Annotated in this window: 32 protein-coding genes and 1 tRNA gene (2 of these 33 cut by a window edge); 12 read left to right on the top strand and 21 right to left on the bottom strand. The window is 43.8% G+C overall.

The genetic code is table 11. The features are described from left to right. The 7 genes from L1D23_RS02000 to L1D23_RS01970 form a co-directional block, all read right to left on the bottom strand. Positions 1-635, bottom strand: the beginning of a protein-coding gene (locus L1D23_RS02000; protein ID WP_239863950.1) for a protein kinase. Its footprint begins 1,360 nt before the window's first position; 635 of the gene's 1,995 nt are visible here — the first part of the coding sequence; it begins with the start codon at positions 633-635; its stop codon lies off the left edge, out of view. Positions 636-847: 212 nt separating this feature from the next. Next, positions 848-1,801, bottom strand: coding sequence for a hypothetical protein (locus L1D23_RS01995; RefSeq protein ID WP_239863948.1), 954 nt, complete (start codon positions 1,799-1,801; stop codon positions 848-850). Further along, positions 1,798-2,781: a DUF2169 domain-containing protein gene (locus L1D23_RS01990; protein ID WP_239863945.1), complete on the bottom strand. Its 984-nt coding sequence runs from the start codon at positions 2,779-2,781 to the stop codon at positions 1,798-1,800. The genes L1D23_RS01995 and L1D23_RS01990 overlap by 4 nt, the downstream gene beginning before the upstream one ends. After that, the gene (locus tag L1D23_RS01985; RefSeq protein ID WP_239863944.1) at positions 2,762-4,081 is read right to left on the bottom strand and encodes a hypothetical protein; all 1,320 of its coding nucleotides are present in this window, start codon (positions 4,079-4,081) and stop codon (positions 2,762-2,764) included. The genes L1D23_RS01990 and L1D23_RS01985 overlap by 20 nt, the downstream gene beginning before the upstream one ends. 20 nt (positions 4,082-4,101) lie before the next feature. Next, complete coding sequence (locus L1D23_RS01980; protein ID WP_239835244.1) at positions 4,102-4,587, bottom strand: hypothetical protein; 486 nt, start codon at positions 4,585-4,587, stop codon at positions 4,102-4,104. Then, entirely contained in the window at positions 4,587-6,680 is a 2,094-nt protein-coding gene (gene tssI / locus L1D23_RS01975) for a type VI secretion system tip protein VgrG (protein ID WP_239863943.1), read from the bottom strand. The genes L1D23_RS01980 and tssI overlap by 1 nt, the downstream gene beginning before the upstream one ends. Positions 6,681-6,751: 71 nt before the next feature. Next, positions 6,752-7,270, bottom strand: a complete 519-nt coding sequence (locus L1D23_RS01970; RefSeq protein WP_239863942.1) for an Hcp family type VI secretion system effector — start codon at positions 7,268-7,270, stop codon at positions 6,752-6,754. A gap of 461 nt (positions 7,271-7,731) precedes the next feature. On the opposite strand from L1D23_RS01970, the gene tssH reads away from it, so the two are divergent. After that, entirely contained in the window at positions 7,732-10,404 is a 2,673-nt protein-coding gene (gene tssH, locus L1D23_RS01965) for a type VI secretion system ATPase TssH (RefSeq protein ID WP_239863941.1), read from the top strand. Continuing rightward, on the top strand, positions 10,391-12,034 hold the full coding sequence (locus L1D23_RS01960) for a sigma-54-dependent Fis family transcriptional regulator (protein WP_239863940.1): 1,644 nt from the start codon (positions 10,391-10,393) through the stop codon (positions 12,032-12,034). Before tssH ends, L1D23_RS01960 begins: the two co-directional genes overlap by 14 nt. A 114-nt stretch (positions 12,035-12,148) precedes the next feature. Here the strand turns inward: L1D23_RS01960 and L1D23_RS01955 are convergent, their stop codons facing one another. The 4 genes from L1D23_RS01955 to L1D23_RS01940 all read right to left on the bottom strand — a co-directional run bounded on the left by L1D23_RS01955 (position 12,149) and on the right by L1D23_RS01940 (position 20,793). Continuing rightward, positions 12,149-16,762, bottom strand: a complete 4,614-nt coding sequence (locus L1D23_RS01955; RefSeq protein ID WP_239863939.1) for an OmpA family protein — start codon at positions 16,760-16,762, stop codon at positions 12,149-12,151. Beyond that, positions 16,755-18,179, bottom strand: a complete 1,425-nt coding sequence (locus tag L1D23_RS01950) for a hypothetical protein (RefSeq protein ID WP_239863937.1) — start codon at positions 18,177-18,179, stop codon at positions 16,755-16,757. Before L1D23_RS01950 ends, L1D23_RS01955 begins: the two co-directional genes overlap by 8 nt. After that, positions 18,176-19,849 (bottom strand): hypothetical protein, encoded by a 1,674-nt coding sequence (locus L1D23_RS01945; protein ID WP_239863935.1) that lies wholly within the window; start codon positions 19,847-19,849, stop codon positions 18,176-18,178. The genes L1D23_RS01950 and L1D23_RS01945 overlap by 4 nt, the downstream gene beginning before the upstream one ends. 743 nt (positions 19,850-20,592) lie before the next feature. Beyond that, the gene (locus L1D23_RS01940; RefSeq protein WP_239863934.1) at positions 20,593-20,793 is read right to left on the bottom strand and encodes a hypothetical protein; all 201 of its coding nucleotides are present in this window, start codon (positions 20,791-20,793) and stop codon (positions 20,593-20,595) included. A 9,727-nt stretch (positions 20,794-30,520) separates the two neighbouring features. Between L1D23_RS01940 and L1D23_RS01935 the strand changes: the two genes are divergently transcribed. Next, a complete protein-coding gene (locus L1D23_RS01935) occupies positions 30,521-31,483 on the top strand; it encodes a peptidoglycan DD-metalloendopeptidase family protein (protein ID WP_239863932.1) in 963 nt (320 codons plus the stop codon). A 121-nt stretch (positions 31,484-31,604) separates the two neighbouring features. Here L1D23_RS01935 and L1D23_RS01930 read toward each other — a convergent pair. Next, a tRNA-Gly gene (locus L1D23_RS01930) sits at positions 31,605-31,679 on the bottom strand. 153 nt (positions 31,680-31,832) lie between these two features. Next, positions 31,833-33,833, bottom strand: coding sequence for a methyl-accepting chemotaxis protein (locus tag L1D23_RS01925; RefSeq protein WP_239863930.1), 2,001 nt, complete (start codon positions 33,831-33,833; stop codon positions 31,833-31,835). 471 nt (positions 33,834-34,304) lie between these two features. Here L1D23_RS01925 and L1D23_RS01920 point away from each other — a divergent pair, with 471 nt between their 5' ends. The 5 genes from L1D23_RS01920 to L1D23_RS01900 all read left to right on the top strand — a co-directional run bounded on the left by L1D23_RS01920 (position 34,305) and on the right by L1D23_RS01900 (position 41,815). After that, a complete protein-coding gene (locus L1D23_RS01920) occupies positions 34,305-35,537 on the top strand; it encodes an OFA family MFS transporter (RefSeq protein WP_239863928.1) in 1,233 nt (410 codons plus the stop codon). Positions 35,538-35,600: 63 nt separating this feature from the next. Further along, positions 35,601-37,220 (top strand): VRR-NUC domain-containing protein, encoded by a 1,620-nt coding sequence (locus tag L1D23_RS01915; protein WP_239865351.1) that lies wholly within the window; start codon positions 35,601-35,603, stop codon positions 37,218-37,220. 101 nt (positions 37,221-37,321) lie between these two features. After that, complete coding sequence (locus L1D23_RS01910) at positions 37,322-39,679, top strand: fatty acid cis/trans isomerase (RefSeq protein WP_239863927.1); 2,358 nt, start codon at positions 37,322-37,324, stop codon at positions 39,677-39,679. 39 nt (positions 39,680-39,718) lie between these two features. Continuing rightward, entirely contained in the window at positions 39,719-39,907 is a 189-nt protein-coding gene (locus tag L1D23_RS01905; protein ID WP_239835256.1) for a hypothetical protein, read from the top strand. Positions 39,908-40,066: 159 nt separating this feature from the next. Continuing rightward, positions 40,067-41,815, top strand: coding sequence for a formate--tetrahydrofolate ligase (locus tag L1D23_RS01900; RefSeq protein ID WP_239863926.1), 1,749 nt, complete (start codon positions 40,067-40,069; stop codon positions 41,813-41,815). Between the two features lie 129 nt (positions 41,816-41,944). Here L1D23_RS01900 and L1D23_RS01895 read toward each other — a convergent pair whose 3' ends face one another. After that, entirely contained in the window at positions 41,945-42,361 is a 417-nt protein-coding gene (locus L1D23_RS01895) for an RNA-binding S4 domain-containing protein (RefSeq protein WP_239863925.1), read from the bottom strand. Between the two features lie 102 nt (positions 42,362-42,463). Between L1D23_RS01895 and L1D23_RS01890 the strand changes: the two genes are divergently transcribed. Then, complete coding sequence (locus tag L1D23_RS01890) at positions 42,464-43,261, top strand: ABC transporter substrate-binding protein (protein ID WP_239863924.1); 798 nt, start codon at positions 42,464-42,466, stop codon at positions 43,259-43,261. A gap of 81 nt (positions 43,262-43,342) precedes the next feature. On the opposite strand, the gene L1D23_RS01885 is transcribed toward L1D23_RS01890, so the two are convergent. Beyond that, a complete protein-coding gene (locus tag L1D23_RS01885; protein ID WP_239863923.1) occupies positions 43,343-44,992 on the bottom strand; it encodes a response regulator in 1,650 nt (549 codons plus the stop codon). A 478-nt stretch (positions 44,993-45,470) separates the two neighbouring features. On the opposite strand from L1D23_RS01885, the gene L1D23_RS01880 reads away from it, so the two are divergent. Together L1D23_RS01880 and L1D23_RS01875 are read left to right on the top strand one after the other, a co-directional pair. Beyond that, on the top strand, positions 45,471-47,246 hold the full coding sequence (locus L1D23_RS01880) for an EAL domain-containing protein (protein WP_239863922.1): 1,776 nt from the start codon (positions 45,471-45,473) through the stop codon (positions 47,244-47,246). Positions 47,247-47,364: 118 nt separating this feature from the next. Next, a complete protein-coding gene (locus L1D23_RS01875) occupies positions 47,365-48,684 on the top strand; it encodes a diguanylate cyclase (RefSeq protein WP_239863920.1) in 1,320 nt (439 codons plus the stop codon). 95 nt (positions 48,685-48,779) lie between these two features. Here L1D23_RS01875 and L1D23_RS01870 read toward each other — a convergent pair whose 3' ends face one another. The 6 genes from L1D23_RS01870 to L1D23_RS01845 all read right to left on the bottom strand — a co-directional run bounded on the left by L1D23_RS01870 (position 48,780) and on the right by L1D23_RS01845 (position 56,749). Further along, a complete protein-coding gene (locus L1D23_RS01870; RefSeq protein WP_239863919.1) occupies positions 48,780-50,372 on the bottom strand; it encodes an ABC transporter ATP-binding protein in 1,593 nt (530 codons plus the stop codon). A gap of 2 nt (positions 50,373-50,374) precedes the next feature. After that, positions 50,375-51,412 (bottom strand): ABC transporter permease, encoded by a 1,038-nt coding sequence (locus L1D23_RS01865; protein WP_239863917.1) that lies wholly within the window; start codon positions 51,410-51,412, stop codon positions 50,375-50,377. Beyond that, positions 51,412-52,500, bottom strand: coding sequence for a microcin C ABC transporter permease YejB (locus L1D23_RS01860; RefSeq protein WP_239863915.1), 1,089 nt, complete (start codon positions 52,498-52,500; stop codon positions 51,412-51,414). Before L1D23_RS01860 ends, L1D23_RS01865 begins: the two co-directional genes overlap by 1 nt. 10 nt (positions 52,501-52,510) lie before the next feature. After that, entirely contained in the window at positions 52,511-54,328 is a 1,818-nt protein-coding gene (locus L1D23_RS01855) for an extracellular solute-binding protein (protein WP_239863914.1), read from the bottom strand. Positions 54,329-54,534: 206 nt separating this feature from the next. Further along, positions 54,535-55,053 carry an NUDIX hydrolase gene (locus tag L1D23_RS01850; RefSeq protein ID WP_239863913.1) on the bottom strand — a complete coding sequence of 173 codons (519 nt, stop codon included), beginning with the start codon at positions 55,051-55,053 and terminating at the stop codon, positions 54,535-54,537. A gap of 58 nt (positions 55,054-55,111) precedes the next feature. Then, a complete protein-coding gene (locus L1D23_RS01845) occupies positions 55,112-56,749 on the bottom strand; it encodes a methyl-accepting chemotaxis protein (protein ID WP_239863912.1) in 1,638 nt (545 codons plus the stop codon). A 309-nt stretch (positions 56,750-57,058) separates the two neighbouring features. Here L1D23_RS01845 and L1D23_RS01840 point away from each other — a divergent pair, with 309 nt between their 5' ends. Further along, a protein-coding gene (locus L1D23_RS01840) for a 2-hydroxyacid dehydrogenase (RefSeq protein WP_239863911.1) crosses the window boundary here: on the top strand, positions 57,059-57,671 show its 5' portion. 386 nt of this gene lie beyond the right edge of the window; the window shows 613 of its 999 coding nt (coding positions 1-613); its start codon is at positions 57,059-57,061; its stop codon lies off the right edge, out of view.

The raw sequence follows: 57,671 nt of genomic DNA, 5'->3' as shown, positions 1-57,671 counted from the left end.
GGTGAAGCATAATTCATGCTTACTTCTGCTGGCCCTTGCGATTCATCTGTATAACGAGCCGCGCCAAAATCGATTAGCTTAACGCTATCATCTTCGCCAACAAGTACATTCGCAGGTTTAATATCTAAATGGCAGACACCTCGGGTATGCATATACTCTAGCGCACCAGCGAGCTGATAAACGAGCCAAGCAATATGATCGTGTCTAAAGCCTTTCTTTGAGTGTCTTTCTATTTTCTCAGCAAGAGACTCACCATGTATCCATTCATACATGATGTAAGGGCGATCAAACTCATTGCCGATCTTAATAAAGTCAGCAACGCTAGGGTGTTGAGAGATTTCAAGCTTGCTTGCTTCACCAACCAGTAGCGAGTGTTCGTGACTAGATGTCCCTTCATTGGCAACTTTACAACAGACCTGCTTATCAGGCTCACCTTGCTTCGCGAGGTGGTACAATGTCGTATTACCATTTTTTGAAGGAAAAGACTCCAGTACATCGAATTGAGAGAATAAAACATATTCCAACTTAGGCTTATTTCTTTGTGCTTCCTGCTGCTCTAACTGTTTTTTTCTCTCAATCGCTTTATGAACTAATTGATTGATATAGCTGTCACTTGATCCATTTTGATCAGACACGTTTTACTCTTTAGCCAACTAATAATAATAACTAGGGGGGCATATTAATTATTTTGAATATTGTTTTTCAACTGTGTAAAAATAAAAAGCCCACTATATCTATCAATTTAGTCAGAATGACGGTAGAACCGATAAAACATGTTTCTCTTTGACAGCTTAAATATAAATCTATTATTAGCTGGGAGCCATATCATGGCACAGCTTAGCATCGGTTACTTATAGCCACACAAAGACATTCTTAATAAGCCACGATCGCCATTTAGCCCATACATGAACAAAGATGCAGAGTCAGATGATTTGTGCACTTGAGTGAAACTACCAAGCAAAGCCATCGCTGATGATTGACCTAGCGTCCCCCATAAATCATTGATAAGAAAAGGCTGTTGCGGGTTAGTGAATTTCTCTGCTCGTGCTCCTAAAGCGAAACCATAATCTTCCGTATTATTCCTAGAGTTATTCATATCTGAATAAACACGGCCTAAATGTTCAAACGCTTCACCAGCCTTGCGAACTAAACGCATCATGCCTCTGCGATCTGACGTGTTCCACTCAGCAATAAAGTATTCTAATGAAGCAATAGGTTTCAATTTGAGGGTCTCAATAATGTTTTTTTTAGTGAAAATGACACCAGCTCCCCCTTCACTAGGAATTACCCCCCAAGGATTTTGACTTCCCATGACTTTGGACTCTGCAATGAGCGAATCCAAATCACAAAATAGAGAATCAACAGCAATACAAATTACCGCATCTTGTTGGTTGAGCACGCTTAATGAGTCATGAATAAATCGGGGACCACCTACATGGGAGATATCGATCTTTGATAGCCACTTAGCATGCTCACTTTCTTCTATCCAACTAAGTAAACGGTTATTTTCTATCGACTCTGGGACAGAAATTATGACAGGAACAGGTTTAAGAGTTTTCGGTAACTTACTTAACATAGAAGAAAGCAGTGTATCGATCATATCGACAGCCCTGTCTTGCTTCTCCTCTCCTTTAATAAAGTCAGCTTTGGCGTAAGTATACTTATCGATTCCGTTTTCATCAGCTTGCTGATTAAAGCGAGCTAAATCCGCTTTAGCTACTGCCAATGAAATATCTAAATTCATCCCCATTGGGGTCAATACATCAACATCCAAAACATATCGACCATAAACATTACTCATACTTTCTCTCCTACTTTGAGTACCTTGGAGGAAACGAGCAAATGCTCTTTAGCCTGACATGGGAAAGACGCGCTGTAACTGATCGTCAGGCGTTTTGCTTCTGTATCGATAAATACGGTATACATCGCCATTGGGAGCCTAAATTTTTCTTCACCAAAATCAGCCACTGCAACATACTTTTCTGATGGGATACGGAAAGAAAAAACGTCATCATGAGAAAACCCACTCATCATCAGACGCTCTCCTCCTTCTAAAAAACCATTACATTGCTGATCTGCGGGCGCTGACTGATAGAACCTGCGATTAAAATCTTCCGGTAACAGAGGGCGTCGAGACTCTTGCCACTTATCATCAAAAGTACCTGCGTATTGCATTCTCTCGGAAAAAAAAGGCGGAACAGGCCCAAGACCAGCAACACGTAAGTTTTTCGTATTTGGCCCCCAATCCTCATTAGGAAAAAACACCGATGGAACCCCTCTTTCCAACAGCTCCGAGCTACTTTTAGCCACGCCTGAACCAAGACGATTTCGCTCATCACCACCCAAAGCTCTTGAATAGTCAATTTCCGCCTCGACATAAGCTTTAGGGAGAGAAACCGTCACACTACCACCATGCTCAACCCACTGTCTCTCACCGTGTACTGCAATCGTTTTGTCGATATGACTATCAATGAGTATTCGACACTCATGATAGGTCACTGGGCGTTTTGCATAGGCTCTGGCTTTTCCGTAAACCAGCACATCCGTATTCTGCTTTGAGACTGGAAACTCATGATCAATTTTCATGGCCGATAAACCCGGTTCACCTAAATACACAGGATCATCATGAATCTCTTCGGCAAGGACTTCTTGCCAAACTTTTTCGTTTAAATTCCATTGACGTTTCGCCGTCAGCACCCAGACTTCATGCCCATTTTCGTCACGCTGAAAACGACCTTTTGTTTGCAAATCTGTCGTTTGCTCAATATCCCAAAGTTGCATTCTGGTTCCTTAGGTTAAATCGTTCAATCGCTGCTGGTTGATTGGAAATCTTACTGAAAAGCCAGTTTTGCTGTGCTACTGGCATTGTCCAACTCCACGGTATATAGATGCGCCCATGGATACAGAGATGTCGCCATATCCAATCTCGGTATTTCGCTGGTATTTTGATATTCTTCATCGCAAGAACAGTCGATTCATAAGTCAAGGTTTCGCCTAGGCGCATCGGCTTATTAACACGATGACCATCAAGCTTGCACCAATCCTCCAGTCGAACCACCGCTTCTCCCCATTCGTATTCAACGCCTAAATCATGAGGGTTTAGCGGAAAGCGATCGCCATACACAATATAAAGCGCAAATAGCCATTCCTCACCCTGTTCTTCATCAAGCGCCATCACATGCTCTACTGCTGAAGAAATCCATTCTGGGCGGCCGGTCAATACCATCTGAACTGGAGCCATGTCGGTTGTTGGATCAAACTGGTTAAACTCCACTAGTTCAAGGAGTTTCGCGTAGGTTGCAACATTTTCACTGGGTACCCCCTGCTCTTGAACACCAAAACGCTTTCTAAACCATGTGCCTCGGTCATGTTTACACAGCAATAATTCAAATAAGTATTTTTCATCATTTTGGATTTCATTGATCCATTCAATACTGTCTTCGACGTCAAACTTAGCAAGCACTGGATGTACCTCTTGCTCTTTAAGCGACTCATGCTTAATCCAATGTTTTGCAAGACTAATACTTAATGTCTGACGTAGCCTCATCAGCTCAAAACATAGCTGCCTCACCGAGACCTTACCTTCAACAAGCTGAGCTAAAGTGATATCCAAATAGGCGTTTTTTGAGTGCAACATGAGTAATGTTGCGTCATGAGCATCAAGGGATTCAGCAATCTTAAAGGCTGCGAGCAAGTGGTTACGATCCGCTTCAAACTCTGGCTCAAGCATCAACCACACAAAAAGTTCTGGGGAAGTCTCTTTTAACTCATAAACCAACCCAGGGTGCAATTTATAGAATGCCAAGTAGACTTGCTTCACTTCATGCATTTGGCGCTCTACCAAACGTAAATAATCCTGACTGTTTGATGGGTAACCTTTACGGTGCAACCTTACCCACTGCTTGAAAAGGAAAAAGAGTGACTCTATGGCTAGACCCGATTTCTCATGACAAAACTCAAGCCATGCTGGCTTCAAAGCACTTAACTGAGCAATTTGAGAGTCTAGCTTCTCCATTGCTTTGGCAAGATCTTGATCATTTAACGCTGAGTTAAGCTGCTCTTTGGTAATTCTCTGTCTCATACTCTATCTGCGTAAATTGCTTAGTTGATAGCAACCGTTCCGCCCTGAATTTTCTGGGCTTTTTCAGCCTGTGAGGTTACATATTTAGCTTGAGTCGTAATTCGATCGTCTCTACCACTGTAACGAGTTTGAGTATCACCGCTCTTCACAATGAGCTCTTGTGACGTTTCTATCGTCATCTTCTCTGCTCGAATTATCACTTCATCGCCATCATTCAGCATGGAGAAGAAAATATCCGTCACCACAGGCAGGCTAACATCCTGATTAATAAACTCAATACGACAATTTAGCTTATTATCCATGGCTAGTTTAAGCTCTGACTTTCTAAAGCCACGACCCAACCTAGCAGAAAGGGGTTGACCGAATGGATTACCTTCGAAGTCGACTCTCACACTGTCCTGAGTTTCGTTAAAGTCGACTATGGTGCCAAAACGGGAAAAGCAAGCCGATTGCTCGGCTTGCTGTGTTTCTAACTCTAATTGTTCTAGGTGCTTTTGCTGTTTCATTAGTTAATCGCTACGTTGCCACCCTTAATCACCACTTTGTCGCTTCCTTCAACCGTAATGGATGAACCGGAAAGCTTAATGCTGCCGTCGCTGTTCATCACCAAAGACGACCCACCAGTTTTCAAAACAATTTTGTCACCGCTGATCACCTGTGTCGCGGCATCGGCTTTGTATGACGTATTACCTTTCACCGAAACCGTCAGGTTTCCGCCTATAGTCAGGTTATCATCAGCACCTATGTCCGCTGAGCGAGAAGCACCGACCGCCAAGTTGCTGTTTTCCCCCACGTCTAAGTCATCATTTTTGCCAATCTTAGTCGAGCGGTTATCACCAATATCCAGTGTGGCGTTATTTTTAACCGTTTGAGTTTCGTTGGCGTTATATGTCACCGTAACGTCCTGCTCAACGGTTTCAGTAAATGTACTGTTTACTTGAGTCGTTTTGTGTCCGTCGATGGTTTCTTGGTGGTCACCGAAGACTTCATTAGTTTGATGACGGCCTACTTTAAGGAACTCGTCCTGACCAATCTCACGGTAACGGTTGTTCAACACCTTAGTCGACATGTCTTTTTGAGCATGGAAGTAAATTTCTTCCTGATTCGCTTCATCCTCAAAGCTCATCTCATTGTAGCCAGTGCCCTTGTGCGTTTGAGTACGGAAAGTTGTACGCGTTTTGTTCTCAGGCAATGAGTACGGAGGATAATGCAAACCATTGTATACCGCACCAGTTACTAGCGGACGGTCAGGATCGCCTTCAAGGAAAGTAACGACCACCTCGTGCCCAATACGCGGTAGATACACCGCTCCCCACGTTGGCGCAGCCATAGACTGACTGACACGAATCCAACAACTCGCATGCTCATCATTGTTACCGTATCGATCCCAGTGGAACTGTACTTTAATTCGACCCAATTTATCTGTGTAGATTTCTTCGCCCGCCGGACCGACCACAACCGCTGTCTGTGGACCATCCACCATAGGTGCAGGCAATTTCGGCGCTTTGAATATTACGTCTCGAGGAATACAAATAAATTGATTCTGATAAGTCGTAGGAGCACCGCTGTTTTCATCTTCATGCACTTGCGGATCATGACCACTATGGATGACAGACAGCATAGTATAATCGCGGTTGATCGCACTACGTGGGTGCTCGCTAATGTTAAAGCTGTAGCCAGGCACGACCCTCATGATATTCGACTCGGCTTCGATCTGCTGATTTTCTACCTGATGATCAGCAATCCATTCTGAAGCGCGGACTTGCCCCATCGCTGGGTCAACATAACGGCCAGGATAGTCAAACTGCTTAAGATCCTGATCTAAAGGACCGTCACTGGACATTTCCTGAGGGATCTTAGGCTGCTCATAATTATAGTCCGTGTAAGTTGTACTTCCCGTCCTTACACGATTTATCGCTGCTAGCTCAAAAATATGTTCACGATCTGCTACACCACCTGCGTCTGAATGATAGACCAGTGGCCCGACATAAGAAGCATTGATCGGCGTATTGAGCAATTCCGGAATAGCATCATTACTGTCGACGATAACCATGGTGTGATTACTTTCGGCGTGCTCGAAGTAGTACCACATACCATGTTCAGCAAGCATACGCTGAACAAAGTTGCTGTCACTTTCACGATACTGCAGTACATATTCTTTTGGCGGATAAACACCTGATAACTCAAGGCGGTAATCAGTGACTGAAGCGTCATCAAGCACTTGAGAAATGATATCTGGAGCAGCTAAGTTCTGGAAAATTCGACAGTCTTGACGCTGCGTCATGAACCACATTTGTGGAACAAGAATAATTTGATAGCGAGAGAATCGACGCCCTGAACCAAGGAATCGTACTTCATTTACGACACCGTGGAACAAACGAGCAGAACCCACACCCTGACCAAATAATGTCAAAAGCGCAGGTTTACGGATAAGTTCATCAAAAGTAATATCAGCATCAAGTGAAAGTAATGAGAGGCTGACTTGAAATGGTTTCGACAGTTCTTCAGTTACTTGAAAACTTTCAACACGAAATTCATGACCACTACCCTGAACTTCAAATTTAAATTCTACGTCACTCGTACCTTCGTTATTTGGCATACCTTTCACCTGATACAAATAATAATATCAGGGCCAACCTAAGTTGGCCCTTAGCGTTCTGTAAGACGATCTTACGCTTCGCGTGGAGCACGCCAGTCGTCGTTACCGCCTTTACCCATAACTTCGTGAGTTACTTCGATAGCACGGTAAGTGAAGCTCAATACTTCTTCAGTTACACGGTCAGAAGTAGCAGCATCTTGACAGTGAGCCATACGAGTTTGCATATCTACTAGAAGAGCATCGATTAGTTTGATTGTGTAGTAATGCTCTTGCTTACCTTGTACTGAAGTACGGTAGAACTTGATGTTACACTCAGGCAGTTTTTCACCAGAAACTAGTGCGTTGAATAGAAGTGGTGAACAGCAGTCTTGTGCTTTAGTAACGACTACAGGCTTGTGAACACGTTGACCTGTTGGCTGACCACTTTGTGGATCACGTGGAATAGTTAGTACGTGATCAAGTTCTTGAACTAGGAACTCATCAACGTGAGCTTCTTGCCATGAGTTACCAACTGAGTCAGCTGAGTAAGCGTCTTTTGTGATATCGCCTTGAGTTTCGCCTGTGATAGACATATATGCAGGAGTTGGCATCTTGTATTCCTTCTAAAAAATTCTATTTATTTAAATTCACCAAATCGCTTATTACCGCGACCCGAATAGCCTAATACAAACTCCGTGCCAACTTTGCAAACCATAAAAATCAACAACTTATGAAGTTAATGTTATTATTAGCGTGATCTATCAATTCAATAAATTGTAAAATTTAACAACTTCTTGTGATTTAAAAACAATTTATTGTTGCTCAGATAACTTGGTAAAACAACGGCTGGCAATAGAGTAAAAAAAGCGTTATTAACGGCCATTTAAGACAGAATAACTAAAATAACAATCATTGTGACGGCCGCATGTAAAAAATAGGGTTTTAAACTATTCAATATCGCTTAACAAACAACCATGAAACACCTGTTAAAATAGCGGAGAAAAAAAAATGACTTTTATTATTTAGTACAATTCGAGCCAACTTTAAACAAACCATAAGCTCGATAAAGACAATGATAAATATTAATCTATCTTCATTAATTCAACGTCTGCACCCTATCGCAAAAGTCGCGCTAGAAGACGCCGCAGCTTTAGCTGTATCGGAAAAGGCCAACGAAGTACAAATTGAGCACTTCCTGCTAAGTTTGCTTGAAAGACCGAATAGTGATTTCGATGTTCTGCTTGCACACTTCGACTGTTCGGAAAACATTTTACGTCAATCGATTCGCTCTACTTTAGATACAAGCCCAACAGGTAACGGCGGAAAACCTGTCTTTTCGGCTTTATTGATCGAATGGTTACAAGAAAGCTGGCTAGTTTCTTCATTAGACCTATCTCAAACGCAGATCCGTTCTGGTGCATTACTACTTACCTTAGTCAGTAACCCTCTACGTTACGGACAGCATGGATATTCTGCTCTTCTTGAAACAGTAAACCCAGACAGCCTAAAGCGTAACTTTGGCGAGCTGACCAGCCAGTCCCTTGAGGCTCAGGTTGCAACATCTGAGAACACTCAAGCTCGTGAGGAAGGTTCGGCACTGAGCAAGTTTACAACCGACTTTACTGGGAAAGCGCGTAAAGGCGAGATAGACCCTGTTTTCTGCCGCGATCAAGAAATTCGCCAAATTGTCGATATTCTTGCTCGTCGTCGTAAAAATAACCCAATCGCTGTGGGTGAACCAGGTGTCGGTAAAACGGCAGTGGTTGAAGGGCTAGCACTGAAAATTGTTCAAGGCGAAGTGCCTGATAACCTGAAAGGTGTTGAGCTTTATGGCTTAGATATGGGTCTACTTCAGGCTGGTGCAAGCGTCAAAGGTGAATTTGAGAAGCGCCTAAATGCCGTTTTAGATGAAGTGAAAAATTCACCAACACCAATCATCTTATTTATTGATGAAGCACATACGCTTGTCGGTGGTGGTAACCAAGCCGGCGGTAGTGATGCTGCAAACCTGCTGAAGCCAGCGCTTGCCCGTGGTGAAGTAAAAACAATCGCAGCGACAACTTGGTCTGAGTATAAGAAATACTTCGAGAAAGACCCAGCGCTTGCTCGACGTTTCCAACTGGTTAAACTCGATGAGCCATCACCTGAGCAAGCGGCTCTGATTATCCGTGGTCTGCGCCCTGCTTACGAGAAGTCTCACAACGTTTACGTTCGTGATGATGCCATTACAGCCGCAGCTGCGCTTTCTGCTCGTTACATTTCAGGTCGCCAACTGCCAGACAAAGCCATTGACGTTCTGGATACTGCTTGTGCACGCGTCAACATCAGCTTAAATGCCGTCCCTGCTTCTGTCGAAACTTTGCAGCAAGAGCTTGCCGCTCAAACTCGCGAACTTGAGGCTCTTGAGCGTGACCAACTTCAGCAAACTGGCGACAAACACAGCCTAGCTTCTATTCCAGATCTAAAAACCAAGATGGAAGAAACCCAAGCTGAACTTGAAATCCAAGAAGCTCAATGGAAAAACGAGAAAGAGCAAATTGAAGAAATGATCGCTTTGCGAACTCGTCTTCATGAGCTTGTATCTGGCGAAGAAATTGAAGTTGCTGATGCTGAAGAAGAAGGCGAAGAAACGCAAACCTCTCCTTATGCAGAAATGGATGAAGAAGCGGTGCGTATTGCTATTGCAGCTTGCCAAGAGCAACTGGATGCCATTCGTGGCGGTAACCCACTGGTGCACTTTGAAGTTGGCCCAGATGAAGTCAGCCACGTGATCTCTGACTGGACTGGCATCCCTATGGGTAAAATGCTTCAAGATGAAGCAGAAACAACTCTGAAACTGAAAGATAGCCTCACTAGCAATATCAAAGGCCAAGAATACGCTATCGATGCTTTGGCTGAAGGAATCCAAACGGCAAAAGCCGGCTTAGGTAATCCAGATGCACCAACAGGCGTGTTCTTACTTGTCGGCCCAAGTGGTGTAGGTAAAACAGAAACTGCACGTGCTATCGCGGATCAGCTATTTGGTGGTGAGCGCTTTATGACCACCATCAACATGTCAGAGTTCCAAGAGAAACACACTGTTTCACGCCTGATTGGTTCACCACCAGGTTATGTTGGCTATGGTGAAGGCGGAATGCTTACAGAAGCGGTACGTCAACGTCCATACTCTGTTGTTCTATTGGACGAAGTAGAGAAAGCGGACCCAGAGGTACTTAACCTGTTCTATCAAGTCTTTGATAAAGGCACACTCAACGATGGTGAAGGCCGCTCAATCGACTTTAAGAACACCTTAATCATCATGACAAGTAACCTAGCAACTCATGAAATTGAGTCACTGGTACAGCAGTCTAAAGATATTGATGCTGGTGTAATTGCAGAAGCCATTCGCCCAACCCTAAACCAACACTTCAAGCCAGCTCTACTTGCTCGCATGTCAGTATTACCGTTTGTTCCTCTATCAGACGAAGCAATGACAGATATCATCCACCATAAGTTGGGTAAAGTGTCAGAGCGTCTGCAGAATCATCACAAGCTGTCATTGAACTATGACGATACCCTAGTCGAATTCGTACTCGGTAACTGTCGCTTAGCGGAAACGGGCGCACGTAATATTGATGCGGTAATTAATCGCCAATTACTACCTCAACTGTCGACCCAACTACTAGTGCACGACAAGGACGAGTCGCATAGTCAGATCACTGTCTCTGTCGATGAGCAAGGAACGCTATCTTATGCGTTCAGCTAATCAGAACGATCTGAGTAATGCACTGTTAGCGATCAGCCAGTCTCTGGCTGATCGTACCCAGCTTGCACAAACTTTGGATGCGGTGCTCACAGCAGCGCGTCAGATGACGTTTTCCAAACACGGCATCATCTACGTTCTTGATCAGACGGGTCAGGCTCTGATCCCAAGTATTGTTCATCACAACGAACAAGCGCTCACTTCACACCCTTGGCAAGCTCTCTCGTTCGATCAAACTAGCCAAACCGATCCGTTTAACTACGCGATACAGAATGGCGAAGTCGTTCTGATTAACGAGCTTTACCAGTACAATGGTTATGATTGTGAAGCCATCTATGAGACAGAGCTTACGCTTGGCATCAAAAGTGCCAACCTACTTGCATGGCCACTCGTTGATGACAGCGGTAAAACCATTGGTTTATTAGCTCTATTCGACTTGAGCGTAATAGATAATGAATCGGCTCTAACGGCATTTTGCAATATGGCAGCAAACAGTATTCGACAAGCCGTTTGGCTTGAAGAATACGGCTATATGATCAAAAGCCTAAGTGCCGATAATGCCGCTTTAGTCCGTGAGAACCAACACCTCAAAAAGCGCAAACAAAGCCACTACACTGGGCCGATTGCAGAAAGCGAGCAAATGCTGGAAGTTCTTCGTCGTTTAGAGAAAGTACTGACGCTTCCAGTCGATGTTTTACTTAGAGGTGAAACAGGAGCAGGTAAAGAGGTTATCGCGAAATACATCCACGAGAACTCCAACCGTGCCGATCAACCCCTTATTGTGCAAAACTGTGCGGCGATTCCTGAGCAATTGCTTGAGTCTGAACTTTTTGGTCACAAAAAAGGTTCATTTACCGGTGCAGATAAAGACAAGGTCGGCTTGTTTGAAGCTGCTCATGGCGGAACTCTTTTCCTTGATGAAATTGGTGATATGCCATTATTGCTTCAAGCTAAGCTATTGCGTGTTTTGCAGGAACGCAAAGTACGTCCTGTTGGGGCCAGCCAAGAAGTCGAGGTGGATGTTCGTGTTGTCGCGGCTACGCATTGTCATTTGATGGATAAAATCAAAAATGGCGAGTTCCGTGCCGACTTGTTCTATCGCCTCAATGTCTTCCCTATCACCCTTCCTCCTTTGAGAGAGCGTGAAGCCGATATTTTGCCGCTAGCCGAACATTTCGTAAAGCAGAGCGCTTCTAACTTAGGCCTTGCTCAAGCGCCTGGGTTTAGCGCTAAGGTGCAAAAGCAGCTTCAGGAATACTCATACCCCGGAAACGTTCGCGAACTTAAAAACATCGTTGAGCGTGCATTGCTCCTGTCGGATTTTGAAACGATCAGTCAGATAGAGCTAGGTGAAGCTGAGGCCTTAGTGGATGAGCCTCAAATAGCAGAGCCCATTGAGGTAGAGATCGAGCCACCGCTTATCGTTGAAGATGAACCCGAAGAGGAATCTACAGAAGTTATTGATTACTCGAAAGGTCTTAAGGAAGCGGTAGGCGAATACGAGAAGAACGTCATTCTCGACTGCCTGAATGCCTCTAACTGGCAAATCAAACGTGTGGCGGAGCAGCTATCACTGCCTGTCAGCACATTGAGCCACAAAATGAAGAAGTACGATATTTCCACAACGAGCTAAATTGTGCAGGTGTTGATGTCTAGTCCCTATGTTAAACACATTTCAGGGCAGAACATGGAAAGCAAAAAGCCATTTCATTACTGAAATGGCTTTTTTTAGGTCTATTTATTGTTCTTAATTACTTTCAATCCATTGGTTAATCAGTTCAAGTTGCTCGTCTGAAAGCTTTTCAGAGTCTTCGTCTTTCGCCTCTAACCAGCGAATGGCGGGCAAAATATCTGAGTATCTTTGCTCATAGGTCTGCGCAATAGTTCGCTTAGTATAGTAATTATCTTTTTCCTCAACCTGGATAATTTCCTTAGCACCACGGAGAACGTCATCACTACATGTGTACCATGTTTCGGGGATATCGTTTCGATCAAATGAATGAAGATTGACCTTAAGTTTATCAGACTCAGCGTTTAACCCTGAGCCCATCGGGCCAATAAGCTCAAGTTTAAGTTCTAGGTAAGTAAACAAGTTATCGGATAGCGTCTCTACCCGTTTGAACGGCTTCAGACCATGAACTTTCGTTCCCAACGCATTCACATACTCTGGCTTGAGAACTTGAGCATAAATATCCGTCTCTTTACCAAACCCATAGCTGGTTATCACATGTTTTCTTAACTGATCAGGCTGCATGTCCGAATAGTATCGACATAGAGATTTAAGATGACTAGAAAGCTTAGGTTCTGACGACTTCCCACCGTCTTGCAAGGTAAAGGCTTCAAATGTCCACTTATCATCCTTCTCTACAATGGTTCCAATTCGATACAACTCGGTTTTACCCAAAGAAAAACGTTCCCCACCTGACACTCCCGGTATAAAATCAACATTGTTTGCCATATCGACTTCTCGTAACTTAGCATCGACGCCAACCACTTTACCCGGCGCAAAACCAGCATTAGTAAATAATTTGTCATCACAGTGGCGCGTTTTTACTACAGCGAGACAATTGACATATTTACCCCAATCAAAGCCTTCGACATCATCTTTATAATAATGCTTATAATCAGAATGCTTACCAAAGAGACCTCTTTGTAGCATGTGAAGCTCAACAACAGGCTCATCAAACACTTTCGGGAACTGTGCCATACCTGAGTCTGGTTTTGGAGCAAATAAAAAGCTCTCTGACACTAATAAATGATCCGCATGCTTGGGATCTTTACTATCACCAAATTGATACAGCCTTGAAGGACTCATAGTTAAATTAAATATTGACGTATCCCACGGCCCCCAGTTGTCATAGCTTATTGACTTGAATGAGTCTTTTACACCTTTTATTCCAGCAAAATATTCGTAGCTCAGAGACAATTCACCAGAACGAATTTCTCTACCTTCATCTTTAAACAGCGCTTTTAAATAAAACGCGTCAAAAGAATCATTTACTAACCATGGTCGCGTACCTTTGATCTTATTGGCGCCAAACACATAAGACGGCTCGATAATCGCTCCCCAAATTTCTTTACCTGAGCCTTGAGTGACTATGCTCCGCTCACTTGATGTTAACTTCATTTTCTTAAGCAGAGGGGTGATTTCACGCAAATATTCAGAGCTCTTACTAACGATTTTAGAACCTTCGATAACTTTATCCGTCAACTCGGAGTGATTTAGCCAACTCCATTTTGTTTGTGTTTCAATACCAACACGGTGCAAAAGCTGTCGTTTTTCTTCAGGTACTGCTTGAATGGCCTTGTTATCTAGCACCACAATGATTCTCACTTCATCCAGCGGAGATAAAGAATCATACTGCTGCAAATGCTCATGCAAAGATAACCATTCTTGGCGCGCACCTTCGCGCAATGTTTTCACCGAAATCGACTGTTTGGCACCTTGGTACAAAGCCTCAAGCTCATTAGTATCAAATGGCACCCTAAACATATCGATCAGTGCTTTGATGCTTGATGACGCGCGGTAATGAATTGGACAATATTGCATAAAAGGTTTGGGAGCATCATCTTGCTCATTAGATAGCCAATCATCCACGCTGTCATAGACAATACTCGCCCCAAGTTGGGCATAAGCTGAATAAGTACTGGCTTTGAGTAGTGATAGCTCTGCTTCAGCATAATCTGAGTCCATATAGTATTCATCTAAATGAACCATACCAAAACCATTTTCATCTAGCTGCCATTGGTCATTTAATAAAAATTGTTGGATATAACCATCAATATGTTGTTGTTCAACGCTAACCTCATCGCCACTCATTTGTTGGTAATTACGCTCCAGTAATAAACGACTTAAGCCATTCAACGCATGTGCCCGTTTATAATAACTCGCCTTCATCTGTTCACTTAAGCTTTGTGAACCAAAAGAAAGCAGTTGTTCTTGAGAGACGAAGTTTTGATATTGGATTTGCTCAAGATTATTACGCAATTTCAGGGTGTCAGCATTCTCCGTACACAAATCATACAGATTCGAAATCAGCGATGAACCTTCTTTGGTTACCGTATATAGGAAGTTGGCAGCCGCTCCCCAAGGCGTAATGGAAGCGACATCAAGAGCAGTATCGAGCGCCAGCTCAATGGCGTCCAGCGTCGCTTTATCGAGTTTGAGTTCCTCAGCAATCGCCATTTGGCGCGCTTTTTCAACCACAGTAATCGCGCTGCGAGATAAGGGATAATCCAATATGGCTTCAAAGTGAAGGATCATGTCAACACGGCGATTGCGCCGTCTTTCCTGCTCGGAATCATTAGCAGCCAGTGGAGCTTGCTCTCCGTAGCCAATACTCTTAATGCAGTTTTTCCATACCGCTTGGTTGCGTGCAATACCCTCAAGAATGCATTCTCGTACAAAATCAGCCCTGCGCTGTGACAAATCTTGGTTATAGTCAACTGAGCCTCTTGAGCAAGTATGACCCTTAATGGTAATAGGAATAGGCTGATCTAACTGAGACAGAATCTCACCCAATTTGACCAACTTTTCTCGTGCTTGTGTGCTGGCGAATTCACTACGATCAAAAGCAAAGGTGGTGCTTCTTAGTTCAAATAGATGTTGCCCTTGCTTAACTTGCGTATCGACGGTCACTTCATCACTATCACCCAGTGTCGGTAATGTTTGTTTAAGCTGTTCAAGCGCTTTCTTTTCTACTTCAGACAGCGCTTTTTTCTCCTTAAAATCCGCCAGTGCTTTCTGACCAGGCTGCTGCACGGTGGCCAAATACTCAACCACCACAGTATCGAGCTTCTTACTCGCTTTCGCATCCTTTTTATATGCTTCAACCAGGCTGCCACCTTTCATCACGGCATCTGCAATTGAAAATCCCTTGCCAACGTTTTCTAACACCTGCATATTCTGCATCAGTGCTCGCCATTGGGGCGGGACTTCAACAAGGTTAATTTTATCTTTTAAGCCATCGAATAAAATATTGCCTTTATCACCAAAAAGTTTAATCAGATCAATCGCTTTTTGGCCAAAGGCGGCATTATCTATTTCATAAGCTTTGCTCATGATGGCTAATGAGGCGGCCGTGGCCCCAGCGATATTTTTTAGCTCACTGTCTGCACTCGTGCCCATTGAAGCCGCCGCTATCTTAGCCACCGTTTGCCAGCTTAGCTTGTGCTGCATTGCCTGCGCCGCGCTTTCGATATAGGCTTTGTTCATTTGCACGCTATGCCATAACTGAGCAGCGATAGGTTTACTTTGTTCACTGGCGAGTGTTTCAGGTAAATCTGTCGGGCTTTGTTTAAGCTTTGCAAGTAAATCAGGGTATAGGTGAGGCGCTTGATTAAACAGCGCTTCTTCAACCGAGACAGGATCGCCATTCACTAAGGCGCTACGCCCAAGCGGAGTTTGGATTGGTAAATGCAATACGCGCTCACAAAAGCTGTATTGCTGAGCCTTTCTTTGTTGCCATTGCCTTCTAGCTGTATCGTCTTCTAATGTCGATAAATCAATATCAAAGCGGCAATATTGGCTGGCCTCTTTTAAGGCAAATACCGAATCCGACATCACCCAAAAAGTAGCACTGTAAGTCGGCTTCATCTGGCCATCTAAATCTTGAAAAGAAATCTTTTCAACTTTGGAAGCAGCAGTCAGGTTTGTTTTGCTTTCACTGCCATTAATTCGCAAATGTTCCGGAAAGTTCGATAAGGTAACTATTGCGCCTTCAAATTGCGCACTGGAAAACTGCACCACAATAGTAAATTGCTGCGGCAACACCAGAGCCCGTACTGAGCTTAAGTGTTTTTGTGTTAATGATCGTTCAACTTCACCAATCGCTTTGGCGTAGTTGGAGTCGCCGACCTGATCGCTGGGTATAATTTGATCAGTTTGGATATTTTCAATTTTAAGCATAGAAAAATAGTTTTTTTTGGGCGACTGATTAGCACTGGATATCAGCTCGTTATATAAATTTGCCAGCCATTTTCCATCTTTGCCTTGCTTGCTAAGTAAATGCACCGGCGCTAAATAAGGCGGGAAAAATAACAGTCTAGGGTTGCCTGCTTCAAAATTGGTGGCCAATGCAGGGTTACCTTGCAATGGTAAGTTTTGACTGAGTTGGCCTGATTCAGGGCTGGTAAAGGCGGTGATTTTGCCCAGCGCATCACTAAATAACAGCGATGCTTTAGCTGGGGTTTGGGTTTGTTTTCCCTCACCGTCATAGCTTATTGTCACTGCGGTATTGTCATCAGCGCGAGCAAAACAGATATTTGGCAGAGGGAAGTAGCGACAATAAGGATCACGCGTTTCTCCTTGCGCAAGCTGACCAAATAGATAGATGCCAGAGATGGATTTAGAATTAGCCACGATCATCCTCCTTTGTTGACTTACAATCTACCGCAATAAAATGACTGCCTACCCTTTCTATCTGGCATAAGCTTCTACAGCCATAAAAGTCCATATCTGTCCATTCTCCTTCATACCGAGTTGGCCAAAACTGCTCGCACTTGTCTAATTGCTCTTGGTAATGAAGGTCAAACGCAGTTTGATATTGGCTATAGGTAGGTAAAGCAGGCAAGTCTTGCACAAGGTCATATTGATTAAAGCCTTGGCTTAAAGCAGGCGGAACATAGAAGGAAAAGCCGATCATTTTATCGCGCGAGTTAGCCAACTGATAGAAGTAACGCAGTGAATCTATCGGCGAAATTTCGTCTGATTCTCGCACGCGGGTAAACCTAGGGGTAAGCGCTTCTTTACCACTAAAGTTTCCAAGTTGAAGCGGATAGCGAGTACCATCTGCCATTAAAGCCGATTGGCTAAAATCATTGGCATTGTAGGCTCGATAACCTTTTGAAGTATTACAGCTAAATGCGCCGCCATCTTCACGCCAATAGATATAATCTTCACGAATACACTCTTGCGGATAAAATTCCGCCTGTTGGTAATTTTGCCAATCACCCACTTGATAACTTAAATAGCGCGACGTCGCCGCCCGATTAAGATAACCCATATTGTAGCGAGTTTTGACTTTAACCAGTAGCTGAGCACCATTATTTATTAGCCGTACTCGCTTTATTTGGTCAATGCCATGTTCATTACCATCTAGCCAAACCTCATTCACCTCAGAAGTATCAGGGTATGGCAAAGCCAAGGGTAATAGGCTCATTTTCATCGCCTTAGTGTCAAGCTGATATGCTTTACCAAGTGTAGAAACATAGGCTTTGCTGCTATCGGGTAACCAACCACCGAAGTTACAGTCGCCGCCAAAGCGCTCAATTTGGCGGGTTTTTAAGTCCGCCAGAACGCAACCTTTTTGCTGGGCAAACAGGCCTGTATTAAAAAATACATAACGACCATTGGGTGAGCGCTGTACGCGTAGGTTTTTTGTCCAGCTAACCAGTCCTTTGACTTCGCCAGCGGTCAATAAGGTTTGTAAGTTGGTACCATCTAGGTTCATGGTATATAAACCAGCTTGTTTTTGGTTTTCCTCGACATAAATTTGCGTCATTATCTGCGGCTTATCACCTGGCTTGTCCCACTGTGCCAGCGGCGCGGTTCGCGGGTCAGCGACCGTCAAATGCCAACTCGCCGCTGCGGATGATTCACCAGCGATGGAGTCAATATAAGAAGTCACTCTTTTTAGCGCTGTATCGTATCTTGCTTGCTCGGCCTTAGCTTTGGCCCTAGCGTCTAACCATTGAGTCATTTGTGGGCTAAATACCGCGCCTGCACTAAGCCCCAATATCACCATGGCCGAGACGCCAAATATAATTTTTTTGTTCATTTTGATAGTCCTAATTCTTCTCGCCATAGCGACATATAGTCATTGAGGTTATCCATAGCGGATTTTTCTTGTTCATTGGCCTCAGGAAGCGGCTCAAGCTCTGGCGCAGGATTTGCTGATTCAGACCAAGCCAATACTTGCTGGAATGTTAAGTCACGAAATACCACTTCAGAATGGTGGATGTGCCCTGGCGAGGAGATTTGCAGGGTGAACTTACCCTTAGGTGGGAAGCCGCCCAATATCGCCGTCGCAAAATGCGGATTGTCTTCGCTGTATTCTAATGGTTCACTCAGTACCCAGTCACTCTCACTGTCAGACAACACGGCATAGTGGGTAATGGCGGTGTCAAAATCCATTAACCCGGTCTCAACGGAAAGTTTAAAACCACTATTCTTACCATCAACATAGGCAATCACAGTATTACTCTGATCGTAACTACGAACCAAGACCTGCTGGTCACTCAGCCATGGCATATCGTCTTCAGTAATGTTATGAACTTTCGCGCTCGCTACGTCCGAGGTAAATTCCTGTGTAGAGAATGCTTGTTCAGAACTGTAATTGCTGAGTTCATCGAGTGGCGTGCTCGATTTCTCTAGCAATGCAGCATCAGATTCTAATGACTCTATCTGATTGAATCGCTTTTGTTTTGGAGAAAATATGACTTTAAGTCCATTTTCTCCCTCTTGCACCTCGCCAAGGACTTTGTAAGGAACCCAAAACTGAGATATTGCAAATCCTTCCGCTTCACGTTGAATAGCTTTAGGTTGCTCTTTCGTTTGTTCTTCTTGATAGAGGCTGCGGTAATACTCGACGTCTACATCCTGATAGTAGCCCTTGTCTGTAATCGCCATTTCACGCCACAGCTTACCCTTCCAGAATACGTAAAGATAACCCCCACGTAACTCTGAAGCCTTACCTTTACTTTTACTACCATCTAGATACGCTAGCGGTCGAACGGGCACTAACACATTATCCCATTCATCCATCTCGTCGCTGGCGTCCACTGGCTCAACATTCTCTGCCAGTAATAACTTGAGTGGGGTGGCAGAGCCGCTAATAGGGATGGCTAAATAAAGATTCCTTGGTTCTGCTTCGAGGCCCTTAAAAACGGCAACACTGCGGTGGCTTTTGCTAGAGTCTTTGCGAGGTTTAGCAATCTTTTCTTTCTGATTGTCCGTTGCGGATAAAATCAGGTAAGCGGCATTACTAGGCCACTGCCCCGCAAACTCAATCACGATTTTTTTATCCGGAGACGGTTCAACAGGCGTATAGCTAAGGTTGCGCGCCAAAGGTACATCGTCTGTGACAGCCTTGTAGTTCGCTTTGATGATCTTTTTAGGTTGTTCAGCGGCAAATTGATCAACTCGCATTTTCAGCGCTGGATACGCTTCAAGCTGAGCATCAGAGAGAGGAGTTCGCCGAGCAAAGGAGGACAAAGCCACCCACTCTGCACGTACAAGACGCTGTTTAATAGAAGATAATAGGCTGTGGGTATCTTTTTTAGCCGACTGAGGGAGAGTATCAGACAAAGGCTTAGGGAGCTGTCTGAGCATATCCTGAAGATTGCGCGTACGCGAAAGCTGCCCGATGCATTCATCTGGCGACAGTATGTAGTCTAACACGTCCCTAGAAACTGAGTTTCCTGGAACAAATTTGCAAATTAATTGCATTTTAGTTCTCCACAACCATTAATGTCTTTTGATTGCGGTAACAAGTAGACCCTAAAAGAGGTCTCTGTAACGATTTGGTGGCCTTCATGGTAATAAGTTACTTATTACATTTCAACAAGCTAAATACAATAAGTAAAATAAACCAGTAAAATAGGCACAATAACTCAAAATAACACCACTTTAACTAATCATTACGTCATTAGTGCACATAAAGGTATGTCTCATTTATGCCAACCAAAATTCATAAAATGACGCCCATTCCATACTGAACAGTTTGTGATTAAATGTTAGTAATTATTACTATAATCAGCTGTCGTTTCTAATATTGATGACTAAGATGCATTGTATCTACATCTATGAATTTATTAATATACGCTGAGTGAATAAGAAATAAAAAAAAAGACGTGATTGAATATCACGTCAATGTACCAATATATTGTAGATACTAAACAGATAGTATTCACCACCTGTGCAGGATAGCACCCTAAGGCGCAGCGCCACTATACAAGGTCTGAGGCACAATGCAACGTGGCGAAATTCATGAAATTAATTACACTTCGACAGCCATTATCGAGCGTAAGATAGTCAATTAATCGAGTGAATGTACAATCAGACTATTTCAATATTCATTTCGTTTATCATCAGATATTTTAAATAAAAAAAACGCCAATAAAAATTGGCGTTTTGGTTCAAAAATTAAAGCACCGTCTATATATACGACCTATTTATAGACAATACGAGTTTTAATTTAACGTAAAAGTATCGCTCCCTTCACCTGAAGCATTCTGACTGTTGGTTACCACTGCGGTGACATCGACTGAACCACTGGCTAAGCCCGATAGCTCATCAAACGTTACCGTTTGTTCAAAAGCGCCATCCGAAAAGTTTCCGTTTTTATCTAGAGTCACTGTGTTTTGACTCTCATCTTCAAACGTTAGCTTCAACGTCGCGGAGTTGCTTGAATGYGTGGCGTTGCCTTTCACCATCACCGCNCTCGTCTTGGTATCCTTTAATAGTCAGTGGCAAGGATTCCAACGTGTTCTCGACACTGCTAATGTCAGCCGTTCCGATCCAAACGTCCTTCGCTTTGCYGTCACCTTCCCAGCTAATGGTCTCATCGCCCAGTTGGCTGCCTGAAGGTTGCGTCACCGCCTCATCAAAAGTCACGGTCACTTTCACCTTGCTTGGCTCCAGTCGCTCAAAGCTCACTGGGTTGGCTGATTTCAACGTCGGTGCTTGCTTGTCTAAGGTAAAGGAGGTTGTCCCTTCACCTGAAGCATTCTGACTGTTGGTTACCACTGCGGTGACMTCRACTRAACCACTGGCTAAGCCCGATAGATCATCAAACGTTACCGTTTGTTCAAAAGCGCCATCCGAAAAGTTTCCGTTTTTATCTAGAGTCACTGTGTTTTGACTCTCATCTTCAAACGTTAGCTTCAACGTCGCGGAGTTGCTTGAATGCGTGGCGTTGCCTTTCACCGTCACCGCNTCATCAAACGTTACCGTTTGTTCAAAAGCGCCATCCGAAAAGTTTCCGTTTTTATCTAGAGTCACTGTGTTTTGACTCTCATCTTCAAACGTTAGCTTCAACGTCGCGGAGTTGCTTGAATGCGTGGCGTTGCCTTTCACCGTCACCGCTCCTGCGTTGACCGTTACCTCGCTTATGGTCACTACTGGCTGCAACGCAAACTGGTGGTCCGTGTTCTCCGCACCTRGGTTGCCTGACTCGTCTTGGTATCCTTTAATAGTCAGTGGCAAGGATTCCAACGTGTTCTCGACACTGCTAATGTCAGCCGTTCCGATCCAAACGTCCTTCGCTTTGCCGTCACCTTCCCAGCTAATGGTCTCATCGCCCAGTTGGCTGCCTGAAGGTTNCTCGTCTTGGTATCCTTTAATAGTCAGTGGCAAGGATTCCAACGTGTTCTCGACACTGCTAATGTCAGCCGTTCCGATCCAAACGTCCTTCGCTTTGCCGTCACCTTCCCAGCTAATGGTCTCATCGCCCAGTTGGCTGCCTGAAGGTTTCGTCACCGCCTCATCAAAAGTCACGGTCACTTTCACATTGTCGGTGCCCACGACGGCTGAACCCGGATCAAAGCTCACTGGGTTGGTTGATGCCAACGTCGGTGCTTGCTTGTCTAAGGTAAAGGAGGTTGTCCCTTCACCTGAAGCATTCTGACTGTTGGTTACCACTGCGGTGACATCGACTGAACCACTGGCTAAGCTCGATAGCTCATCAAACGTCACCGTTTGTTCAAAAGCGCCATCCGACAAGTTTCCGTTTTTATCTAGACTCACTGTGTTTTTACTCTCATCTTCAAACGTTAGCTTCAACGTCGCGGATGTCCCTGTTCTTGTGGTAGTTCCTTTTACCGTTACTTTGCGCGCACTCACTACAAGCTCAGTGATTGTCACCTTAGGTTTCAGTAACAACTTTTTATCTTGATAGGCTACGCCCTCATTCGTGTATGTATCACTAAAACCAGCAATCACTATTGGCATTTCAAGATCTGTGTCATTGGCACTTGGAACCTTGACCTTACCTGTCCAACGGTCACTTTCACCGCTAGCAGCATCCCAATTGATTTTGGTTGTGCTGGTATTGAGATACGACTCCGAAGGCTCTGAGACCGGCTGTGAAAATTCCACTGTCACATTGATGGTATCCCCTGTATCTGCATATTCAGGATTGAGCGATAGTGATTTTACTGTTGGCAGTACACCTTTAACCTCTAGATTAAACGTATCCCCTTTACCCTTGATTCCCTTCTCACTTTGATAGGCATCGTCTTCTAGGGTAAAGGTGATGGTTTTATCTTCTCCTTGAGGCGCTTTGTAGTTAGCGATCCAAATAATATTGTCTGTTGTAGATAATCCACTCAGAGTGCCCACATCACCACTTCCACCCGCTTGGGTGAGTTTTATATCGCTCAGCGTAAAGTCTTGGACCTTTTCAGAAAACTCGATTTTCAGCTGAGTCTGTTTATCACCTCCAATCGGACCTTGCGGTGTGGCTGATATTGCTTTTACCTCTGGGGTCGTAGCGGCGACTACCGTGGTCTCGATTTCTTGCGATGAATTGACCTTTCCGGCAAGATCACGCGCGTTAATCGAAACCCGATAAACACCCGCTGGGACGGAGAAACTGAAGACGTACGGCTTACTATCGTCCGTCGGTTCTTCTACAGATTTAGGCAGTATTTTGTTGCCACCTGCTTTCAACGCAAGCTCTGCATTCACCTCTTTCAAGTTCGTATCCAAGACGTTTGCAGTCACCTCGACTAAGTATTCGCCATTATCATCTGGTGCGAAGGTTGTTTGCTCGGCTTTTAGGTTACTCACGCTCGGGTCTTGGGTATCAACGACAGACTTTATGCCTTCAACGCCATATTCATTACCCGCGTAAGTGAACGTTTCAAGCGTGCGACCAATCGAGTCCGTTACTGCCACTTTCAACATGTACTGGCCTTGATCCGTGTCTTTGAAGCTAAATGTACTGGTCGCAGACGTGTCGCCAAACAACGCCGACTGTTCGATTGATTCTCCAGGTGAAACAGGCATAAGAGTGATACGGTAACTTTCTGCAGTAATACTACTCGTAGCATTCGCTGTTAGTGTCATTTCTTGACTGGTACGGCCAAGTACAAGCCATCCCCCTTCTATACGCGCATTATCCGCCAGAGATAACACTACAGTAGGTAGCGCTATATTGACCTCCTTATTGTACACAGTTGTAGTACGGCCCACTTTGTCTTCAGCGGTGAAGGTTACGGTCAACTTGTTCTTGTTGGCCAGTTCCGATGCCTTGACCTCAAAGTAGGTAGACTCATTATTGAGCCCTTCATCTCTGGTGAAAGTCTGGCCTAGCTCTTTCACTGTGTAAGTGACTCGAGCTAACCCGCTTCCGCTGTCGGTAATGGGGAAAGTGAACCTGACTTTGTCACCCTCTTTTTCCACTACCACATTAGTGTCACCAACCTCAGGGGCTTTTTTGTCAACGATAAACGTTACCTTATTAAGCTTCGTATCAACAGTGCTTTTGCGGTTAAACACATCCATCGCTCTCGCTGTAACCTCCAAGGATTGAACGTCAGTGTCAGGCACGTTAGCGTTAAACTCCGCACATAGGTATTCGTCATTCTCTCCACACTTTGTTACTGCCTCAAAGTTATCCTTATGATTGGTATTGGCAGTAGAATAAGTGGTGTCACCTACCTTGACAGTTAACACTTCCAGCTTCGAGCCATTAGGTAACAGCGTTTTAAGGTTGATGCTTATCAGGTCCTTAACGACGGTGTTTTGAACAAGGGGGGTCTCAATATCGTCTGTACTGGTGATTGCAATTGTCGGTTTGCCTTCCGGAAGCTTTAATGAAAGCTGAGAAAAATCGGCCGTATTACCTGCATTATCACTTAAGTTCTTAACGTTAAAGATATGCTCCGTGTTACGTGGATCGATGAAAGTTGTGTAATTCTCAATATAGCGACATGTCACACCATCAGAATTGCGTACACACTCTTTAGGCTTTATTGGATCAATATTGTTGATTCTAACAAGCTGTGGTCTAAAGTCTTGCGGATCTGTATTAATATTGACCCTTGATTGGTTGTCAGTAAATCCGAGCTGGATGCTTAATTGCTTGTCTTTATTTGCAGATGGACTCGCTGGAATAACGTTTTCACCCTTTAATAAGTAGTCTTTTTGCACAGACGTTGGTGGGTTGACATCCATTTGATTGAACGTAAACCTTTGCACGTTCGGAGTTCCATTTTTGCCTTTGGTTTTAACAATTAATACCACAGGTGAGTCTTGAAAGTTCTGGTTAGACTTCACCGTACAACTTGGGGTTTTCCCAAGCTCACCTTCCAGTAGCCCAGAGGTCGCTCCCAAATTATCTGTTGGTGCTTGGTCCAACGTATAGTTTTCACGAACCCAACATTGGAGCTCATTTGGTGTGACTGCGCTTGTTACCTCAAAATCCACCTTTAGCTCGCCATTGGCTATAAAGTTTTGGAAATCTTCCGGCGATTTAACCTTAAGCCTTACCCCTTGCCTTTGAACACTTAACGTCTCTGTTATTTCTAGAGGGTTTCGCTGTGCGTTATCCCCTCCATCTAAGTATTTGGCGTTATTATATGCGTAAATAGATACAGTGTAGATACCGTCTTTAGCCAGCGCGCTTTTTTGAATAACAGATTCCCATTGATCCTCACCTTTGTAAGTAAAGCTGAGCGTAGTTCCGGCCTCTTCACCAGTCGTAGTTCCGGCTTCTTCACTCTTAAAGTGGTAAGAGCCGGTTATCTCATCTATGCCGCTAATATCTGAAATCTTCAGAAGGAGTTTGATACCGTCAGACTTAGTAATAGTATTGCCAACGCCAATGGATTCATTATTGGTTACGTACACAACATCAGTTATTTCTCCTTCTGGTGCTTTCTGTTTGATATGCAGTTTAAATGGCACCGTGGAAACATTGCCGCGGATATCTTGCGCCTTCAGTTTTACGGTAATAGCATCTTCACCCGTTGTATCGAGATTTGACGGTAGTGGGATCTTATATTGGCCACTAGATTTATCTAGGTTTGGCTTGGTTCCTTCTCCATTTGGCGCAACATCGCCCTTGAATATCCAATACTCAAACTTGTTCTTATCTACACCATTTGAGTTTATCGAGCCGTTGTCGTCATAGTCTTCCGCAATGATCGTGAGCTCATAACCGGGCACATAAAAATCATTCTCTTCATGCCCATTCAATTTTAGTGATGGGCCTTGCGTATCAATGATCACATTAGACACATTGGAACTTGATACAAATCCATGAATGTCGGTCGCTTTAACAAAAAGCTTAGCGCGGTTACTGTCGTCTGTAACAATCTTGTTCTCGTCATTGCTTTCCGGGTATGTGCCCTCAAAGCTAGAGCTCCACTCGCTTGCTGTCCAATCTTTTAAGAAGGTTTCACCGGAGTCTGTTTTCTGATAAAGCGAGATTTTCTCTACGCCGGAGTCATCTGTGACGCTATTAAATTTCGCCGAGAACTTAGCTCCCAATACACCTGTCTTTTGTGAGACATAGTCGACTAACCATGGGTCTTGGAAGTTGATAACGGGCCCTTTTTTATCGACTTGAAATTTGATTATCCCTACTTTACTGGTATTAGGCGGGTATGCCTTATCTGTCGCTGTATAACGTAAGGTATTGGTTTGACCATGCGTAAAGGCATCGGCAATAAGCTTGACGCCAACGTTAGGTTGAGCCCCTTCCAAACAAGGCACAGTATCGTCATCACTACAAAGACCTAAAATGGTAAATGGACCACCACTACCTATTTGGAGTCTGACATCAAGTTTGTCACCTGGGCTATGATCGCCCCAGATAGGCGCAGGTTTTAATGTGGTATTGCCTCCCAGCATTTTTTCTGCGGTCCTGTTTTCAACTTCAGGCGGTACTGAGTCAACCCGAACTGTAAACTTCGGTGCTGATATTGAGTTCTCATTTACCTCATTGCCCAAGTTATCGATCGCTTTTACATAAACCTCCCAATCACCTTCACCTGGATAGACGGGTTTATTATCGCAAACGACTTCCTTACACAGGTTAATAACAAAGCTATCAGGGTCATTAATAGCAAATTTATTGGCATCATAACTCTTAATTTTACCCGAGCTATCTTTGAATAGCAGAACACGCTTTTCTTTTTGGTCATTGACAGTATCCACAACGTTAAACTGTAGCTTCAGTTCGTTGTTGGTATTAAGGTATACGCTGTCTTCAAGCTGATTCTCGGTTTTTGGATCCTCAGGGCGAATCAAGGAGATTTTAGGAGGTTCGTTATCGATGAAGAGAGAATCTTTACGCTTATTATCTGGGTAGCCATAGCCGTTCCCTTGGTTATCCATTGCACTGGTATGGATAGCCAATTCCACTTTGTCTTTATGCTCACTTAACGCGGTATTTACAGAAAAAGCGAACTGTTTTACGTATTCATCATTGTTCACGTTTGGTGTGAACGAAATGTCATTGGCTGGTTCTTCGTCATTAGGGGTTGAGCGTTTGTACCACATCGGAGCGAAAGTTAACCGAGTAGATGCATCATCTTTTATGCCCGATGGGTCAGAGACAACCAATTTCGCTTCAATCGGACCCGCGACATATTGTTGATTCTTGTCAGTATAAGTTCTACCCGCTACCGTTAGTTCCACGTTAGGCGCGTCTTGGTCGATACTTACCCCATCTTTACCAAATAGGTCCAGAGTACCTAACATGGGCCTAGCTTTGGATATATCATCCGCAAACAACTGTGCAATGCTGTCTGTTACCCAAGGTTTACCAGTATGCTTACCCGTAAGTAAATCAAAGTATGCTTGGGCTAAATCGGTACGATAAGTTTCTGCATTAAACTCGTAATTATCAAGTTTAATGCCACTACCGCTTTTCCCTTTACCATCAGGCTTGCCATCTGCGCTTAGATCGTCGTAAAAAGCGGTGGCAAAGCCTGCTGAATCATAACGTAGCGCCTTTTCAGACAAACTTGCAATTGATTCAGCAAGGAAGCGGTGCTGGTACTCAACACTTAGCTGGCTAGGAGTACCATTCAACAGCATTTCGTTGGTTGCATAACTGGTGGTGGTAGGGTCAAAGCCGAAAAAACTGCCTGGTGTTTTTAACGCCAATGCATTTTTGACCTCGGCAAGAATGGATTCTGCAGCTTCTACGTCCTTCGCCCCTTGGTAATTATTCCAACGATAGTCAAATAACCCAGTGTGGTAGGCAGAAAGCTCAGTCACATAATAACTGCTTGAACCATCAGGCTTAAAGTAGACCCCAAAGTTGGCATCGTCTAGGTTAACCGACACGGGATCGCTGCTGTCATTAGTCCAATTGAAATAGTGTGTATTTAATGCAGTAGGGCTTGCTAGTCTGATTCGCAGGAAGTCATAGCCGATAATGTCAGTTGTTAAAGAGCAAGTCGCAACATCTCGTGCTAATACAGAATTAGACTCAGATCTTCTTGATGTTTGACATGTGGTTAAACCAATAAACTCCCCATCCGCTGTATTCAATCCTTCTAGCTGTGCTAACGCACCGACAAAGGGCGTCACTACCGTATAAGTGGGAAGATCAAAGGTAGTTTTGAAATACACCGTTTCTTCACTTGAGTAATTCTTTGAATCATCGGAAGTGCGAATGACAAGTTTTTGCGCGTCTAGCTCAGACACATTACTAAATGAATCGCCTAATATATCCCTAGTCAACGGGATGTAGTAGGTCATTGATGATACCCACTTATCTTCTCCTTCTTGAGCCTCTTCTTCTATGGTTTCGTGTGGTATACGTACAGTGTCTTGGTCAAGGAAGGCATTAGCCGTGGTCGTATTTTTGAGCTCGTATTCGCCTTGGCCATTTTTTTTGACAAAATAACGCACCTCTAACTTCAACTTATTGGCTGGAGAGCCAACATCTACACCATCTGACGAACGAGCATCTTCTACCACCACCTTAATGTATGGGATTTTGTTAACATCTAGATAGTTAGTAGTAAACGACTGGAAATTAAGATCAGTATTATTCTTAATCTTGCTAGCCGCATATTGATAATCGATTTTGAGGTAGTTTTTTGATGTGATTACAGATGTGGCATCGTATGTATCTCGTGTATACGCATCAGGGTAGCTAGTACGATCACCCGACGCCGTTTCAAGTACAAAGTTAAACTGGGTGGCTGGATAAGAGATATCCTGACTCGGCGGTTGATCATCTTTAGTTACCGTGTGAGTCTTCTCACCAATATTGCCCTGAGCATCCGTTGCTCTTATCTCAAACTTGGTTGATGTCGTTGAAAATTGAGAAAGAGGATACTTGTTAGAAAACTCGCATGTGCCTTCTTCTGCAGTTGGAGAACAAACTAACTCTTCAGGTGTATCCCCTTTAAATGAAACAGTAACAGCACTTCCACCAGGCGAACTTTCTGTGACGGTACCAAATAAAATATAGTCGGTCTCAGTACTGTCGCTACGGATAGTCTGACCAGAAATCACTTTAATGATTGGCTTTTGGTTATCCCAAGAAAAATTAATGATATGAGGGTTGTGTTCCGCAGAATCCTTAACGATTGTGTTGCCAAGTACGTCTACGGTATAAAACACAAGGCGCGCCTGACCAGAACTGATGTTGAGCTGGTCCAGAGAAACGGTATCGATTTTGACTTTAACATTCGAGCTTCTTAAGCCCTTTTCGAAACCAGTAACATCTATAGCGCAGTGACCAGAACCTGTCTCACCAACTTGACACGTACCTAATTCAGTCCAAGTGCCACTCAAAAATGATTCAAGTACGACTTTAGGGACATCAACCCCAACTTCATCCTCAAGTTTGACTTCAACACTACCTGTACGTGCAATAACATCGTTTTCAGTTTCAGCTGGTCGACTTGCGACTGGAGGAGTCGAGTCGATAGCGGTTTCATCACGTTTAGGAATGACATTAGTATCTCCACCGGAGCCGATAGCATTGACTTTCTTACCAAAAGAATCAAACTCCTCGGCCCCAATACTCGACTTATTAAGCTCAGGGCTATTGGCCACGATCATCACATGCTTAGCTAACTCATTGGTGTATAGCTCGCTGGTGACTCTCACCGCACCAAAATCTAATGGCTGATCATGGTTACCGATTTTCCCCATTCCATCCAATAAGCCATCAGAACTGATGTCATTATATTGAATGCTTGCTAAATTAATTGAAGTGTATTGGTTATCAGTGTTACCACCATGCTGAGTGATCAGGTCCTTAGCGTAGGAAGAATAGGCCGTTAGCAACGCGCCATATTTATGGCCATCAGTCGCATACGCGCTTTGAGCGCCATTCGTGATATCAATCGGCTCAGTCGTATTAACGTCAAACCCATACATATCACTTATAGCACTAATGGATTGGGAAACCGCTGATGAATCGCTGATACCTTTGCTCAGCTTATGTTTTGCTAAGCCTGCTGCCATATTGGTGAGAGGTGTCACCATGACTGACTGCTGTGAGCCTTCAACGTAATTGACTACACTATCTAACTTGAGGACTTTGTTCGCGCTGATAGAGACCTCTTCCCCTGTTACAGGATCAATATATGATCCCCCCTCAGCACGAATCAATACGGGGCGTGAAGCAGACTCGACCGAAACACTATAATTACCTCTTGAGTCTGTTTTGGTCGAAGCAATGAGCCGCCCTTGCTGGCCGTTATCATATTCCCAAATATAGACCTTCGCGTTCGATACTGGCGCATCATAAACATTGCCAGAAATTGAACCAATCGTTCTTGACGGTGGCGAACTATCACCCTCGCCACCACCGCCGCCACCACATGCGACAAGTAGAAGAGATGCACTGAGTGCTAAATAATTATAGTGTTTCATTTTTGAAGCCAATGCCAATGACAAGTTAAATTTTCAACGATTATATTTAGGAAATTAATTTTCTCAACATGGCATATTGACTATATAAAACATCACATTTACTACTAATAAAACGCTTTTAAATATTTGTTTGCCTAGCCTAATGGCATAAAGTATATACAAGCCTTCAAAGCGACTTATTATCACTATTATTAATTAATTTTTTATATGGATTTTATGCTTTAAAGCCCTATCATTGTATGAAAATATCAAATAACTATTAAAATGCATTCAACGTCTATTCCAGCGAAAAGTTACCGAGACTATTTGTCCTTCTGGTATCTGGCTCTTATTCCTTTAAGTTTATGCGCCCTAGTTGAAATATCACCACTCAGTGACACATCAACTAGACATTCAAGCAAAACGACTCCACCTGAAGTTAATAACACTATTAAGCAAGATGATCTGGTATTAAAAACACCGGTAAAAAAAGATAAGTTAATTAGTAGCCATGTGGGTTACTCATTCTATGGGACGACGCTCAACTTGGGCATTGCACCAAATACTATCCAAGATCTTATATCTTTATCTGCCGGTAAGTTTGACTTCATCAATTCAGTATCTGGTTCTGGACAGTTTGCTTTTAAACTTAACGAGAAAGATCAGCTTATTGCTTTTTTATATCGTGACAAGTCTCAGGCATTTTATGTTTATAGTACAGAAGCCGGCACTTTATTTAGCACCGATGGTGAGCGTTTTTACAAAGATAAGCACCTGCTTTCTCCAGTATCACGACGCTTTAGAATCAGTTCGCCGTTCAGCCATTCGCGCTTTCACCCTGTGACTCGCACTATGGCTCCCCACCTTGGAACAGATTACGCTGTGCCTGTCGGAACACCTGTTGTCAGTATCTCTTCAGGCGAAGTCATCGCCTCTCGCTATCACCCGATAGCGGGAAACTACATTGTTATCCAGCATCCTGGCGGATTAAAAACGCGATACCTTCACCTGTCTAATCGCTATGTCAGTAAGGGGGATGTTGTCTTACAAGGGGAAACAGTAGGTACAAGCGGTAATACGGGAAGAACAACCGGCCCGCACCTTCACTTTGAGTTATGGAAAAACGGTAGGCCTATCGACTTTGAAAAGAAGCGAGCATTCGCTGAAAAGGTCGCCGTACAGCTTGTATCTTCTCAATCCCGAGAGGCTCAGAAAGTTTTCTCACAGCTTGAGCAACAGATAAACTAAGGCTCACTAAGTTAGCGTGCGTAAGACAGATTACGTACGTTAGCTTTGGTTTGGTTTATTTGTAGTGAAACAGAGTAATGTGTTCTTGGATAGGTGAGTTAGAGTCTTAGACAAGAAATATTGGAGCGTGCAGCGGGAATCGAACCCGCATCATCAGCTTGGAAGGCTGAGGTAATAGCCATTATACGATGCACGCATCATCGTGAAGACAGAGCCAATATGCCACATCAGCCTGAAAAGAAAAGTCTTTTTTTCATTTTCAGGCTTAAGTGCTGACTTTATGTGCAAATCGACCTTAAAGTGGCTTTTTAGCCCTCACTTCATTTAACATAAAAAGATTTACTTTAGTTTACTCTGTTCTAAAGTGCTTCATCTCTTCATTGAGCTCCTCGACCTGATGACGAACTTGTTCAGAGACCTGGGAAGATGAACTTGAAATATCGGCAACTTCCTTTACTCGACTGGTCACATCAGACATTAAGCTGTGGATTTCTTGAGTAGCCAAAGATTGACTCTCAGCTGAGTGCAGTAACTCTTTCATCTGCGAATCCAAACGTTCAATCTGATCGGTCGTCGCACCGAGTGTACCATGCGCTTGCTTGGTATGATTTGCCCCTTCTTCTGCTAGTATTTTGCTCTTATCTATTTCTGATACAACAGCAGCTGTAGAAGATTGGATTGCATGAACAATGTTGTTAATTTCTGTCGTTGATTCAGTGGTTCTTGTTGCCAGAAGACGCACTTCATCAGCAACAACCGCGAAGCCTCGACCGTACTCCCCTGCCCTTGCAGCCTCAATTGCCGCATTAAGTGCTAGGAGGTTGGTTTGTTCAGCAAGTCCTTCTATTACCTCAGTAACACGGCCAATGGCCTCACTTTCTTTACTTAACTCTGTAACTTGCTGACTCGCACTTTCTATCGTGCGGTGTAAGGACGTAACAGTTTGCATGTTTTGCTCCAACGCTTGAGAGCCGACTTCTATTTGGTTTTTAGACTCAGCAAGATTGCTAGCAGAGAGCTTGGCTTGATTCGCTGTTTCATCTGCTGATAGGCTGACTTCGGAAAGTTGTTGGTCAACCAATGTCATCGTAGACATTTGACTGTCGACTTTGTTGGAAGTATTCATGTTCGCTTCAAGTAGTGATGTCATACTGTCACCAACAGTCCTCGCTTTAGCGCTTACACCACGTACAATATCCAACAGTGCGACATTCATCTTGTTGATAGAGCTTGTCAAGCTTGCCAACTCATCACTGCCTTCAACATTAAGTGGAGGCTGGGAAACATCACCGGCCGCAATCAGCTGAGCGCGCTTTGAAACGATTTTAATCCGTCGCCCTATGTTTCTGCCCATGAATGTGGAAACCGTGAATGAGGCTAAGAGAAAAATAATCGAAGAGGCTATAAGGAGCGATACGACGCTGGACAATGAACTGAAAATACCTTGTCCACTGATATCGGCTTGCTGCTGCTGTTTTTGGATCAAGTTTTCCAAACTGGTATTCAGAACATCCACTGCTGGAACCAACTCTTTAGCCATTTTTTCATTCACTAGGTTCCAACCGCTGGTGGTTCTTAGAGCAATGACTTGCTCTGCCAGAGGAAAGTAAAGCTGCTGCATTTCTTTGAAAAGATCCCACAGCCCCCGGTCACTATCACTCATTAAACTCACTTTGCTTTCTATCTCAGCCACATATTTGCCGTGAGCTTTTAGGAAGTCCTGATATTTACTGAGGTGTTCCTCTTTACCATACAGGAGAAAATCTCGCATTGAAGACAGTGCATTAGCAAGAGAGGTATAGCTATCAGCGTACAAACGAAATAATCGCTTTCTTTCCCCACCTTCTTTATTGCCCGCCTCATCATTAATCAGCCCCTGCAACTGATCCAATGCCACCTCAGCAATTGGAGCAGCCTCATTGATAAACAAGGAGTGTGCCGGTAGGTTCTCATCTGAATGACTGGTTTCGGAGATCTGATTTACTAAAGCTTTCACCGATTGCCATTGGCTTAACACTTGTTGGTAAGAAGACTCATCCAACAAATTTTCAAGTGTAGGTAAAGCTTCATCAGTCGAGGCAATAACGCCATTGAGTTGCTCAAGTTGTAGGGAGCCGATAGATTCATCTCTTCCCAACAGCATATAAGCTCTGAGAGTCGAGACTGTCGCTTGTAGCGATTGTTGTAGGGAACGTCCTGTATCTACGGTCGGCAGGTCGGACTCTAATAAAAATGTAGTATGCTCTTCAACAGTATTGACACTACGGAAGATAAAGAGCGCAGCAACGATAAAAAGTACCGCAAGCGACAGAAAACTCAACTGCAACTTCCCTGATATCGTGAGTTTCATCCTAATAACTCCTATTTTAATAATCCCCTAACTATAGCGCCTTGCTATTTATTGTTAAATATAAGTTAAGCATTTTCATGAACTTTTGACTGTTTGCTCAATGAATAGATCCCATACCGCTCAGGTTTATGAGAAAGACTGACTACAGACAAACCCAGCCATGTTTGTTAGCGGCTGATTCCCAACACATTCTCATCCTTCAGTCTCTATTTCCCCTAGGAGGTTTCGTATCAATACACGACTTTGTTTAGGTTGCCAAAACCCTCAAAAGCAGACACATAAAAACAACAATAAAAACATCAAATTAACAAACAAAAATAATCTTAAAATACCCCCAAAAAGAGATTCCAATCACATATAGATTGGTTATAATTCGCGCCCATTACGCTTTGTGTTGATAAACGCAAACTTAATTTGAATAAATAGCCTGTTAACCATACCTCTTATTTAGAGGTGAAATTGAGAAGAAAAATGAGCAAGATTGATAAAGCGACACGTATACTGCTAGCGGGATTCTGTATCAACCTTTGTCTTGGCATCCTGTATGCTTGGAGTGTGTTTAACAAAGCATTGGTAACGGAGTCTGGCTGGAGCGCAGCTGAAGCCTCTTCACCGTATGCGATCGCAACCATCACTTTTTCTGTTTGTCTTCTTGTTGCGGGTATCCTTCAAGATCGTATGGGCCCACGCAAAATATTGATTTTAGGTACTGCTCTGACAGGGCTAGGCATGATTGCTTCTGGCTTTGCTACAACGCCACTAATGCTGAACATTACCTTTGGCGTGATCACTGGTGCGGGTATCGGTTTTGGCTATGCATGCCTTTCGCCATCGGCAATGAAATGGTTCCACTCTTCTAAAAAAGGGATGGTCAACGGCCTGATTGCTGCGGGCTTTGGTCTTGCCGCTATCTATCTTGCACCTGTCACTTCAGCATTGATTGACAGTATGGGCATTCAAACCAGCTTTATGATATTGGGCGCTGGCGTTTTAGCGATCGCTGTTCCTCTTGCTGCGACTATCAGTAATCCGCCAGCGGGCTATACACCAGCGGAACCTAACCTAAAAGAAGGCCAAGCGCCAAAAGCGACAAAGAAAACAGAGGACTTAACGTGGAAGTCGATGCTTAAGACGCCTCAGTTTTATTCACTATGGATCATGTACGCATTTGCCGCTTCTGTTGGTCTAATGATCATCGGTAACATCACCACCATCGCGAGTGTTCAAGCTAACTTACCCAATGCGGTTTATCTTGCATCCATCTTGGCGGTATTTAACTCAGGTGGTCGTGTAGCCGCCGGTATACTGGCAGATAAGATTGGTGGTGTACGTACACTCCTCCTTGCTTTCGTGTTGCAAGGTATCAACATGGTGCTGTTTGCCACCTTTAAAACGGAATTCACGTTGATCATCGGCACAGCTATTGCCGCTGTTGGTTACGGCACCCTACTTGCGGTTTTCCCAACACTGACCGCTGAGTTTTATGGCCTTAAGAATTACGGCACTAACTATGGCGTACTATACACAGCATGGGGTATTGGTGGTGCGATCGGCGCAGCTGTCGTTGGTTTCTCCATGACAAGTGGTGATGGTTACGGTCTTGCTTACACCATTTCGGCAATCATGATGGCAGTGTGTATCGTATTAGCCCTGGTGACTAAGCCAATCACTGAAGCCAAATCGGCTAAGCTTAAAAACGCTTGATAATTTGAAAATTTCTTTAAAAGGCTTAACCTTGCGGTTAAGCCTTTTTTGTCTCTATCTATTATGCATCAACCTAGCGTATTACCTGCTGATTACTACCTAAATAACTTCTTGAAGTTGACGCATCATGCTCAAGAAATGTACCCCGATTTACTTTCTCCATCAGAAAAGCAATGGTTAGACAACTTTGAGCATTTATCGATTCAAGCTAAATGTCTACTGGTTAGGCTGCTTTCGCGCAAGGGTGAATGGTTTCGAAGTGACAAGTTAAAATACGATGAGATCGACGACCTTGACACTACTCTAGATGAACTCAATACTTCGGATTTCGTCACACTCAATCCTGATATATCAATCCCAACATTAGCCTCCAGCTTGCTCACAAAGCCGGAGTTGATCCGCCTGTTTAATATCACGAATAAACAAGCCAAAAAAGGAGCCATCATAGAGGCACTCTCTCCCCAAGCTTTCTCTGAATATAACGCTTTAGGCTTCATCATCATCAGACTTGAATCTCCACAGGTTATTGATGTTCTGTTGGCTCTTTTCTTTGCTAATACCCACCAAGATCTCAGCCAGTTTGTCCTAGATGAGCTTGGCCTACATCAGTTTGAGCCTTACCAACTTAGCCGTGAGCGCCGATTCTTTGCTTCGCGTGGTGAATTGGATCAACTGCTTACTCTATCGCGAACTCAGGAGAGCTATCTAAATGGAGATCGCCAATGTGTCCCAACACTGATGAATCACCTTGCGCAGCTCGCCACGCCAATCCCGCATAACTACGTGGAGCGAAAACGTCAGCACCTCATAAACGACATCGCACGTGATTTAGAGCGGCTCCAAGAGTACGAACTTGCTAACCGATGGTTTGAGCACACGTCATTACCTCCGTCGCGAGAACGTCGCGCACGAATCTATGATAAGCAAGGTCACCTAAATGCAATGAGTGACATTGTCACTGATATGTTGCATACCCCTTATGATGTATCAGAGCAAGAGGTCGCGAACAGGCTACAGCAGCGTCTGCAACGCCTTAAGGGCTTGAAAGTCCCAAGAGTGAGCAAGCCCACTCTTCAAGAGCGACACCTATCGCTAGATTTATCACATCAATGCGTTGAACTAGCGGTTAAAGAACATTTCGAACAGCAAGGTTATAACGTGTTTTACTCTGAAAATACCTTACTCAACGGTTTATTTGGATTGGCATTTTGGGAGGTGATATTTAGTCCCATAGAAGGCGCATTTATCAATCGTTATCAATATCGACCCTTGGATCTCTACCAGCCTGATTTCTCGCTCAAGCGTCAGTCTCTTATCAGTCATATTTTCACTGTTTTAGAAGAAGACGGTCTTTCGAATCTAACTCAAATTTATCAAGACAAAGTAGGCGTAAACAATCCATTTGTTTCTTGGAATGTGTTTACCCCGCAATTATTAGAAAACGCTCTCACCTGTATCCCAAGCTCATTGTTATGCCAGCTTTTTAAGATCATGTTGCAAGACCTCAAACTGTATAGGAATGGCTTACCTGATCTGGTGCTCTTTAAAGATGGGAAGTTTGAGTGGATGGAAGTCAAAGGACCGGGGGATCGCCTCCAAGACAATCAGTGGCGTTGGATTGACCACTTCCAAAAGCTCCATGTTCCGTTTTCGGTTTGCTATGTAACGAATACTCAGCGTTAGCTCACCGATAAGACAGACGCCTTACAAGGCTCTTATTTATTTGCCAATTTAATATCCTTCTGCTGAAATTATCAAACCTCGTCAATATAGTTATTATCCAAATGAATTTACGTTCCTTTTTTATTCTCACTGTCGTTACCGCCTTCGCTGGTTGTGCCACTTATGCAGGTTTCAATTACAACCAACTGTTTGGCGAGGCTCAGATCCGTGACAGGCAAGCTAGTACGGTCAGCCAACCTAGTGATTTTTTCTTAAACGAAGTCAAACCCATCATCGATAACCGCTGTGTCGTCTGTCACGCCTGCTACGATGCACCCTGCCAACTTAAGATGTCTTCCGTGGAGGGTATTGACCGAGGCGGGAGCAAAGAACTCGTCTATCAAGGAACACGCTTAACCGCAGCAACACCAACCCGGCTATTCCAAGATGCTCAAACAACAGAGCAATGGCGCTCTATGGGGTTTCATCCCGTACTTAATGAGAGAGATCAAACACCAACAGCTAACATCGAAGCCGGCCTAATGGCCAAATTGTTGATGCAAAAAGAAGCTCACCCTTTACCAGATCAAGCCCAACTTGAAGGATTTGATTTTTCAATCGATCGCTCTCAGGAGTGCCCAACCATCGAAGAGTATGACAGCTATGCTCAAGATTACCCTAGTTGGGGCATGCCTTTTGGGATGCCTAACCTATCACCAAATGAATACTCAACACTCATGAGCTGGTTGCAAGATGGCGCTTTAATGAATGCGCCAATCCCACTGGCCACAGAACACCAAGCTTTGGTCAACGAATACGAACAATTTCTCAACAAAAGCTCTCGCAAAGCACAGCTTACCGCACGCTACATCTATGAACATTTGTTTTTATCCCATCTGTATTTCTCAGAGCTAAATGAAACCACACCGCGTTTTTTCACTTTGGTTCGTTCAAAAACGCCTCCGGGACAACCACTCAAACGTATCACAACGAGAAGACCTTACGATGATCCACAAGCCAAGCGTGTTTACTACCGCCTAATTCCTGTACAGGCCACTATTGTCGATAAGACCCATATGCCCTTCGCTCTCAACACCCAACGTATGGATAAATGGCAGAAATGGTTTCTCGAAGCAGATTATGACGTCGCTCAACTCCCCGGGTATGAACCTGAAATAGCGGCTAACCCAATGACGGCATTTATTGAGTTACCCGTAAAATCTCGTTTTAAGTTCATGTTGGACAATGCACAAAACACTATTAACGCCTATATAAAAGGCCCCGTTTGTCGTGGGCAATTGGCACTCAACGTGATTAATGATCGTTTTTGGGTATTCTTTCTTGACCCTGAGAAATCAGATATTCCAGAGGTGAATGAGTTTTATCGCTCACAAGCTGAAAACTTAAAATTGCCAGCCGAGTTGGAGAGCAATACTTTGCCTATCACAAGCTGGGTCGCATACTCACGCCAGCAAGCTCGCTACTTAACAGCCAAGTCCAACTTTATTAACCACTGGTTCAAAGATGGAAAGCACTTAACAACGGATATTCTTTGGAGTGGTGATGGCACCAATCCTAATGCCGCGTTGACCGTGTTCCGCCATTTTGACAGCGCATCAGTGGTTCAAGGCTTAGTTGGAAAGCCACCAAAGACGGCTTGGATTCTAGATTATGCTCTGATTGAGCGCATTCACTACCTACTCGTTGCTGGCTTTGATGTCTATGGAAACTTCGGCCACCAGCTCATGACGCGACTTTTTATGGACTTCTTGAGGCTTGAAGGCGAAAGTAATTTTATCGCTCTCCTCCCGCGAGATGTGCGCCACATTGAGCAATCAAGTTGGTATCAAAACCAAAGCCCTCAGCTGAGTGATTTCTTACATAACAATGTGAAGCCCTTTGATCAGCCAACACAGGTTCCATATCAGACCGACAACCCTAAGCGAGAGCTTTACGACATTTTACAGACAAAACTTGCACCGGTGCTGAGCAATCGCTACGACATAGAGCAAACCGGGTTCAAGCCTGCTAATGAATCTGCCTTGCGAACTATCGACAACATCAAAGGAAAAGGACTCCTTAATTTTCCTCAAATTATTATGCTCATGATTGAGTCTGAGGCTGGTGAAGAGCAGTTGTTTACTTTGCTTCACAATAATGCACATACCAACATCTCTAGCTTATTCGATGAAGAAAGTAATCGCGATTATAAAAATGATGATTTCACTCTAGTGAGAGGAGTGATCGGAAGTTACCCCGCTGCGTATCTTTCATTACATGAAGACGAGATTACTCAGCTCGTCAGCATGATAAAAAATGTCCGCTCGGAAGACGACTACGTTAAGTTATTGGATCGATTCGCAATCCGCCGAAGCTCAGACAAATTCTGGCCTTTCAGCGACAAAATACATGCTTGGTACAAAGAAAATCAGCCTGTCGAATTTGGTCTACTTGACTATAATCGTTTTGAGAATAGGTAGAACTGTTCAACCGAGCGTTTTCTAACGCGGGAGGTGAGTATGAGTATTAGAGATAGTATTCGCGCTATCGAGCAACAAATCTATGTGGCTTGCTCAGAGGGTGATTACGACACTGTCCAAATGCTTGAACATCAATTAGAAAGTTTGCGCGGCAAAGCTGAACATCCTTTCGATGATGGTCCTTACGCACCTGAGGGAAAAATAATCCCCGAGGACGATTGGTATTAACGATGAACGCCCCGTTTTACGGGGCTTTCTTTTGCCTTCCACATCACGTAACACGTATAATCCTCCTACTGCAAAATAAGGTAACGACTAATCGTTATCGACACCCTTAACGCCATGTCGCGTTGATTTCTCTTCAAACTCTTACACATGGAGGGTTTTATGCTGTCGGACATTGAAATCTGCCGTTCTCAAACATTACACCCAATTAACCAAGTTGCCCAAAATGCAGGACTACTGGACAGCGAATATCAAAGCCAAGGGGAATATAAAGCGAAAGTATCACTGAGTGCTTTAACCAGATTACAAAACAATAACTCGGGTAAGTTGGTATTAGTCACAGCTATCACTCCAACCCCTCTGGGCGAAGGGAAAACCGTTACCACTATCGGCCTCGCTCAAGGACTGGCTAAAATCAATCAATCCGTGATGGCATGTATTCGCCAACCCTCCATGGGCCCAGTTTTCGGTGTGAAAGGTGGAGCTGCTGGCGGTGGCTATTCGCAAGTAGCTCCAATGGAAGAGTTAAATTTGCATCTGACTGGCGATATTCATGCCGTTACCGCTGCACATAACCTAGCTGCGGCAGCTATCGATGCAAGGATTTATCATGAGCAGCGAGAAGGCTATCAGAATTTTGAGCAGCGTTCAGGTTTACAGGCACTGCGTATAGATCCAGAGCGTGTCGTTTGGAAACGTGTCATGGACCATAATGATCGAGCCCTACGTATGGTCACTGTCGGCCGAAATACCCATGACAAAAATATTAATGGCTTTGAAAGGCAAGACGGTTTTGATATCTCGGCAGCATCGGAACTTATGGCTGTACTGGCTCTGGCCAGTGACTTAAAAGACCTGCGTCAGCGCATTGGACGAATTGTTGTCGCTTATGATCTTGAAGGTCAACCTGTCACAACAGAAGATCTTCAAGTTGCTGGTGCAATGGCAGTGAGTATGAAAGCATCGATTGAACCCACATTGATGCAAACACTCGAAGGAGTCCCCACTCTCGTCCACGCAGGCCCATTTGCTAATATTGCCCATGGCAACTCTTCAATCATTGCTGACAACATTGCCACGAAATTGTGTGACTTCACAGTAACGGAAGGTGGTTTCGGTTCTGATATGGGGTTTGAAAAAGCGTGTAACATCAAAGCGCAAGTCTCCGGCAAGGCACCAGATTGTGCTGTCGTGGTTGCCACTTTACGTGGATTGAAAGCAAATTCGGGCCATTACGACTTAAAGCCCGGCCAAGCCTTACCGGATTCACTCTTTGAGGAAGATCCTGTCGCACTCGCCTCAGGGTTCGATAACCTCAAGTGGCACATTAACAACGTCAACAAATACGGTATCCCAGCAGTGGTGGCGATCAACCGCTTTCCACAGGATAGTGAACATGAATTGCAGCAACTGTCTGACATGATTCAAGCTCTACCGAACAATGTTGAAGTCGCTATCAGTGAAGGATTCACCCATGGTGGGGAAGGCACAACTGAGTTGGCGAGAAAAGTAGTCAAGCAATGTCAGCAAAAAACTGGCTTCAAACCCCTGTATCATTTCGAGCAGACAACAGAAGAAAAGCTAATGGCGGTAGCTGAATCCGGTTACGGCGCCGCAGGAGTCACACTAAGCGACAAAGCAAAACAGCAGTTGGCAGAATACAAGCAGCAAGGGTTCGATAACCTAGCGGTATGCCTTGCAAAAACACCACTGTCCATATCTACCGACGGCTCTGTGAAGGGGGCACCAACGCATTTTGATGTTCCAATCCGAGAACTAAAGCTGTGTGCTGGTGCTGGGTTCATTTACGCGCTTTGTGGTAACGTGATGACCATGCCTGGCCTGCCAGAAAAACCCGCTTTCATGAGCCTAGATCTGGATGATGCAGGCAACATCGTCGGCCTGAGCTAGCTCAAAAGCTCAGGTCAAAGCAGAGCAGAGCAGTGCAGTGCAGAGCAGTGCAGTGCAGTGCAGTGCAGTGCAGTGCAGTGCAGTGCAGTGCAGTGCAGTGCAGTGCAGTGCAGTGCAGTGCAGTGAGCTTTATAGAAAATCGATATTTGAACGACCTATCTCGTTTTTCTTGTTACCTTTTTTCTTCTGTTCACTGTCTTTCTTTTCTTGACTTGTCTTAGGTGGCTTACGCTTCTTATCCGGCTTTGAGTCCGATTTAGTGATTGAACGCTCTTCTGGTTCAGTCACTGGGGCATCGCAAACCACAACATAGTATTCTTGGTTGAACTCGAAGAAATCACCATCGTACATTTTACGGCGTTTACGAGTTTCTAATTCACCATTAACCGCAACATAGCCTTCTGCAATAATGTGTTTCGCTTCACCGCCTCCACCGACAAGGTTAGCGATCTTGAATACCTTATACAGCTCTATGGGCTGAGTTGAAACCTCAATTCCTATCGCTTCAATTTCAATCTCTTGCTCGTTTTGGTAGTCATCCGTCATGTTTTACTTCAGCCGCAGTTAGAAAAAAGCAGAGTCTAATGCCTATCCTTAAATAAATAAACTAAAGTTAATCATATAAAAAGCATTTTAAAGGTACTCGCTTTGCTTAGATGGATACTCATTCTGCTCTTATTTTCATGTCAGGCAGTCGCCTATTCTCCCCCAGTTAAAGTACTGGTGTATGGTGACGACTCTTATCCACCCTATAGCTATAGTGAAAATGGCATAGCAAAAGGCATTTACAGTGATATTTTACGTCGTGTTTTTGAAGAGATGCCGGGCTATGAGATTAAACTAGTCCCAATTCCGTGGAAGCGTGGGTTAAAGATGCTCAAAGTGGGTCAAGGTTTTGCGCTCTATCCGCCCTATTATTATTCCGACAAACGCCTTTATATCTCCCCCTACTCTAAACCGATTCTTGATGAAGAAGTGGTTGTGTTCTGCAACTCAGACAGTGTAAAAACACGCTCTTTAAGTCGTTGGCCAAGCGATTACTTTGGTTTAAAAGTCGGTGTCAATGAGGCCTTTGCCCTTGGCGGCAAACAGTTTTGGGATGCAGTCAAAGCAGGGAAAATCACTCTGCTCGAAGCCAAAGGTAACCGACCTAATCTGACTAATCTTCATGACAAAAAAATCGATTGTTACATGAATGACCGATTGTCTATTTTATGGGAAATTAAACGTATGACCCAGGAAGGATTACTACCAGAAGACTGGCAGCTAACCTTAGGTGCAGTGGTTAGTGCTGAACAGGGCTATTTAGGATTTACAAATCGTGAACCCGATAACTATCCATTCAAGCAAGATTTTGTCAAACAATTCAATCACAACCTAGTGAAACTTCAAGAACAAGGCGAGATTGAAGCCATCATAAAAGCCTATTTCGATAGTAGCCTGTAGGTCATTCATGTGCTACCAAGACGAAGTATGACCGAAATTCTGCTGGGGTACAAAGTATCAACTCAAATATTGGCTTCACTCTCACATTGTCACAGCTGCTAATGATCGATTAAATTTGTGCTTAACTAAATTGAGCTTCTTTTGCGCTTCAATACGCTCGCTCCTTCTCAAACTCGATGTATGGCTAATAGCGGCTTCGCAGTCAAAGATCGCTTTTCTCACGTCAGCAGGACTCACCTTTGCTGGGATTTCTCGGCTTAGGAGCGATAACAGTTTGCTGGCGACCTCCACACATTGCAGTCTAGACTTAAACACCTCTAAGCACAGAGCTATCGCCTTATCTACTGATTGAACAGCATACTTGTCAACTTGACACAATAGTCTCACTAAATCGGACTTACGTTTTCTACCGCGTTCAATCCGGCTTTCTATTAATAATTGCAAGGAAGCCTCTCCCAACAATGGTGTCGAGCCAGAGCGATGACTTCGAACATGGTGAGTTACTTTGTCAAACCAATAGTAATTGTCTGTTTCGTAAAGTAGAAATAAAAGATAATCCAGTAAAGGCAGGTCTAGTTTCTGGTAGTTCTTGAGTAAATTTGCCAACTTTATCCGAGCAATTTTATAGTTCTTATCATGCAACTCAATATGTACATCGACTAAAGTGAGCGCCAATGCATCATGATCGGACAAGTCTGCCTTCATTATATTGGACAACTCATGGTGAGCAGACATCGAAATAGATCGTCCTTGCGCTGTTGCTGTGAGCAATTTTAACCGCAGAACGTGAGTGGCATTCACTACTGTATTACGGTGTGTATTGACGATTTGATCTCGATACACAGCTAAGTGACTCATTACGCTCTGATAGTTTTCTTCCATTTCACATAAGTGAATGTAAGCCAAAAGACGAGATGCGCTTCCTTTTGAAAATTTAATCGCTTGAAGTAGCGCTTGTTGGGCTCCCTCACGATCTTTCTGTAACAAACAACATAACGCTTGCACGTCTAACACTGCAGATGGCTTTTTACCTGTTTCATCCATCCATTGCTGAAGCAATACTTGTGCTTTGATTTCTTTACCTTCCATGACTAACGCCATTGCGCAACCAACGATAGCCCAATGGCTGGTGCACTTTAGCTGACAAGCCTGAAAAAGTGAAAATGCTTGTTCGGTGTATTGCTCTCTCAGGTACACAGCCCCTTGAGCACGAACAAAACTGGTTGAATATTCAGGGTATTGCTCCCTAGCTTTGCTAAAGGAGTGTTCTATCTCTTTGAAACTCGCCTTCTTGGTAGATCGCAGTAAAGAAGACAATATTTGCTTTTGCTTGTAAGCGCGTAGAATTCGCTTCTTGAAGTCATAAATCGAGTACGGCTTAAGAATGTATTCGTCAGGTTCCGCCTCCAAAATTGAGCGCGCAACGTTTCCTCCTGTTTCACTCGTCAACATAACGAATGCACATTCAGAGCGAATCAAACCATAATGGCAACACTCTTCGTATATTTGTTTGCCGTTAAGCTCCTTGCCAAATCTATAATCACAAATGAATAAGTCAATCGAGATTTCTCGTAAAGTTTGATAGACCGATCGCACGTCTTTAGCCGTAAAGATTAAACGGTCACTAAAGCCCAGCTCCCTAAGCAAAATTCTTAAATTAGTTACGACCAATGGAGAGTCGTCTGCGATCAAGACTCCCGCTTGGCTGATGTTTTGGATTTGGCCGAACATATTCAACTGCTTTGACTAGAGTGAAATTGCTCGTTAGGGTATAGAAAGGAAAAGCTGATTAAAACGTCAGTTTTATCAGAGTTTCGTCAGGATTTACCGTTCACAAAAACGAGGGGAATAGTTGATAAAACAGTATTTACAAGAGCAATGCATTTAATACTTTTGGCACATTATCACCTAACAAACCCACTCATTTTTCAAATGAAGTTGACTTTGCAAGTGACGAATTATTACAGTCAAATTCTAGAAGCGCAGCTTCTCATTTCTCCAATTCGCTACCTCTGAAAACGACATTTCAGCTTAAAATATGAACACACATCAATAAAAGCTCACATTTACTGCCCGATACTGGCTTGACTGCTGGAGCTTAATAAATATTTCATGTTACAAATATAGGTTACACGGAAGATATTTATAAATTTAAACAATAAAGCTTATGGAAGGCTTACCAAGTGTTGGATTAGGTACGTCGAATTAAATGTCACATATCATTAAGAACAAAACGTCGCAATCGAACGCTTCGTCGATCTCAGGTAGCCGCTCTGCCAATGAGAACTTACCAGGACAAAGCTCCGCTTCTCTGAGTGGCGCCGAACTTGACGAATTGATGGATAACCACTTTAAGCACATGTTTGATGTGTTTAATGATGGTATTTTCTATATGACCGATGATGATCGGATCTTTTTTTACAATCCTACTTTTTATGAAAAATATGATATTGCCTCTGGTCAATGTCATCTAGATGCATGGTTTAACCTAGTACACCCTCTGGATAAAGCCATGCTAAAAGGTGAAGTTGACACACACTTCCAAGAGGATGATCGTAAGCTATCGACTCAATACCGAGTCAAAAACAAATCCGGTCAATATGTTTGGATTGAAGGAACGGCGGTGACCAAAACCATTAACGGTACACGTTTTATGATTGGCTGCCACCGTGATATTTCAGACCGAAAATTGATGGAAACCTACGTTCAGCAAGCTGCATTTAGAGACAATGCATCTGGGCTATCTAATGGTCAGAAACTCATCATCGATATTGATGGATTAGCTGACCAGTTACCGGGGTTACATTCACTGGTCTATATCCAAATTGGCGATATTCGCTCGTACCTCAGCGCTTACGGGCCCCATATTTTACGTGATGTGATGTCACACCTTATCACGGCATTAAATTCGTTTACCGATGACTTTGTTGATATCTATCGTGTCCGATCCGATGACTTTGCTGTCTTGATAAGAGGCCAATATTCGACTGATGAGCTCATGCTGCTAGGAGAAAACATTTCCAAGACTTACCAACAATCGGTTCAAGCCAGTGGATACCTGTATGGTGCAGATATTAGCATCGGGATGTTTCCTCGCTTTGACATTGGACTCGCAGCGGAAGAAGTGATTAAAATCGCTGCGCGTACCTGTCAGTTTGCAGGTGAAAAAAGACATAATCGCGTTGGTGTCTACAATGATGAGACGAAAAGCAAAGTTGATCGGCACTTTTACATCGAGCGGGAACTTGCCAACGCCATTCATAACGAAACTCTGACGGTTAAGTTCCAACCTATCATCTGTGCCAAAACAAATCGTGTCGCCAGCTTCGAAGCACTGGTACGTTGGAAAAGTAACACGGTTGGTGAAATTTACCCCGATGAATTCATTGAAGTGGCTGAAAAGAAAGGCTTGATTGTTGAGTTAGGTTACCTTGTTTTCTCCAAAGCGTGCCAATTCATTAAAAGGTACTTAGCAACCCACAAAACAAACATTCGTGTGAATGTGAACGTGTCTGTTCTACAGTTGTTGAACCATCAGTTTCCAGATCGAATAAAACTGATTGCCGACCAACACGGAGTCGACACAAAAAATATTGTCTTAGAGTTGACTGAAACGATCATTCTTGATGGCAACAAAAGTGCCATCTCTCAATTAAGCCGCTTGAGCGAATACGGTTTTTTACTTTCCCTTGATGACTTTGGCTCAGGATATAGCTCACTCAACAGCTTTTTTGATTTGCCCCTTAAGCAAATTAAAGTCGACAAAACCATGGCTTGGCGATGTCTCGACAACCCCGCTACTTTAAAATACCTCACATTTATCACTCAATTATGCCAATCACACAAGGTGGATATCGTTGTTGAAGGTATAGAAAATGCTGAGATGCAAAAATGTTTCACTGATATGGGTGCTTCATTCCTCCAAGGGTATTGGTTCTCTAAGCCACTTTCTCTCGCTAGCGCCAGTCAATACACCTTAGTTTGACGCACCTCGCCAACAAACGTTTTGTCACAAAAGGTTCACCATGGGAAATAGACTTTTGTGACAATGCTCAATAACATCAACTTTCTTGATGATAATTCGACCAAATTAAATACAAGCAATGATTCTCCATTACAGTAAGTCTCCCCGCTCTAACGGCAATATTGAGCTTAAATGTCTGGCCATCATGCTCATTGCTGTCTTCGCGATCAATACTCCTCTGAGTTTCATTAAAGACGCACAAAAACAAGATATCTCTTTCCAACTCAAAGCCATCGATGAAACACTGAAGCTTCGAAAACAACAAGTCAGTAACTACCTAGCCCTACGTAAAACCCAGCTTGCGCAAAACTACTTTGAACACCCTGAGCCATTCAATGATGTGATCAGGCACTTGCTTACCAATCAAGATTTGATCGACAAAATAGAAATCGTCACCAAAAACCCAGAACACAGCTATCGATATAAAAACTTAATCGATTCCTACACGCCTTTTTACGCCTCTAGCCTCAATGCTGATTTACTTCAAATTCTCTATCAGCCTGATTTGGGTCTTCTCACAGAGTTTGCGCCTATTTATCAGGGCTCAAAACACATAGGCTATTTGGTTGTCGACATCAATATGAGCGAGTTCAACAGCACCAGTAGAAAAGATATCCTCCTTGCAGATGAGAGTGGGTTTATCTACTCAAGCTCTCACCCGTCGATTGAACGCTACCAATACCTATCCGATTCATACTCGACCGTTTGGCGGGATCTAAGCAGAACTCAACGTTCTGAAGGTATTCTCGAACAAGATGAACTCTACTTCATCTATCGTAATATTGGCTTTTTTGGCAATAAACCTTACTACCTGATGAAAGTGATAGGAAAAGATGAGTTTATTCCTAAGTATCTGTATTTAATTATGATTCTTCTGGGCGTGAGTATTGGTGCTTCGTACTACTTGTACAAGTTAAGGCAAGAACGACGAGAGTTAAGCAAAATCACTTACACCGACCAACTTTCTGGCTTGTACAACCGACACTATTTACAGAAAGTAGAAAGGCAAAATCTCGCTAATGGCAATTACTACTTGGGTATTTTCGACATAGACCATTTTAAATCCGTCAATGACAAATACGGCCATGATGTCGGAGACCAAGTGATCAAACGAGTCGCATCTATTATCAAGTCACGTATCCGCGTTTCAGACTATGCATTTAGAATTGGGGGTGAAGAGTTTGTCATACTGATCCGGACAGCCTCCATGCAAGATGCACAACAAGCCATGAATCGTATACGCATGGATGTATCCCAGTTTACTCAAGCACCTAAGGTGACCATTTCTGGGGGACTATACCCTTACTCAGGTACACTATCGCAATCTCTTAAACGCGCCGATGAGCTTCTGTATCAAGCAAAGCAAAATGGTCGAAATGCCGTTTACGCAAATACTTAGTCAGCGCTTTCAAACCTGTACAAAACGATTAAAACCGTTTAGACAAAGAGGCGGTCTGCATGCAGCCTCTTTGTCGCCACATCTAGTTAGCATGGTTAAAAACTGGATAGTTCCACCAGTTCTTTGGTGTACTCCCGCTTCGGGTTATGGAATAGATCCGCAGTTTCTCCTTGTTCAACAATCTCTCCTTGTTTCATCACTATGGTGTAATGACACAGAGATTTAACCACATTCAAGTCATGGCTTATAAAGAGATAAGTTAAACGATACTTTTCCTGCAAAGATTTGAGCAAGTCCAGTACCTGTGCTTGGACAGTTCGATCTAGAGAGGAAGTAGGTTCATCCAATAAAATAAACTCTGGCTTTAAAATCAACGCTCTTGCAATTGCAATTCGCTGCCGTTGGCCTCCTGAAAACTCGTTTGGATAGCGAAAGCGGGTTTCCGGATCAAGGTCCACTTCTTCCATCACATCACAAATCATTCTATCGACCGTCTCATCGTCATAGTCTTGGTGGACACGTAGCCCTTCTCCAATGACCTGAGCCACAGACATTCGCGGATTAAGTGCTGAAAACGGGTCCTGAAACACTACCTGCATTTTACTGCGATACGGCAGCATTCCTTTGCGATCCAAGCCTTGTAACTCTTGTTGTTGGTAGGAAATCGAACCTTCAGAGTGAACAAGACGCAAAATAGCCATTCCTGTTGTCGACTTGCCAGATCCGCTTTCTCCGACTAAGCCAATGGAGTGTCCGCGTTTAAGATCAAACTTCATATCGGTTACCGCTTTGATATGCGATGCCACACGTTTAAATAGGCCGCCGGTAATTGGGAACCAAACTCGGAGATTATCAACAGACAAAAGGCCACTTGAATCAACCGGAACTTCGACGGGTAAACCTCTTGGATCCGAGTTGATCAGCTTTTGTGTATAGGGGTGCTGGGGAGTGGAAAATAGAGACTTGCAGTCAGCCTCTTCAACCAGCTTACCATTTTGCATCACAGCGACACGGTCAGCAATACGCCGCACAATACTTAAGTCATGGGTAATGAATAACATGGCCATGCCTAGCTCTTGCTGCAGCTCTTTTAGGAGGTCTAGAATTTGTGTCTGTACTGATACATCAAGGGCAGTCGTGGGTTCATCAGCAATCAATAGCTCAGGTTCGTTGATGAGAGCCATTGCAATCATGACACGCTGTCTCTCACCCCCTGATAACTCATGTGGATAGGCATTAATTTTTACATCTGGGTTACGGATTCCTACTTTACCCAGCCATTCAATAGCCAAAGCTTCAGCTTTCTTCTGCCGAACACCACGGTGAATCGCTAGCGTTTCCACCAGCTGCTTACCGACTTTATGCAGTGGGTTGAGCGATACCATAGGCTCTTGGAAAATCATACCGATTCTACCACCCCGAATGCCTCTTAGCTGTCGCTCAGAACAATTCAGAATGTCTATACCATCAAAGTGAATACTGCCTTCTAAATAGTGAGAAGAGCCCTTGGGTAAGAGCTTTAATACCGAGTTAGCTGTAACGGACTTTCCAGAGCCACTTTCGCCAACTAACGCTAGGGTTTCACCCTGATTAATCGAAAAAGAGACCCGATGAGTAACTTGTTCGACCTCTTTCCCACGGCCAAATCCGACTGACAACCCATCAATAGTTAATACTTTTCTAATCATGGTTAGCTTCCCTGATGGTGCGGGTCAAAGGCGTCGCGAACCGCTTCACCGACAAAAACGAGTAGAGTCAACATGACTGACAAGACAAAGAAAGCAGAAAAGCCGAGCCAAGGCGCTTGTAAGTTCGCTTTCCCCTGCGCTAACAATTCTCCCAAAGATGGAGAGCCAGCAGGAAGGCCAAAGCCAAGAAAGTCGAGTGACGTGAGTGTAGTAACAGAGCCCGATAAGATAAAAGGCATCATCGTCAGTGAAGCAACCATGGCATTAGGTAACATATGGCGGCTCATTATGCGGCTATCATTAACACCCAATGCCTGGGCAGCCCTCACGTAATCAAAGTTTCTACAGCGCAAAAACTCAGCTCTCACAACTCCTACTAAGCTCATCCAACTAAACAGTGCCATGATCCCAAGTAACCACCAGAAATTGGGTTCAACAAAGCTGGAAAGGATAATGAGAAGAAAGAGTGTCGGCATCCCCGACCAAACCTCGATAAACCGCTGCCCTAACAAATCTAGCCAACCGCCATAATAGCCTTGAGTTGCACCAACAATGGCACCAATAACACTGGAAATAATGGTAAGGACGAAACCAAACAAGACAGAAATCCTGAAACCATAAATAATTCTCGCCAAGACGTCCCGACCTTTATCATCCGTGCCGAGCCAGTTAACGTGATCTGGAGCAGAAGGAACCGAACCTGAGATGTTGTAATTGATGGTATCGTAGCTAAACCGAATCAGAGGCCAAATGATGTAGCCTTTTTCCTCAATCAACTCAATCACGTATGGGTCAGTGTAATCAGCTTCTGTCTCAAACTCTCCACCAAACTCCGTCTCGGCGTACTGCGTGGCGATAGGGTAATACCATGTGCCTTCATATTCGACTAGCAGCGGTTTGTCATTCGCGATCAGTTCCGCAAACAAGCTGATCACAAACAAGACCATAAAGATCCACAAAGACCAATAGCCACGTTTATTGGCCCGAAACCTCTGCCAGCGCACTTCATTTAACGGGTTACGTCTTTTCTTTGTCAGCATTAACGCGCCTCAAAATCAATTCTTGGGTCAACCCAGGTATAGGTTAAATCGGAAATAATACTCAAAATAAGACCAAGCAGCGTCATGATGTATAACGAGCTAAACACCACGGGATAGTCACGTTGGATTGTCGACTCAAAACCCAGCAGGCCGATCCCTTCTAAGGAGAACATCACTTCAATCAGCATTGAGCCTGTGAAGAAAATGCTGATAAATGCGGCTGGGAAGCCTGCAATAATGATCAGCATGGCGTTACGAAACACATGTTTATAAAGAATACTTCTCTCATCAAGACCTTTGGCTCGAGCTGTGACAACGTATTGCTTATTGATTTCATCAAGGAAAGAGTTTTTAGTCAGCATACTTAACGTTGCAAAACCACCAATCACCATCGCCAGAATTGGCAAGGTAAGATGCCAAAAGTAATCAATAATTTGATCATACCAAGCCAACTGGTCAAAGTTGCTGGAGACGAGGCCTCTTAGCGGGAACCAGCTAAAGTAATTCCCACTGGCAAACAAGATAATTAAGATGATGGCAAACAAAAAGCCCGGAATCGCATAGCCGACAATGACCACGGCACTCGACCAAATATCAAACCTGGAACCGTGATGAATGGCTTTCATTATCCCCAATGGGATGGAGATTAAATAAATAATCAAGGTACTCCATAAGCCAAGAGAAACTGACACAGGTAGCCGTTCAACAATCAAGTCGATCACATTTCCACCTTTGAACAAGCTATCTCCAAAGTTAAAAGTGGCGTAGTTTTTGAGCATATCAAAGTAGCGTTCATGGAGCGGCTTATCGAATCCAAACTGCTTTTTGATTTCCTCCACGACTTCTGGATCTAAGCCACGCGAACCTTTATAACCACTTGCTGTTGCATCACTTCCTACGTCCAATTCGACTTCGCTCCCGCCACCAGCAAAGCGCTCCATGATCCCAGAGCTATGACCTTCAAGCTGTGCAATTGCCTGCTCAACAGGGCCACCTGGTGCAATTTGGATGATAAAGAAATTGATGGTGATGATCGCCCACAGTGTGGGGATCACCAAAAGTAAGCGACGAAATATATAGGCAGCCATCTATCCCTCACTAGCGTCGTTTTTCAGGAAGTTTTTCGGCTTTCTCTTTGGAGATCCACCAAGTATCGACGCCTAAATCGTATCTTGGCATTGTGGTCGGCCGCTCAAACTTATCCCACATCGCCACACGATATTCACTTACGTGCCATTGAGGAATAATATAAAAATTCCACTGCAACACACGATCCAGTGCACGTCCTAACGCAAGTAATGCGTCTGGGTCTTGCTGCTTTTTCGATATCTGCATCGTCAAACTATCGACCACAGGGTCAATAACACCTGCCGTGTTGTAAGTCGAATCTATGTAGTTAGAGTTCCAGACAATCATCAGGTTCGGACTCGGATAAGGGTTTGCAGAATACGACGAAGAGACCATATCAAAGTCACGGTCACGCAGTCGTTTGATATATTGAGTGGTATCAACAGAACGTATTTTCATATCAATACCCAGACGCTTCATATTTTTCTGTACCGGGATCGCAATACGTTCAGCGGTAGGGCTATAGATCAATAGTTCAAAGGAGAAAGGCTGACCTGTTTTAGTATTGGTTAAGACCTTATTCTTTAACTCCCAACCTGCATCTTTTAACAGTTTGAACGCAGTTCTCATTTGCGAACGAATCCGTCCTGAGCCATCCGTGACTGGTGGTTGATACTCTTCGGTAAACACTCGCGGTGGAATTTGATCTTTAAAAGGCTCTAAAACGGTTAACTCCTCTGCACTTGGCAGACCTTTCGCTTCATAATCAGTATTCTGGAAGTAACTACGTGTACGAGTATATTGGCCATAGAACATGTTCTTGTTCATCCATTCGAAATCCATCGCATAAGTCAATGCCTCGCGAACTCGAACATCTTTGAAGACTTCACTTCGAATGTTGAACACAAATGCTTGCGTATTTTCAGGCTTCTGATGAGGAATTTCCTCTTTAATGATGTAGCCCCTATCGAAATTCACACCGGTATAAGAGTTGGCCCAAAACTTCGCTGAACTTTCTAAGCGGAAGTCAAACTCTCCGGCTTTAAAAGCTTCTAGCATAACCGTATCATCCCGATAGTAATCGTATTGAACTTGCTTAAAGTTATTTCTCCCAACATTCACTGGGAGATCTTTCGCCCAATAGTCATCCACTAACGAATAAGTCACACTCTGACCAGACTTGTAATCGATGATTTTATACGCGGAACTGCCGACTGGTGGGGTTGATAAAGGTTCGGAGAAGGTCTTATCCTTCCAAAAGTGTTCTGGTAACACACGGGTTGATTGGGCAAAACTGAACATTTTTTCGCGATTCGGCGTGGCCATTTCTATACGAACCGTCATATCGTTTTTGGCGGTAACAGATTTAATATCTTTGTAATACACCCGATACTGCGGCACGCCTTCTTTCATAAATTTATCAAATGTAAATGCGACATCATGCGCGGTGATCGGCTCACCATCGTGGAATCGCGCCTTAGGATTGATATCCAATTCAAGCCAAGTGTAGTCGTCCGAATACCTGACTCGCTCAGCGATCAGTGGGTAGTAAGTATCGATTTCATCATTAGGTTTAAACATCAAGGTGTCATAAAGCTCTGCTGTCGCTGCAGCAGCAACACCTCTTGAAGCAAAACGGTTGAAATTGTCGTATGTGCCGACTTGACCATAAGTGATTTTGCCGTATTTTGGCGCTTCTGGGTTCACATAATCAAAATGAGTGAAGTCTTGTGGATACTTAGCTTCGCCAAACCCAACCAAACTGGTTGTCTCAATTACTTTTGCATATCCGATTGAGCTTAAACTCGCAATCATTGCCCCTAATAGGGCGTGGCGCATTCTTGTCATTCCCTGTTCCCTCGGCTGAATTCGCAATTCTTTTCACACTATACTATTAATTAATATTAATAATTCAATTACTTGAATAAGTATAGGCGTTCAGTTGAAACCTATCGCAGAGTTCACGAAGGATATGCTAATAACAGAGGGAAAGTTATTCGATAGAGAGAAATGAAAGCCTGCTGAATCAAGCAGGCTTTGGGGTTAGTGATCTTTTAAAGCATTTCCTTGGCAATCATGTGTAACAAGAATGTCTCACGTTCAATGCTCATGCCTTTTTTCGGGCTTTCAGCGATCGTTTTTTCATTGTGGGCGATCGCTTGATGAATGTTCAACCAAACCGCTTTCATACCATTCTTTATCTCGTAGTCTTCGTACGCGGTTTGACCTAACTCACGATCGACTTTACAGGTGTAGCAATAAGAGTGCATGTGCATTACATCAGCGTCGTCTTTGTACCAAGGACGAAACTCTTCATAGATACCATATGGCTTTATGTTATGAATGTTTTGCGCGCCTGTCTCTTCCTGAAGTTCACGCACCAGACCTGCGATAATGTCTTCACCATCATCAATACCACCACCAGGGATAGTGTAGTCATGATAGCGCTCAGTGTATAACAGGAGGATATCTTCACCATCGACGACAATCGCTCTTGCAGCTTTACGCTGGAAAACGGTTTTATCATCAAGATGATCAATATCAGGGTGAATGGCTGTTTTAAGGTGTCGCATGAAGTCTTTGCATTGAAAAATTTGCCGCGATTCTACCACATCACCCTGATGCCTCAAGCTAGGCGAGTTTAAACCGATTGATCATTGCCATTAAGCCGTCTGACACACGCCCGAGCTCTTTACTAGAACTGGCCATTTGCGCAGACTCACTCGAAACGGTCGAGGCCATATCACTCAGACTCACAACATTGCGATTTATGTCATTGACCGTTACTGTCTGCTCTTCTGCGGCCGTAGCAATATGTTGATTCATCTCTTCTATGGTATGAACTTCTTTATTGATCTTATTTAGCGCTTCACCTGCTTGACTTGAAAGCTCAGAAGCATTGGTAGCTTTCGCTGTACCTTGGTCCATCACTTTAACCACATTCTCCGCGCCCACCTGCAGTTTCTCAACAATGTTTTGAATCTCCAAGGTAGACTCATGTGTACGTAAAGATAAACTTCTTACTTCATCCGCCACCACAGCAAATCCACGTCCTTGTTCACCCGCCCTCGCCGCTTCAATGGCAGCATTCAGCGCCAGTAGATTGGTCTGCTCAGCCACGCCTCGAATCACTTCAAGAACCGTATCAACGTTGCGAGCATCTGAGGCCAGTTTTTGGACAACTTGGCTGGCAGACTGTATCTGCTCGGCAAGTTCGTTAGCTTCTTGGACATTTTTATCAATGATTGTGTGGCTATGATTGGCTTCTTGCGCAGCTAAACGACTGGCATCGTTCGCTTCTACTGTGCGAGCCGCAACCTCCTCTACGGTTGCTAACATTTCGGTCATAGCCGTTGCTAACATGTCGACATCGGTTTGTTGTTGATTCAGGCTGTCGTCAATATGGTGAACGGAATTAGCGAGCTGATTGGCAGCACTAGAAACCTGGCTACCCGAGTCGCTAATACTGAGCATAATCCCTTGTACAGAAGCGACAAACTGGTTGAAGTAACGAGCCAGAAGCACCAACTCCTTACTACCCTCTTCAGGAAGTCGCTGAGTCAGATCGCCCTCCCCTTTAGAAAGAGTTTTCATCGCCCGAACCGTGCGTTTGATTGGAGATGTGATGGTTTTGATGAAAAAGCCAATTGCGATAGAAAGAATCGAGAGGATGCCGATGGCGTAGCCTGCCGATGCGACCTCAGAACGATGCATATCTTCCTGCAAAGCAACCATATTCATACCAGAACCGATCATCCACCCCCATGGTTGAAACATCAGAGCGTAACTGGTTTTCGGGTCCGTTTTTTCACTGTCTGGATTTTTCCAGCTGTAGTCAACAAACCCGCCGCCGTTTTGAGCAACCTGATAAAGATCCTGAACGAAAAACTTACCTTCACTGTCTTTTAAGCCAAGAATATTTTTACCCAGCAAGGAGAGTACTCCGCTGGCAAGTTGCACTCCATTAGAGTCACCGACGAAAATATAATTGTCACCATCAAAGCGCATTGAAGAGATAGTTTGCAGAGCTCGACCCTGAGCTTCACTTTCCGAAAGCTGACCCGCCTGATAAAGTTGATAATAATGTTTGACGACACCGGAAGCTGATTCCACCAAAGTTGAGACACCACGTTCATAATTTTCACGCATGTGCTCCCGAGACTGGGCAATGTTGAGGAGAGTATTCGCAAATAAACCAATAGCAAACAAGCCTAATATAGACCACGCTCGTGCTGCTATGGACACTTCAGAAAGCCTTTGTTTAATCATATCCATATTTCCTAGCCGGAGAACAAAACCTCATCAACTCCTAGCCTAACCCTCGTTTAACACGATGATTAATAAGCTAAGAGTCATTTAATTTATAAATACCACTTTAGCAGTAAAAAAGTGACCTTGAGATGAAAATAGGCCAAACATTGCAAACATTTTTATTAATAACAAAAAAGTCACTACAAGCACCTGACGAATATAAGTGTTTCATTTGCCATAAAATATTTGTGGTTTAATTTTTTCTTAAATCACGGTTCAATAGAGTCAGTTTTATTTCCTCCCGTAATATTTTGAGAGAGGCCCATCATGTTAGATGTCGCTGTATTTAGTGCTAAGTCTTACGACGAAGCATCTTTCGCTAAAGTTAATAAACAATATGGATTTGCTCTCCACTTCCATGAATTTCAGCTAACTAAGAAGACCGCCAAAATGGCACACGGTTGTACAGTAGTCTGCGCTTTCGTAAACGATGATTTATCCACCCCAGTGTTCGAAGCACTTGCAGAACAGGGCGTAAAGTTAATTGCGATGCGCTGCGCTGGTTTTGATCGCGTTGATCTCAACACTGCAAAACGTCTTGGCATTCAAGTGGTTCGTGTTCCAGCCTATTCTCCAGAATCGGTAGCCGAACATACGGTTGGCCTAATGATGAGCCTGAATCGCCGTTTCCATAAGGCTTATCAACGTACCCGTGATGCCAACTTCTCCTTAGACGGCTTAGTTGGCTTTAACTTTCACGGTAAAACTGTCGGTGTAATTGGTACCGGTAAAATAGGGATTGCTACGATGCGCATCCTGAAGGGACTCGGTATGAATATCCTCTGCTTGGACCCGTTTGAAAACCCACTCGCCATTGAACTTGGGGCAAGCTACTGCTCAAAAGAAGCACTTTTCCAGAAAAGTGACATCATCACACTCC

It is taken from the genome of Vibrio sp. Isolate24 (genome assembly GCF_022398215.1).
GTDB classification, from domain to species: domain Bacteria; phylum Pseudomonadota; class Gammaproteobacteria; order Enterobacterales; family Vibrionaceae; genus Vibrio; species Vibrio coralliilyticus_A.
This window is presented reverse-complemented; position numbering and strand designations above follow the sequence as displayed.

What these genes read in the sequence shown, in the direction of transcription:
- L1D23_RS01860 (WP_239863915.1), bottom strand. Translation starts at nt 52,500, where the DNA reads ATGGCTGCCTATATATTTCGTCGCTTACTTTTGGTGATCCCCACACTG.
- L1D23_RS01935 (WP_239863932.1), top strand. Translation starts at nt 30,521, where the DNA reads ATGCATTCAACGTCTATTCCAGCGAAAAGTTACCGAGACTATTTGTCC.
- L1D23_RS01985 (WP_239863944.1), bottom strand. Translation starts at nt 4,081, where the DNA reads ATGAGACAGAGAATTACCAAAGAGCAGCTTAACTCAGCGTTAAATGAT.
- L1D23_RS01915 (WP_239865351.1), top strand. Translation starts at nt 35,601, where the DNA reads ATGCATCAACCTAGCGTATTACCTGCTGATTACTACCTAAATAACTTC.
- L1D23_RS01910 (WP_239863927.1), top strand. Translation starts at nt 37,322, where the DNA reads ATGAATTTACGTTCCTTTTTTATTCTCACTGTCGTTACCGCCTTCGCT.
- tssI (WP_239863943.1), bottom strand. Translation starts at nt 6,680, where the DNA reads ATGCCAAATAACGAAGGTACGAGTGACGTAGAATTTAAATTTGAAGTT.
- L1D23_RS01905 (WP_239835256.1), top strand. Translation starts at nt 39,719, where the DNA reads ATGAGTATTAGAGATAGTATTCGCGCTATCGAGCAACAAATCTATGTG.
- L1D23_RS01865 (WP_239863917.1), bottom strand. Translation starts at nt 51,412, where the DNA reads ATGCTGACAAAGAAAAGACGTAACCCGTTAAATGAAGTGCGCTGGCAG.
- L1D23_RS01990 (WP_239863945.1), bottom strand. Translation starts at nt 2,781, where the DNA reads ATGCAACTTTGGGATATTGAGCAAACGACAGATTTGCAAACAAAAGGT.
- L1D23_RS01850 (WP_239863913.1), bottom strand. Translation starts at nt 55,053, where the DNA reads ATGCGACACCTTAAAACAGCCATTCACCCTGATATTGATCATCTTGAT.
- L1D23_RS01980 (WP_239835244.1), bottom strand. Translation starts at nt 4,587, where the DNA reads ATGAAACAGCAAAAGCACCTAGAACAATTAGAGTTAGAAACACAGCAA.
- L1D23_RS01945 (WP_239863935.1), bottom strand. Translation starts at nt 19,849, where the DNA reads ATGCAATTAATTTGCAAATTTGTTCCAGGAAACTCAGTTTCTAGGGAC.
- L1D23_RS01970 (WP_239863942.1), bottom strand. Translation starts at nt 7,270, where the DNA reads ATGCCAACTCCTGCATATATGTCTATCACAGGCGAAACTCAAGGCGAT.
- L1D23_RS01875 (WP_239863920.1), top strand. Translation starts at nt 47,365, where the DNA reads ATGATTCTCCATTACAGTAAGTCTCCCCGCTCTAACGGCAATATTGAG.
- L1D23_RS01895 (WP_239863925.1), bottom strand. Translation starts at nt 42,361, where the DNA reads ATGACGGATGACTACCAAAACGAGCAAGAGATTGAAATTGAAGCGATA.
- L1D23_RS01870 (WP_239863919.1), bottom strand. Translation starts at nt 50,372, where the DNA reads ATGATTAGAAAAGTATTAACTATTGATGGGTTGTCAGTCGGATTTGGC.
- L1D23_RS01995 (WP_239863948.1), bottom strand. Translation starts at nt 1,801, where the DNA reads ATGAGTAATGTTTATGGTCGATATGTTTTGGATGTTGATGTATTGACC.
- L1D23_RS01925 (WP_239863930.1), bottom strand. Translation starts at nt 33,833, where the DNA reads ATGAAACTCACGATATCAGGGAAGTTGCAGTTGAGTTTTCTGTCGCTT.
- L1D23_RS01845 (WP_239863912.1), bottom strand. Translation starts at nt 56,749, where the DNA reads ATGATTAAACAAAGGCTTTCTGAAGTGTCCATAGCAGCACGAGCGTGG.
- L1D23_RS01920 (WP_239863928.1), top strand. Translation starts at nt 34,305, where the DNA reads ATGAGCAAGATTGATAAAGCGACACGTATACTGCTAGCGGGATTCTGT.
- L1D23_RS01900 (WP_239863926.1), top strand. Translation starts at nt 40,067, where the DNA reads ATGCTGTCGGACATTGAAATCTGCCGTTCTCAAACATTACACCCAATT.
- L1D23_RS01950 (WP_239863937.1), bottom strand. Translation starts at nt 18,179, where the DNA reads ATGAACAAAAAAATTATATTTGGCGTCTCGGCCATGGTGATATTGGGG.
- L1D23_RS01960 (WP_239863940.1), top strand. Translation starts at nt 10,391, where the DNA reads ATGCGTTCAGCTAATCAGAACGATCTGAGTAATGCACTGTTAGCGATC.
- L1D23_RS01880 (WP_239863922.1), top strand. Translation starts at nt 45,471, where the DNA reads ATGTCACATATCATTAAGAACAAAACGTCGCAATCGAACGCTTCGTCG.
- L1D23_RS01855 (WP_239863914.1), bottom strand. Translation starts at nt 54,328, where the DNA reads ATGACAAGAATGCGCCACGCCCTATTAGGGGCAATGATTGCGAGTTTA.
- tssH (WP_239863941.1), top strand. Translation starts at nt 7,732, where the DNA reads ATGATAAATATTAATCTATCTTCATTAATTCAACGTCTGCACCCTATC.
- L1D23_RS01885 (WP_239863923.1), bottom strand. Translation starts at nt 44,992, where the DNA reads ATGTTCGGCCAAATCCAAAACATCAGCCAAGCGGGAGTCTTGATCGCA.